Annotated in this window: 50 protein-coding genes (1 of these 50 running past the window's edge); 36 read left to right on the top strand and 14 right to left on the bottom strand. The window is 59.6% G+C overall.

Annotated features, from left to right (window positions below; all coding sequences use genetic code 11):
- On the top strand, positions 1-1,289 hold the 3' portion of the coding sequence (locus KHO31_RS32365) for an MFS transporter (protein WP_201075423.1). 67 nt of this gene lie to the left of the window's left edge; 1,289 of the gene's 1,356 nt are visible here — the last part of the coding sequence; its start codon lies beyond the left edge, outside the window; the stop codon is at positions 1,287-1,289.
- 750 nt (positions 1,290-2,039) lie between these two features.
- Here the strand turns inward: KHO31_RS32365 and KHO31_RS32360 are convergent.
- A complete protein-coding gene (locus KHO31_RS32360; protein WP_201075422.1) occupies positions 2,040-3,296 on the bottom strand; it encodes an MFS transporter in 1,257 nt (418 codons plus the stop codon).
- On the bottom strand, positions 3,293-4,249 hold the full coding sequence (locus KHO31_RS32355; protein ID WP_211620915.1) for a PRC-barrel domain-containing protein: 957 nt from the start codon (positions 4,247-4,249) through the stop codon (positions 3,293-3,295). Before KHO31_RS32355 ends, KHO31_RS32360 begins: the two co-directional genes overlap by 4 nt.
- Positions 4,250-4,766: 517 nt before the next feature.
- Here KHO31_RS32355 and KHO31_RS32350 point away from each other — a divergent pair.
- Positions 4,767-6,149: an NCS2 family permease gene (locus KHO31_RS32350; protein WP_201075413.1), complete on the top strand. Its 1,383-nt coding sequence runs from the start codon at positions 4,767-4,769 to the stop codon at positions 6,147-6,149.
- An 11-nt stretch (positions 6,150-6,160) separates the two neighbouring features.
- On the opposite strand, the gene KHO31_RS32345 is transcribed toward KHO31_RS32350, so the two are convergent.
- On the bottom strand, positions 6,161-6,343 hold the full coding sequence (locus KHO31_RS32345) for a hypothetical protein (protein ID WP_201075411.1): 183 nt from the start codon (positions 6,341-6,343) through the stop codon (positions 6,161-6,163).
- 45 nt (positions 6,344-6,388) lie between these two features.
- Here KHO31_RS32345 and KHO31_RS32340 point away from each other — a divergent pair, with 45 nt between their 5' ends.
- From KHO31_RS32340 to KHO31_RS32330, 3 genes are read left to right on the top strand one after another with little or no spacing between them, the layout of a single operon-like run.
- Positions 6,389-6,814 carry an ArsR/SmtB family transcription factor gene (locus KHO31_RS32340; RefSeq protein ID WP_201075409.1) on the top strand — a complete coding sequence of 142 codons (426 nt, stop codon included), beginning with the start codon at positions 6,389-6,391 and terminating at the stop codon, positions 6,812-6,814.
- Complete coding sequence (locus tag KHO31_RS32335) at positions 6,721-7,149, top strand: SRPBCC family protein (protein WP_201075407.1); 429 nt, start codon at positions 6,721-6,723, stop codon at positions 7,147-7,149. Before KHO31_RS32340 ends, KHO31_RS32335 begins: the two co-directional genes overlap by 94 nt.
- A 53-nt stretch (positions 7,150-7,202) precedes the next feature.
- Complete coding sequence (locus KHO31_RS32330) at positions 7,203-7,937, top strand: DUF899 domain-containing protein (protein ID WP_201075405.1); 735 nt, start codon at positions 7,203-7,205, stop codon at positions 7,935-7,937.
- Positions 7,938-7,965: 28 nt separating this feature from the next.
- On the opposite strand, the gene KHO31_RS32325 is transcribed toward KHO31_RS32330, so the two are convergent.
- The gene (locus KHO31_RS32325; RefSeq protein ID WP_201075403.1) at positions 7,966-8,811 is read right to left on the bottom strand and encodes a helix-turn-helix transcriptional regulator; all 846 of its coding nucleotides are present in this window, start codon (positions 8,809-8,811) and stop codon (positions 7,966-7,968) included.
- Positions 8,812-9,107: 296 nt separating this feature from the next.
- Here KHO31_RS32325 and KHO31_RS32320 point away from each other — a divergent pair, with 296 nt between their 5' ends.
- From KHO31_RS32320 to KHO31_RS32230, 19 genes are all read left to right on the top strand, one after another.
- Positions 9,108-9,944, top strand: a complete 837-nt coding sequence (locus KHO31_RS32320; protein WP_201075401.1) for a carbon-nitrogen hydrolase family protein — start codon at positions 9,108-9,110, stop codon at positions 9,942-9,944.
- 187 nt (positions 9,945-10,131) lie between these two features.
- Positions 10,132-11,505: an APC family permease gene (locus KHO31_RS32315; protein WP_201075398.1), complete on the top strand. Its 1,374-nt coding sequence runs from the start codon at positions 10,132-10,134 to the stop codon at positions 11,503-11,505.
- 562 nt (positions 11,506-12,067) lie between these two features.
- Positions 12,068-12,517: a phage tail protein gene (locus KHO31_RS32310; RefSeq protein ID WP_211625195.1), complete on the top strand. Its 450-nt coding sequence runs from the start codon at positions 12,068-12,070 to the stop codon at positions 12,515-12,517.
- 40 nt (positions 12,518-12,557) lie between these two features.
- Positions 12,558-13,661 (top strand): phage tail sheath family protein, encoded by a 1,104-nt coding sequence (locus tag KHO31_RS32305; protein ID WP_211625193.1) that lies wholly within the window; start codon positions 12,558-12,560, stop codon positions 13,659-13,661.
- 59 nt (positions 13,662-13,720) lie between these two features.
- The gene (locus KHO31_RS32300; protein WP_201085847.1) at positions 13,721-15,052 is read left to right on the top strand and encodes a phage tail sheath family protein; all 1,332 of its coding nucleotides are present in this window, start codon (positions 13,721-13,723) and stop codon (positions 15,050-15,052) included.
- Positions 15,053-15,118: 66 nt separating this feature from the next.
- Positions 15,119-16,339 (top strand): phage tail sheath family protein, encoded by a 1,221-nt coding sequence (locus KHO31_RS32295; protein ID WP_201108289.1) that lies wholly within the window; start codon positions 15,119-15,121, stop codon positions 16,337-16,339.
- Positions 16,339-16,809 carry a phage tail protein gene (locus KHO31_RS32290; RefSeq protein ID WP_201075389.1) on the top strand — a complete coding sequence of 157 codons (471 nt, stop codon included), beginning with the start codon at positions 16,339-16,341 and terminating at the stop codon, positions 16,807-16,809. The genes KHO31_RS32295 and KHO31_RS32290 overlap by 1 nt, the downstream gene beginning before the upstream one ends.
- The gene (locus tag KHO31_RS32285) at positions 16,806-16,988 is read left to right on the top strand and encodes a DUF5908 family protein (protein WP_201075387.1); all 183 of its coding nucleotides are present in this window, start codon (positions 16,806-16,808) and stop codon (positions 16,986-16,988) included. The genes KHO31_RS32290 and KHO31_RS32285 overlap by 4 nt, the downstream gene beginning before the upstream one ends.
- Entirely contained in the window at positions 16,985-17,683 is a 699-nt protein-coding gene (locus KHO31_RS32280; RefSeq protein WP_201108288.1) for a CIS tube protein, read from the top strand. The genes KHO31_RS32285 and KHO31_RS32280 overlap by 4 nt, the downstream gene beginning before the upstream one ends.
- Positions 17,683-19,293, top strand: a complete 1,611-nt coding sequence (locus KHO31_RS32275; RefSeq protein WP_201075385.1) for a phage baseplate assembly protein V — start codon at positions 17,683-17,685, stop codon at positions 19,291-19,293. Before KHO31_RS32280 ends, KHO31_RS32275 begins: the two co-directional genes overlap by 1 nt.
- Before the next feature lie 51 nt (positions 19,294-19,344).
- Complete coding sequence (locus tag KHO31_RS32270) at positions 19,345-19,767, top strand: GPW/gp25 family protein (RefSeq protein WP_201075384.1); 423 nt, start codon at positions 19,345-19,347, stop codon at positions 19,765-19,767.
- Positions 19,764-20,183 (top strand): hypothetical protein, encoded by a 420-nt coding sequence (locus tag KHO31_RS32265; protein WP_201075383.1) that lies wholly within the window; start codon positions 19,764-19,766, stop codon positions 20,181-20,183. Before KHO31_RS32270 ends, KHO31_RS32265 begins: the two co-directional genes overlap by 4 nt.
- Positions 20,184-20,306: 123 nt before the next feature.
- Positions 20,307-23,036, top strand: a complete 2,730-nt coding sequence (locus KHO31_RS32260) for a baseplate J/gp47 family protein (protein ID WP_211625191.1) — start codon at positions 20,307-20,309, stop codon at positions 23,034-23,036.
- On the top strand, positions 23,029-25,860 hold the full coding sequence (locus tag KHO31_RS32255) for a hypothetical protein (RefSeq protein WP_201075381.1): 2,832 nt from the start codon (positions 23,029-23,031) through the stop codon (positions 25,858-25,860). Before KHO31_RS32260 ends, KHO31_RS32255 begins: the two co-directional genes overlap by 8 nt.
- A gap of 138 nt (positions 25,861-25,998) precedes the next feature.
- A complete protein-coding gene (locus KHO31_RS32250) occupies positions 25,999-27,003 on the top strand; it encodes a phage tail protein (RefSeq protein ID WP_201075379.1) in 1,005 nt (334 codons plus the stop codon).
- Positions 27,004-27,053: 50 nt separating this feature from the next.
- On the top strand, positions 27,054-28,565 hold the full coding sequence (locus KHO31_RS32245; protein ID WP_201075378.1) for a contractile injection system tape measure protein: 1,512 nt from the start codon (positions 27,054-27,056) through the stop codon (positions 28,563-28,565).
- A 68-nt stretch (positions 28,566-28,633) separates the two neighbouring features.
- Positions 28,634-30,739: an ATP-binding protein gene (locus KHO31_RS32240; protein WP_201075377.1), complete on the top strand. Its 2,106-nt coding sequence runs from the start codon at positions 28,634-28,636 to the stop codon at positions 30,737-30,739.
- Positions 30,740-30,761: 22 nt separating this feature from the next.
- Positions 30,762-31,361 (top strand): Pvc16 family protein, encoded by a 600-nt coding sequence (locus KHO31_RS32235; RefSeq protein ID WP_201075376.1) that lies wholly within the window; start codon positions 30,762-30,764, stop codon positions 31,359-31,361.
- A gap of 18 nt (positions 31,362-31,379) precedes the next feature.
- Entirely contained in the window at positions 31,380-32,507 is a 1,128-nt protein-coding gene (locus tag KHO31_RS32230) for a hypothetical protein (RefSeq protein ID WP_201075375.1), read from the top strand.
- Between the two features lie 64 nt (positions 32,508-32,571).
- Here KHO31_RS32230 and KHO31_RS32225 read toward each other — a convergent pair whose 3' ends face one another.
- Positions 32,572-32,754: a hypothetical protein gene (locus KHO31_RS32225; protein WP_201075374.1), complete on the bottom strand. Its 183-nt coding sequence runs from the start codon at positions 32,752-32,754 to the stop codon at positions 32,572-32,574.
- A gap of 183 nt (positions 32,755-32,937) precedes the next feature.
- The gene (locus KHO31_RS32220) at positions 32,938-33,852 is read right to left on the bottom strand and encodes an NAD-dependent epimerase/dehydratase family protein (RefSeq protein WP_201075373.1); all 915 of its coding nucleotides are present in this window, start codon (positions 33,850-33,852) and stop codon (positions 32,938-32,940) included.
- Positions 33,853-33,968: 116 nt separating this feature from the next.
- Between KHO31_RS32220 and KHO31_RS32215 the strand changes: the two genes are divergently transcribed.
- The 8 genes from KHO31_RS32215 to hutG all read left to right on the top strand — a co-directional run bounded on the left by KHO31_RS32215 (position 33,969) and on the right by hutG (position 43,587).
- Positions 33,969-34,865, top strand: a complete 897-nt coding sequence (locus tag KHO31_RS32215) for a LysR family transcriptional regulator (RefSeq protein ID WP_201075372.1) — start codon at positions 33,969-33,971, stop codon at positions 34,863-34,865.
- Positions 34,866-35,300: 435 nt separating this feature from the next.
- On the top strand, positions 35,301-36,824 hold the full coding sequence (gene hutH / locus KHO31_RS32210) for a histidine ammonia-lyase (RefSeq protein WP_201075370.1): 1,524 nt from the start codon (positions 35,301-35,303) through the stop codon (positions 36,822-36,824).
- Positions 36,825-36,861: 37 nt separating this feature from the next.
- Positions 36,862-37,557 carry a histidine utilization repressor gene (gene hutC / locus KHO31_RS32205; RefSeq protein WP_201075368.1) on the top strand — a complete coding sequence of 232 codons (696 nt, stop codon included), beginning with the start codon at positions 36,862-36,864 and terminating at the stop codon, positions 37,555-37,557.
- A gap of 92 nt (positions 37,558-37,649) precedes the next feature.
- Positions 37,650-39,338, top strand: coding sequence for a urocanate hydratase (hutU, locus tag KHO31_RS32200; protein ID WP_211625189.1), 1,689 nt, complete (start codon positions 37,650-37,652; stop codon positions 39,336-39,338).
- 2 nt (positions 39,339-39,340) lie between these two features.
- Positions 39,341-39,979 carry a HutD/Ves family protein gene (locus KHO31_RS32195; protein WP_201075364.1) on the top strand — a complete coding sequence of 213 codons (639 nt, stop codon included), beginning with the start codon at positions 39,341-39,343 and terminating at the stop codon, positions 39,977-39,979.
- 93 nt (positions 39,980-40,072) lie between these two features.
- Entirely contained in the window at positions 40,073-41,296 is a 1,224-nt protein-coding gene (gene hutI / locus KHO31_RS32190) for an imidazolonepropionase (protein ID WP_201075362.1), read from the top strand.
- 10 nt (positions 41,297-41,306) lie between these two features.
- Positions 41,307-42,692 (top strand): formimidoylglutamate deiminase, encoded by a 1,386-nt coding sequence (locus KHO31_RS32185; protein ID WP_201085846.1) that lies wholly within the window; start codon positions 41,307-41,309, stop codon positions 42,690-42,692.
- A gap of 73 nt (positions 42,693-42,765) precedes the next feature.
- Positions 42,766-43,587: an N-formylglutamate deformylase gene (hutG, locus tag KHO31_RS32180; RefSeq protein WP_201075358.1), complete on the top strand. Its 822-nt coding sequence runs from the start codon at positions 42,766-42,768 to the stop codon at positions 43,585-43,587.
- A gap of 272 nt (positions 43,588-43,859) precedes the next feature.
- On the opposite strand, the gene KHO31_RS32175 is transcribed toward hutG, so the two are convergent.
- A complete protein-coding gene (locus tag KHO31_RS32175; RefSeq protein WP_201075350.1) occupies positions 43,860-43,997 on the bottom strand; it encodes a hypothetical protein in 138 nt (45 codons plus the stop codon).
- Between the two features lie 315 nt (positions 43,998-44,312).
- Here KHO31_RS32175 and KHO31_RS32170 point away from each other — a divergent pair, with 315 nt between their 5' ends.
- Entirely contained in the window at positions 44,313-44,978 is a 666-nt protein-coding gene (locus tag KHO31_RS32170; RefSeq protein WP_201075348.1) for a hypothetical protein, read from the top strand.
- A gap of 42 nt (positions 44,979-45,020) precedes the next feature.
- On the opposite strand, the gene KHO31_RS32165 is transcribed toward KHO31_RS32170, so the two are convergent.
- Entirely contained in the window at positions 45,021-45,584 is a 564-nt protein-coding gene (locus tag KHO31_RS32165; protein ID WP_201085845.1) for a hypothetical protein, read from the bottom strand.
- Between the two features lie 109 nt (positions 45,585-45,693).
- Between KHO31_RS32165 and KHO31_RS32160 the strand changes: the two genes are divergently transcribed.
- Both KHO31_RS32160 and KHO31_RS32155 read left to right on the top strand, forming a co-directional pair.
- The gene (locus KHO31_RS32160) at positions 45,694-46,593 is read left to right on the top strand and encodes a helix-turn-helix transcriptional regulator (protein WP_201085844.1); all 900 of its coding nucleotides are present in this window, start codon (positions 45,694-45,696) and stop codon (positions 46,591-46,593) included.
- Positions 46,590-48,494 (top strand): DUF3857 domain-containing transglutaminase family protein, encoded by a 1,905-nt coding sequence (locus tag KHO31_RS32155; RefSeq protein ID WP_201085843.1) that lies wholly within the window; start codon positions 46,590-46,592, stop codon positions 48,492-48,494. Before KHO31_RS32160 ends, KHO31_RS32155 begins: the two co-directional genes overlap by 4 nt.
- Positions 48,495-48,595: 101 nt before the next feature.
- Here the strand turns inward: KHO31_RS32155 and KHO31_RS32150 are convergent, their stop codons facing one another.
- From KHO31_RS32150 to glgC, 5 genes are all read right to left on the bottom strand, one after another.
- Positions 48,596-49,747, bottom strand: a complete 1,152-nt coding sequence (locus KHO31_RS32150) for a branched-chain amino acid ABC transporter substrate-binding protein (RefSeq protein ID WP_201075340.1) — start codon at positions 49,745-49,747, stop codon at positions 48,596-48,598.
- Between the two features lie 369 nt (positions 49,748-50,116).
- Positions 50,117-50,578, bottom strand: a complete 462-nt coding sequence (locus KHO31_RS32145) for a hypothetical protein (RefSeq protein WP_201075338.1) — start codon at positions 50,576-50,578, stop codon at positions 50,117-50,119.
- A 155-nt stretch (positions 50,579-50,733) separates the two neighbouring features.
- Positions 50,734-51,600: a pyridoxal kinase PdxY gene (gene pdxY, locus KHO31_RS32140; protein WP_201075337.1), complete on the bottom strand. Its 867-nt coding sequence runs from the start codon at positions 51,598-51,600 to the stop codon at positions 50,734-50,736.
- A 221-nt stretch (positions 51,601-51,821) separates the two neighbouring features.
- Entirely contained in the window at positions 51,822-53,282 is a 1,461-nt protein-coding gene (gene glgA, locus KHO31_RS32135; RefSeq protein ID WP_201075335.1) for a glycogen synthase GlgA, read from the bottom strand.
- Positions 53,283-53,391: 109 nt separating this feature from the next.
- The gene (glgC, locus tag KHO31_RS32130; RefSeq protein WP_201075333.1) at positions 53,392-54,657 is read right to left on the bottom strand and encodes a glucose-1-phosphate adenylyltransferase; all 1,266 of its coding nucleotides are present in this window, start codon (positions 54,655-54,657) and stop codon (positions 53,392-53,394) included.
- Positions 54,658-55,076: 419 nt separating this feature from the next.
- On the opposite strand from glgC, the gene KHO31_RS32125 reads away from it, so the two are divergent.
- Positions 55,077-56,258 carry an alpha/beta fold hydrolase gene (locus tag KHO31_RS32125; RefSeq protein WP_201085842.1) on the top strand — a complete coding sequence of 394 codons (1,182 nt, stop codon included), beginning with the start codon at positions 55,077-55,079 and terminating at the stop codon, positions 56,256-56,258.
- Positions 56,259-56,419: 161 nt separating this feature from the next.
- On the opposite strand, the gene KHO31_RS32120 is transcribed toward KHO31_RS32125, so the two are convergent.
- Positions 56,420-57,415 carry an LLM class flavin-dependent oxidoreductase gene (locus tag KHO31_RS32120; RefSeq protein ID WP_201075331.1) on the bottom strand — a complete coding sequence of 332 codons (996 nt, stop codon included), beginning with the start codon at positions 57,413-57,415 and terminating at the stop codon, positions 56,420-56,422.
- Positions 57,416-57,671: the final 256 nt, after the last annotated feature.

Genomic DNA, 57,671 nt, shown 5'->3' with positions numbered 1-57,671 from the left:
CGCAGCCAGCCAAACGCACGAGCCATGCCAAAGCGATCGCTGCGATCACGCTCGGGAACGGCCTCGAATTTTTCGATTTCACGATCTATAGCTTTTTCGCGACGATCATCGGCAAGCTGTATTTCCCGGTGGAAGGGCAGCTTGCGCAACTGATGCTGGCGGTCGGCACGTTCGGCGTGGGCTTCATCATGCGGCCGGTGGGCGGCATTGTTCTCGGCGCGTATGCCGATCGCGCCGGACGCAAGGCCGCGATGAGCCTCACGTTGTGGTTGATGACGCTCGGCTCGGCGATCATTGCTTTCGCGCCGACGTACGCGGCGATCGGTATGGCCGCGCCATTACTGGTGATCCTGGCGCGCTTGATTCAGGGTTTTGCGCTGGGCGGCGAGATTGGCGCATCGACATCGTTGCTGCTTGAATATGGCAGCGACAAGACGCGGGGATTCTATGGAAGCTGGCAGTTTGTGAGCCAGGGATTGAATACCGTATGTGGATCGCTGCTGGGCGTTGCGCTGGCGGCGGCGCTGTCGACTGCCGCACTGGAGAGTTGGGGCTGGCGCGTGCCGTTTGTGATCGGCATGGCGATGGGCCCGATTGGTATTTACATCCGGCGGCACCTGGATGAGACCTTGCCGGGTGTTGAAGACGGCACGGTTCCGGCTGAGCACATGCCTGCCGCGCAGCCTGTTCGCAAGCTGTTTCGCGAGCATTCGCGCGTGATTACGACGGGTGTGTTGACGACTATTGGCGGCACGGCGGCGAACTACATTGTGCTGTTTTATCTGTCGACCTACGCGATTCGGATTTTGCATTTGCCGATGTCGTCGGCGTTGTGGGCCGCGTGGACCGCGGCGATTGTGACGGTGATCTGCTCGCCGTTTGCGGGGGCGTTGTCGGATCGCGTAGGGCGTAAGCGGGTTTTGTGGATTTCGCGAGTGTTGTTGATTGTTGCCGTGTATCCGGCGTTCATGATTATTAATGCTTCGCCTACGGTGCCTGTTTTGTTGTCTGTCGTCGCTGTGCTGGCGGTGTTTGTCGCTTTTACGGCCGTGCCCAATATCGTTATGCTGCCCGAGATGTTTCCGCGCGAGATTCGCGCTACCGGGATGTCGATTGTTTATTGTTTAGGGGTTTCTATTTTTGGTGGGTTTGCGCAGTTTTTTGCTACCTGGCTGATTCAACTTTCTGGGAGTAATCTGGCTCCTGCCTGGTATTTGATCGGGTGTGGGGTTGTGTCGTTGTTGCCGTTGCCGTTTATGCGGGAGACCGCTGGGAAGGCTATTGATTAAGGGGTTTTTTTTGCCTGCGCGGCGCTTGTTGTCTGTGGTTTTATGGCTTTGGCCTTTCCTTGATTTGTTAGTGGTTTATTAGCGTTGCCCCTGTGCGGGGCGGGCACCTACTTTTCTTTGCTTGCCGCAAAGAAAAGTAGGCAAAAGAAAGCGGCTCAAACCGCCAGCTCATAAGCGGGTCCCTCGCGCAGTTGCGGCAGTGGTGCATCTGGAATCTGTGTCCTCGCACATTCAGCGCGAGTGACAAGGCATTCATGCTTCCGGCGGCGCTGCGCGCGCCGACAGGCACTTCATGAAACCGACCACTACGGTTTCGCACTCGTGCTTCATTCGGCACCTCACCGGGGCGAAGCCGATGGCTCCCACCACGCAAAAACGGAGCCGCGGGTTTCCCATGCCGAGCCATCCGCGACGCACGCAGTGCGGAGTGGGAGCTGATGAGCGCTTTGTCACCAACGCGGAATGTGCGAGGGCACGGATTCCAGATGCACCACTACCGCAACTGCGCGGGGGACCCGCTTAAGAATTAGCGGTTTGAGCTGCTTTCTTTTGCCTACTTTTCTTTGCAGCAGGCAAAGAAAAGTAGGTGCCTGCCCCGCACAGGGGCGACGCTAATAGACCAATAACAAATCAAGGAAAGGCCAACGCCGTAGGCAAACAACCAAAAAGCGCCGCGCGGGTAAAAAAGCCAAACAAAGGCCAACGCCGTAGGCACACAGAACCAAGCGCCGCCAAGGCAAACCCCCAGCCTCATCTAGCAGCCGACTCCCCCCCATCAGCCACAGGCGCAGCCCCCTCCGCCGCATCGGAATCCCGCGTCTCGGGCATCGCCGCCCACACCAACAGCACAGCAAGCGCGCCCGCAGCGGCGAGTCCAAAAAAGCTCACAGCATTGCCGAAATGATCCGCCACAAACCCAGCAGCAGTCGTGCTCAAAGTAGCCCCAATCCCGGCAGCCAACCCGAACAATCCAATACAAAGGTTATACCGCCCCTTCCCGCCGGCGACATCGGCGGCAATCAACGGCAGCATCACGCCGAACACGGCCGCGCTCAGGCCGTCGAGCATCTGCACCGGCACCAGCAAATAAGGGCTGCTGATCCCGGCAAACAACAACGCCCGTATCGGCAACGCAGAAAACCCCAGCAATAAGATCGGCCTGCGTCCCCACCGCTCGGCAGAGCGCCCGACCCATGGCGACATCATCGCCACGATCGCCTGCGGCACGATGATGCAGGCGGCAATCACCAACTGCACGTTGTCCCCCATGCCGGCGGTCACTTCGCCCGCAGCAAGGTTCAGCATCGCCGCATTCGACAAATGGAACAGCACGATACAAGCCGCAAACAGCAGCATTCGCTTGTCACGCAACAACTCGCGCAGACTCTCGCGTCGTTCGATCTGTTCAGGTGTCGGCCCGGCTTTCGGCAGCTCGATCGTATCGGTGCGCTGAATCATCGTCAGCGCAAACAATGCTGGAACAGCCAGCGCCGCGGTCAGCCAGAACACGGCGCGCGGGGAATAGTATTCGCCGAATACGCCCATCAGCCCGGCAGCCACGGCACTGCCGATCGACGCCCAGCGCGCATTGCGTCCCAACCGGTCACCCAGATTCGCGCGCCCCACCAGCGCAAACGAGATCGCGGCCAGCGCCGGCGTCAGCATGCAACTGGCAAAGCCGTGGAATACCTCGGCGGCGATCACCGGCAGCACAGTCGGGCTCGCGGCCAGCAGCACCGCACTGAAGATGATCGCGAAAATCGCCCATGCGGCAGCGCCTTTCTTGTTGCGCAATGCGTCGACGGCAGCGCCGCCCGGCACCTGGCTCACCATCGCGCTAATGGTGCCGACCGACAGCGCCATGCCGATCTCGCCCTGGGTCCACTTGTGCGAAGCGAGATACGACGCAATGAATGGGCCGAAGCCCGTCTGCACGTTTGCGACGAAAAAATTCAGCCAATCGAGCGCGCGCAGGCTGCGCGCGGTAACCAGAGTGCGGCCTGTCATCGGGCCGCCCGTGCGTTGGAGCCCGCGGTAACCGTAGCCGGCGCGGCGGAAGCCGCAGCGGCAGGAGCGGGAGCCGGAGGAGGCGCCGGCGACACCGCGCGGATCGGCATGCCACTGGCGTATGGCGGTGTCGCGTTGATCTGCGCATCGCTCAGATCGATCAGCGGATGCAGTTCCTTGTCTTTCGTGACGAAACGCAGGGCCGACCAGTTGGCGGCAATCGTGCGCCGCTCGGTGCTGACCATGCCGTTGACGTCGAGCACGACCGCCTGCGGTTGCGCGTTGGCGTCGATCAGCACGTCGATCACGCGGCCGACCTTGGCGCCGTTCGAGCGCTCGACATCGGCGTCGATCAGCGGCAATTGCACCGCGGCGGATTTCGCCGCGGGCGTCGGCGCGGCCGTCGCGTTGAGTGTGATCGGCGCGCTCTTCGCGGTCGGCGTGAAGCGGAACGCGCTCCACGGGAAATTGACCTTGCGGTCACCTACGCCGAGGAAGCCCTGCAGATTCACCACCATTTCGCGCGGCTTGCCGTTCGCATCGGCGATCATGTCGACCGCGCGGCCAACCACCTTGCCGTCGGGCTTCTGCACTTCGCTATCGAGCAGCGCGCGCGCATCGTTGCGCTCGATCGTGCGCAGCACGATCAGCGGCGGCGGGGCGGGCGGCGGCGGCGCGGGCGTGGCGACCGGCGGCGGAGGTTCGACCTTGCGCGGCTTGACGACCGGCTTCTTCGGTTTCTTCGGCTGCTCGGGCTCGGCCGCTTCAGTCTCGACCGGCTCCGGTGCGGAGGCCGCCACGGGCGCGCTCGCAGGTTCGACGGGCATCACCGTGGCATCGACAATCGGCGCCTGCTGTGGGCCCCACAGCAGGCTGCAACCGGACAGCGCGAACAGCGCGAACACAGCAAGAATCGGAAGACGCCAGGCAGGACGCGAAAAACCGCCGCTCATCAAGAAGGACTCCATGGGCCAGTGCGGGCGGGCGTTGTGGACCGCCGCAGTTAAGTCACGCTTTAACTCAGGTAAGGGCCAGAGTGTAACCCGCGGCGCCGGGGCGGCCCGGTTTTGCAGGCTTTCTGACAGGTGGCCGCCGCGCACGGCTCATGCCGCATTGCGCGCTTTCAACCCTGGTTCGGCGCCGGTTTTCGCGATTCGAACCCCTCAAAACCCTTTCACAACTTCATGACAAACAGTAGGTGTAAACACGCGGAGCGGCCTCGTGGTTTGCCGTCCCCTAAACGATATAAGCATCGCGACATGTCGGGCATGCCATTCATGCGATGGGAGACATAATCGTGTTGGCCTACATTTCGGGACAGCAAAAGAAGAACGGAGCATGCGGGTTGTGGACGCATCGCAAGCCGATGTTCAAACCTTGCCACACCACATTAGATCAACGCAACGAGACGAACCTGATGGCGGCCGGAATACGGGCCGTTTCAGCACGCTGATAAAGGAGGCACTCATCATGATGGAACCCCACGCCCAACCGATTTCTGAAGTCGGCGCCGAATCATTCGACGGAAAGGGCTTTCTCGACCGCTACTTCGAAATCTCTTCACGCGGCAGTTCGCAGCGTACGGAAATTGTCGCGGGCATCACGACCTTCCTCGCGATGGTCTATTCCGTGTTCGTCGTGCCGGGCATGTTCGGCAAAGCGGGCTTTGACACGAGTGCGGTGTTCGTTGCCGTATGTCTGACCACCGCCTTCGGCTCGCTGCTGATGGGTGTGTGGGCGCGTCTGCCGATCGCGATCGGCTGCGCGATTTCGCTGACTGCGTTCACCGCGTTCGGCCTCGTGCTCGGTAAAGGTCTGCAGCCGAACGTCGCACTCGGCGCGGTGTTCCTGATGGGTGTGGTCTTCACCGGCATCTCGGTGACGGGCGTGCGTTCATGGATTCTGCGCAATCTGCCGACGGGCATCGCGCACGGCACGGGGATCGGCATCGGCCTGTTCCTGCTGCTGATCGCCGCGAATGACGTGGGTCTGGTCGTCAAGAATCCGGGCGCGGGTCTCCCGGTGGCGCTCGGCAATATCACGGCATTGCCGGCGATCATGTCGGTGGCGGGTCTGGCGGCGATCTTCGGTCTGGTGCGCCGTCGCGTGCCGGGTTCGATCCTGATCGTGATCGTCGTGATCTCGTTGATTGCGCTTGCAATCGATCCGGCGGTGGCTTTTCACGGCGTGTTCGCACTGCCGTCGCTGAGCGCACCGGGCCACGCTTCGCTGATTGGCGCAATGGACATCAAGGGCGCGCTGTCGATGGCAGTTTTGCCTAGCGTGCTGGCACTGGTGATGACCGCGGTGTTCGACGCAACCGGCACGATTCGCGCCGTTGCGGGACAAGCGGGTCAACTCGACGAAAACGGCCGCATCATCAACGGCGGCCGCGCGTTGACGGCGGATTCGCTGAGCTCGATTTTCTCGGGCCTGCTCGGTGGTGCACCGGCGGCTGCCTACATCGAATCGACGGTTGGCGTTGCAGCCGGCGCGAAGACGGGGATGGCAGCGGCGGTGGTCGGTCTGCTGTTCCTGGTGGTGATGTTCTTCTCGCCGCTCGCAAGCCTGGTACCGTCCTATGCAACGGCTCCGGCGCTGATGTACGTCGGCCTGCTGATGCTCTCGAACGTGAGCAAGCTGCACATGGACGACATGGTCGACGCGATGTCGGGCCTGATGTGCGCCGTGTTCATCGTGCTGACCGCCAACATCGTGACGGGCATCATGCTCGGCTTCGCGACCCTGGTGATCGGCCGCGTAGTGAGCGGCGAGTATCGCAAGCTGAACGTGGGCACGGTTGCCATCGCTATCGTGCTGGTCGGTTTCTATCTCGGCGGCTGGGCGATCTGATTCTGCTGCATTCAGTTTTGCAGGATTTGCTGTAACGCGAGAGTGGGGCGGGCTTTATCGGCCGCTTTGCTCGAACGTGTAGTCGGTTGTTCTCCACCTTGACGCGGCGTGTTGCAGGGCTTTTTCTGCAATGCGCCGCGTATCTTTTTTTGTAACGTCCCCTTCGCATCTTCCTGCGCGCTTTGAGAAAGCACGTACCTGTCCTTGACATCCTTACGCGCGTTCCTATACTTAACCTCATGGTTAAGTTTAATGAAACAGTACTCGATCGCACCTTCGCCGCGCTGTCCGATCCGACGCGGCGTGCGTTGCTCGCGCGTCTTTCCGAACTGAACGATCTGTCGGTCAGCGAACTCGCCGAGCCGTTTGCGATGTCGTTGCCCGCGGTGATGAAACACCTCGACGTGCTGTCCGAGGCGGGTCTCATCACGCGCAGCAAAACCGGCCGAACGGTGGCGTGCCGCCTGTCCGCCGGGCCGATGGAGGAAGCCATGGAATGGCTTGGCCGTTATCAGCGCTTCTGGTCCGAATCACTCGATCGTCTTGCCGCTTTCGTCGAAGAGGAAACCCCATGTCCACCCAACCCAGCCTCACCCTCCAGCGCCGAATCAACGCCGCGCCCGCCAGAGTCTTCCGTGCCTGGACGGAAGCGGCGCAACTCATGAAGTGGATGCATCCGGGCGATGCCGAGGTGACCCGTGCGGATCTGGACGCACGCGTAGACGGGCGCTACTTGATCAGGTATCTCAAGACGGACGGCCGGGAACTCGAGGTCAGTGGTCAGTATCTGGAGGTGGTGCCGGACGCCAAACTGGTGTTCACATGGGCATGGCGTTCGAGTCCGGAGCAGGAGTCGCTCGTCACAGTGCTGTTGCGCCCGGACGGCAACGGTACCTTGCTGACGCTCACGCATGAACAGTTCGTCGACGAAGAAACGCGCGACCACCACCAACTCGGCTGGGGCGATGGCCTCGATTCGCTGGAACGCTACTTCGCTTGAATTCGCCGGATTTTTCTGTATCGAACCTGCACGACGCAGACAAGGAGATGCATATGGACCCGCAACACCGGATCGGCACCAGGGAAGAATGGCTAGCCGCCAGCAAGGCGCTATTGGTCGAAGAGAAAGCGTACACGCGCGCCGGCGATGAACTCGCCCGCAAACGTCGGGCGCTGCCGTGGGTGAAGGTCGACAAGACCTACATATTCGATACGCTGCAGGGCCGCAAGACACTCGCCGATCTGTTCGGCGGCCGTAGTCAATTGATCGTCTATCACTTCATGTTCGGACCCGACTGGGAAGAGGGCTGTTTCGGCTGCTCGTTCGTGTCGGATCACATGGATGGCATCCTGACGCATCTTGAACATCACGACGTATCGTACGTGGCGGTCTCGCGTGGGCCGCTCGCGAAGATCGAGGCTTTCAAAAAACGGATGGGCTGGAAGTTCCCGTGGGTGTCGTCGAATGAGAGCGACTTTAATTTCGACTATCACGTGTCGTTCACTCCCGAGGAGGTCGCGAGCAAGAAGGCGTTCTACAACTTCACCGAGCAGGATGTCGGCATCGACGAGCTACCCGGTCACAGTGTGTTCTACAAGGACGAAGCGGGCGACGTCTATCACACGTATTCCACCTACGGACGCGGGGGAGAGCAGTTCCTGAGCGCGTACGCGCACCTCGACGTCACGCCGAAAGGCCGCGAGGAGAAGAAGAATATGGGCGAGTGGCTCAAGCATCATGATCGCTACGAAGAAACGGCGAGTGGTTGCGCCGCGTGCGGCTCGTGACGCGCGCCGGTAGTCAATACGCGGGACGTCATGCCCCTTTGCGTCCCGCTTCATAAAACAGCGCGAACAACTCCGACTGCGAGTTGACGTTGAGCTTCGTATAGATGTGCTTCTTGTGTGCGCGCACCGTCTCAAATGAGATCGTCAGTTTCTCCGCGATGGCGCGCGTGGAAAATCCACTCAAGGTCAGCATCGCCACCTCCACCTCGCGCGCGGTGAGTGGCGAGCGTCCGCTCGCCGACGACACCTGCTCGAAGCGCGCGGCGTAGGCGGGCGTGTCCGTCGGCGCGTCTGTGTCCACTGTTGTTTCCGTCACCGTCTCGCTCGCGGCCTGCTGCGATGCGTCGAATGTCTCATACGGCAAGCGCTGACGCATTAGCGCGATGACCCAGGGCGCGCAGAGCGCGAGCACCGTCCGATCGCGCTCGCCATAGCGCTGCGTGGCGCCGAGCGAAAACGCCAGCGTGTGCCGCGCATCGATCATGTAGTTGAAATGCACTTCATCGCCGACGATGTTTTTCCTGAAGTACCGCTGGTAGTAGTCGGTCATCGTAAAGTTGTCGGGCGCGACATCCGCAAGGGTGACGAAGCCGGATGCAGGCCTTTCAGTCGCGGCGATATAAAACGGGTCGAGCTGATAAAGCGCGGCGAGATAGTCCTGGAACATCGCATCCACGGTGCCGTCCGGCGTCGGCGATTCGGCGCAGACGAGGGGCGCCACGCCTGCCGTGAAGCGCAGTGCGACCCAGTTGTCGAACACGACATAGCGCTCGAGCGCACGTGTGAGGCGAGTCCAGAATTGCGCGCTGTCGAGTGCTTCGATAACCGCGCCGATCTCGCGATGAAAGGCCAGGTCGCGCCATTCGAGTTCCATGCGTGCTCCGTTGAGGGTAACCCAGCCGGGTGATTACGAACAAAAATATGTCTGGTAATAATAGGCCCAACCTGAAACGCGGGCGGTCTGACAACAGCCGCTATTTAACGCGAAGCAGACCGGCAAGGATCGCAAATATTTTGCATGGGACCAGAGTAGGTGCTTTGCATGGGGCTAGAGTAAGCGCTAAAGCGCCAACTCTAGCCGACAGCTAAAGCGCCAACTCTGGTCGAAATGCTCTGCATGGGACCAGAGTAAGTGCTAAAGCACTAACTCTGGTCGACACAGGAGACAGAATGCTTCAACTCGAACTGGCACAGATCCCGATCATGGATGGCGCGGCGGGCGTCGGCGGGGCAAACGTGCAACGCGTGCTGCAAACCATCGCCCAACGAGCGGCCGGGACCGATCTGATCGTGTTTCCAGAGACCACGCTGTCGGGCTTTCCGACGCGCGACACCATCGGCGACGTGGCCGAACCGATCGACGGGCCGTCGCTTACCGCAGTCCGCCATGCAGCGCGCGAAGCGCGCGTAGCTGTCGCGGTGGGTCTCGCCGAGCGTGACGGTAACCGCTTTTTCAACACCACGGTGCTGGTCGACGAGAACGGCGAGATTGCGCTGCGCTATCGCAAGACGCATCTGTGGGCGTCGGACGTCGGCGTGTTCGAACCGGGCGACCGTTACGAAGTGTGCAACTTCAAGGGCCTGACCGTTGGCATCCTGATCTGCTACGACATCGAATTTCCCGAAACGGCGCGTGCGGTTGCGTCATTGGGCGCCGATCTGCTGATCGTGACGAACGGCAATATGGACCCATTCGGGCCCGTGCATCGCCGGGCGATCGTGGCGCGCGCGATGGAGAATCAGATGTTCGCGGCGCTCGTGAATCGCATCGGTTCAGGTGACGACAACCTCACGTTCCCCGGTGAATCGGCGTTGATCGATCCGTTCGGCGACGTGGTGTGCGACGCCGGGCAGCAAGAAAATGTCCTGCGCGCCACGCTTGATCCGGCGCGTCTCGAAGGGGCGCGCGAACACTATCGTTACCTGCATGATGCACGCATTGCGCTCGACCTCGCGACGCTGGACGGCGAGCACGGGCAACGTGCGCGTGTGATCCGCGCGCGTTAAGGTGCGCGCGCTGGTGCGCAGGTGTATGGGCACATAAGTACCCAGACATCCATTCGCGCACCACGTCAGGCAAAGAATCATCGGCGCGACCCATGCGCATTCAGCAAGTCTGATCGACACAGCTCGACCGGGGCGCGTTCAACGCCGCCCTCGACGACGCTCGCCCATTATCAAGAGGAGACACCGCATGACCCCAACATCCCCCACGGAGCGCACGGGCGCATCTGCCGCGTCCCAAAGCGCGCATCTGAAGCGCACGCTCGGCCTGCCTTCAGTCCTGCTGTTCGGCCTTGCCTATATGGCGCCGCTGATCGTCTACGGCACCTACGGTGTGCTGGCGAGCGCCAGCAACGATACCGCCGCGCTCGCGTATCTGATTGCCCTCGTCGCGATCGCGTTCACCGCGCTCAGCTACGGCAAGCTTGCGCGGCTATTCCCAGTGGCGGGGTCTGCCTATACGTACACGCGCAGAACCTTCAATCCGCATCTGGGCTTCATGATCGGATGGGCCACCTTGCTCGATTACTTTTTCCTGCCGATGGTGATCTGGCTGATCGGCGCCGCGTATCTAAGCGCCGCGTTTCCGCACATTCCGAGCTGGATCTGGATCGTAGCGTTCATCGTGTTGACGAGTGCGTTGAATATTCTCGGCATTGAGCTCGCCAACCGTTTCAACATCGTGCTGATGGTCGTGCAACTCGCGATCGTCGCGTTGTTCGTCGTGCTGTGCTGTCACTATGTGACCGCAGCGGTCGGCCCCGGCGGTCTGATTTCGGCCGAACCGTTCTTCAAGCCGCATGTGCCGTTCTCGGCGACGATGGCCGGCGCCGCGATTGCCGCCTATTCGTACCTCGGCTTCGACGCGGTGTCGACGTTGACCGAAGAAACGATTGCCCCTGAGAAGACCATGCCGCGCGCGATCGTGCTGATTGCGCTGATCGGCGGCGCGATCTTCGTGATCGCCGCGTACACGGTGCAACTCGCGCACCCCGGCGCGGTGTTCAAGGACCCTGATTCGGCCGCTTTCGAAGTCGCGCGCAAAGTGGGTGGCGATATCTTCGTGACGGTGTTTCTGGCCGGCCTGATTCTCGCGCAGTTCGCGTCCGGCATCTCGGCGCAGGCAAGCGTGGGGCGTTTGCTGTATGCGATGGGACGCGACGAAGTACTGCCCAAACGCATCTTCGGTTTTGTGCATCCGAAGTTCAAGACGCCGGCGCTGAACATCGCGATCGCGGGCGCAATCGGTCTCGTCGCGTTGAAGCTCGATGTGGCGACGTCGACGTCCTTCATCAATTTCGGCGCGTTTCTCGCGTTCACCGCGGTCAATCTGTGTGTGATCCGGCAGTTCTTTCTGGCGAAGGGGAGTGCACAGGCGATAAGCGTACTCGGCGGACTGCTGTTCCCGCTCCTGGGTGCGCTGGCGGATCTGTGGCTGCTGGTCAGTCTGGAGACGACCGCGTTGGTGATGGGCGCAATCTGGTTCGTGCTGGGACTGTGCTATCTCGGCTGGCTCACGCGTGGTTTCCGTCAGGCGCCGCCCGAAGTGGCCGCTGGAGTGTGAAGTAGATTCGGTTCGCCAAACCCGGAACGTCGACGATGCTGCCGCGATGAGGGCGCGTCGTCGACGTTCTGGGTGCCCGTGTCGAAATTAGGTCTGTTCAATCCGGCGGTGCGAGGCCCCCTCATCGCCAATTGCCGCGACTCACGTCCGCCCGCGGCTCTCGCTCCAACTCCATTCCCACGCCCGAAATGGGCACATCCACGCGGCGCTCACTCAAGCGGGCGACTGCGGGTTCTTTGGTTTCAATCTCCGTTCCCCCAACGTTGTGCGTTACAGGCGCCCGGATTGCATGCAGGGCGCATGAGCGCTCGCGTCGTATTCCGCGGTAAGCGGGCTGGACGCTAATCCGCATACTTTCTGGACAAAATGCCACAACGCAAGGTTATTGAAGACGTATTAAGCTTCGATCACTCGTTCGATTGATTGAAGGCAAAGAAAGGCAAATTTTTAATGCGTTGAAAAATGGCTTTCGCCGTGAGCGCAATTTTTGTCTCGTGAACGTGTAATCCGTACTCGAAGTTTAATTTTCACGTGAGTGATGTTCGCTAAGAGGGCAAAAAAAATGGCAACTACTGCCGATCAGATTGCTGCGTCATATCCGATTCCGACCTACCGGTTCATGGTTTCCCTGGGTAGCGAGAGCGTCCAGTTCAATAGCGTGTCAGGACTAGATGTCAAGTATGAAACCATCGAATACCGAGACGGCACCGGTAACTGGTTCAAAATGCCCGGTCAGCGTCAACCGAGTTCGATCACGTTGCGAAAAGGGGTTTTTCGAAAAGACTCTGAACTTTTCGACTGGATTAACTCGATTTCGCTTAATAAGGTTGAGAAGAAAGATATCACCATCAGTCTGACCGACGACGCGGGAACGACGCTTCTGTTTACGTGGAACGTATCGAATGCGTTCCCGACCTCGTTGACTTCGCCATCGCTGGACGCTACCAGTAATGAAGCGGCGGTGCAGGAAATGACATTGATGGCCGACCGGGTAACGATGCGGGCTAATTGAATTTCTTTGAAACTTGATCTTGCTTTAAGGAGTTCGTTGTATGCCTGTGACAGTGAGTTATCCGGGTGTCTACGTTGAAGAGGACGCTTCACCCTCGTTATCTATTAATAATTCGGCTACAGCGGTGCCTGCCATTATTGTTGGCAATGACGATCGCCTGGTGAAGGGCAGTGATAATCAACAATGCATGAGAATAACTTCATGGTTGGACTATGTCAAAAACGTAAAAACCATCCTCGGTGAAGACTACGCGTTTGATTTCGGCAGCAGCGATGACGGGCACAGGGATACGGCCATTCGCGCGTACTTCGAAAACCGCGGAGGCTATTGCTATCTTGTACTAGGGAACTGCGCGACAGCCAGGATTCCCTGCTACGACGATATTTCCCTGATCGTTGGGCAGGGTGTCTTAGACGTAGATTCTGCAGATATTGGCACGCTATGCCAGCCGGGCACCGGACGATTCGCAATCATGGACGGTTCCCAGTCCGAAATGACATCTACTTATAAGCCCGCCTGGCAATCCAACCCTTGCGTGGCTGTCTACTATCCGTATCTCAGGGCAAATTGGACCTCCAATAATATTCCTCCGAGTGTCGTCGTGGCAGGGATTTACTGTTCCGTAGATCGCACGCGCGGGGTGTGGAAAGCACCGGCGAATGTCTATCTTCCAGCAAATTACCAACCTTTATATAAAGTCACCGATGACCTGCAAGGGCAATTTAACAGCGGGTTGGCGATCAACATGATCCGTAACGCGGTGGGCGGCGGCACGGTTGTGTGGGGTGCCAGAACGTTGGAGGACAGCGACAACTGGCGTTACATCCCGGTGCGCCGACTGTTCGATAGCGCTGAGCGGGATATTAAATCCGCCTTGCGATCTATGGTATTCGAACCGAACGGCCAGCCCGTTTGGGAGAAGGTACGCAGCGCTATCACCAATTATCTTTACGGTCTCTGGCAAGCGGGAGCGCTGGTGGGTGAAAGCGAAAAGGAAGCGTATTTCGTGCAGATTGGCGAGGGTCTCACCATGACATCTGACGATATTGCGCAGGGGAAAATGATTGTAAATGTTGGCATGGCCGCAGTTCGGCCGGCTGAGTTTATTGTTTTGCAATTTACACAGAACGTTGGACAGGGCTGATTTAATCCGTTGTTCGGTAGCGTAAGTTAGTCGATGGTGCGAATGTTAAGAGGAATTCCATGTCGGTCACTACTAGTTATCCTGGTGTATATGTCGACGAGCAGGCTTCGATGTCGATGTCTGTAAATAATGCGCCGACTGCTGTGCCCGTGTTTATTGGTCTATTCAATCCAATTGATGGTTCGACCGCTCCACCCAGTCAATGCGTTCGCATTGCAAATTGGCTGGATTTTAGTTCGAGGTTTTCGTTGGATGCAGATCTCACCGTCAATATTACTTCTAGTGTTGTCAGTGCGGATGACGTGGAAGATCCGGAAAATCAGGATTCTTCCTATAGCTATTCAGATTCAATAAATTGTGTGGCGAATCAAGGATTTTACGTTAGGCAATATTTTGAGAATGGCGGCGGACCCTGCTATCTTCTGTCTTATGACGATAATGATGCGGAGATCAATGCATTTCCCGCTGCGATTAGCCAGGAAACTGATATAACGCTGATCGTTGCGATTGGCGGAGGCGACAAGGAATATAGTAGCCTTAGCACCTTGTTGGTGGATGGAAATGGCTATTTCCTGATTGGAACAAGTGGTAACGGCCTCAGCGGACCACCAACCCAGAAGGACCTGACCGCGGCATATTATCCGAATGTACATACGCCTTATTTCCAGCATCGTCCCCAGGATTCCGCCATTGTTGTAAATGGCTATGTTGATGCCGCGGCCAGCGCCGTAAAAAATCTGGCTGATTTGAAGAGCATCAATTCGACGCTTTATGACAAGGTAAGTGCTGATATCGACGATAAGCTGGCGGAGCCGCTCACTCTGAATCCGACTGGCGCAATTGCGGGCGTTTATTGTTCAGTTGACTCCCGTCGTGGTGTATGGGCGGCACCGGCCAATGTAGCCCTCGCCGGCGTTACGGGTGTTACAGAAGCAGTGTCTGACGATGCCCAAGGGAGCATGAATGATGCCGGCATTAATGTATTGCGCAATTTTGCCGGCCGGGGAGTCGTGGTTTGGGGGGCGCGAACCATGGCAGGGGCAACAAGTAATAGCGATACCAGCTGGCGTTATATCTCTGTGCGACGGTTTTTCAACAGTGCGGAGCGGGATATAAAGAAAGCCATGCAACCTATGGTTTTCGAACCAAACAGCGAACCCACCTGGGAGAAAGTCCGAAGTGCCATTGAAAATTATTTACATAGTTTGTGGCGACAAGGCGCATTGCTTGGCGCTACGGCTAAAGAGGCCTATTTCGTCAAGATTGGTAACGGAATCACCATGACAGACGACGATATAGCGCAAGGGAAAATGATTGTCGATGTCGGGATGGCGGCCGTTCGGCCCGCGGAATTCATCATTCTTCAATTTACCCAAAATCTTTCCTCGTAAAATTTCTGTGTTTTATCTATCAGGAATCCTGCGTGAAATCAGGGCGTTAATGTAAGGGGCATTTCCATGATGGGGATAAGTCAGCCGGATGTCACCTTCAGTGAGCAGGTCATTCCGGGGCAAGCCGATGGAATGGCAAGTGCTGTGCCGTTGTTCATCGGCTATACCCAACAGGGCGAGGCGTACTCAATCGTCCCGATCAACAGCTTTTCGGACTATGAGAGCATGTTCGGTGGCGTTTCCATCAGCAACGGCATCCTCTGCTATGCGGTGAAACACTACTTCGACAACGGCGGTCGGGGTGGCTTCGTGCTTTCTGTCGGCACGTATGGGGACCTGGAAGAAGTCAATCCGGATCAACTGATTGCCGCGTTTAGCGATGCCAGGATACTGCGGGCGCTGGCCGCCAACAACAGCATTACACTCGCGGCGATACCGGATATGGTTTTGTTGGACGGTGCTGACAGCAGCAGTTGGGCACAAATGTGGTTGGCGCTACTGAATATTTGCCGCGCGAAGCAGGGCGTATTGGGTCTATTCGATACGCCAGACACAGCGGCTGATACCGCAGCCTGCCTGGAAAGTTTTCTTCATAGTGCCCCTGCCGACCCCGAATGCGGTGCTGCTTACTGGCCGCATCTCGTGACCAACTACGGTGAGGACGAACTGAATCCCGTTGTCGTGCCACCGTCAGCCGCAGTCGCGGCGGTGATTGAGTACGCCGACCGGCAGTCAGGCGTGTGGAAAGCGCCGGCCAACGTGGCGCTGGCACAGGTTGTGAAGCCCTCCCAATCCTGGCTGCAGTCGAATGGCCTGTTCCAGCCCGGTGGTGCTTCAGTTAACTTGATCCGAAGTTTTCCCGGCCGCGGCACACGCGTGTGGGGCTGCCGCACGCTGACGCCGGATCCCGCTTCGCCTTGGCTCTATGTGCAAATTCGTCGGCTTATTTCCTATATCGAGGCGGAGCTTAGCCGGATTGGCCGACACTTCGTGTTCGAGACCAATAACGCCCTCACCTGGATCAAATATCAGGGCCTGGCTCATCTCTGGTTGCGGCAACTCTGGCTGGACGGCGGCTTGCACGGCACGGAAGAGCAAGAGGCGTTTTACATACAGATTGGACTCAACGAAACCATGACCGAGGAGGACATTGCAAACGGGAAAATGATCATGAAGGTCGGTGTGGCGGTTGCCTGCCCGGCTGAGTTCATCGTCATTAGCCTGGCGTTCGATACGCGCTTGAGTTTGATGCAACCGCCGGTCAGCGCTGCGGTTGGGAGTGACTAATGGGAAATCCCGCATTCTTCCAGCCCTCGGTATCCCATCGTTTTGCCGCGACGTTCTGGTTCAATCGGATGCCTGTTCCCAGTGTTCTGGATGCGAGCTTCCAGAATATCGCCGGGCTAAGCCGCGAATTGAATGTCTCCGCCCATAGTGAGGGCGGAGAGAATCTGCGCAACCACTATTTCGCCGGGAAAATCCAGCACGGCTCGCTGAGATTGGAGCGTGGCGTGATGGCGCTTACACCGTTGAGCATCATGTTCAACGCTCAGCTACTGACCGGCAAGGTGATGTATCTGGATGCGGTCATTACGGTGTTCGATGTCGATGCTTTGCCTCTAACTAATTGGCTGATAACCAAGGCGTTGCCAGTCCGCTGGCACACCAGCGATCTCGATGCCACAAGCAGCAGGGTACTGATCAATACGCTCGAGTTGCGTTATCAGGAAATGATTCCAATGGGAGTAAAGCTATGACGCTTGAAATCAGGGAACTGGTCATTCAGGCCAAAGTCGTCTCGCCCGAGGACAGCGCACCGACTGTGGCGCCGCAACTCAGTCTCGCGCTGGAGCAATTTCAGGAGGAGCGCCTGATTCGGGCGGTCACGCGACGGGTTATCGAGCAGCTACGCGATGAAGGCTGGGGGGCAAGATGAATGTGTTGCAGCGTAGGCCGGCAAAACTCACCCTGAATGCTTACAGCGATCGAGAAATGACGCAGTTGTCCGGGACGTTGTCAGCGATGTACAACCCGGATTCCGTGTCGCTAGATTATCAAACGGACTACCGCCCGGATCTGTTCATCAACACCACCCGGCAAAGCAATCGCTACGTGCAAACGCGCCCGGGTGGATTGACGCTGGAGTTGTTGTTCGATGCCAGGATGCCGGGCAACCACACACCGATCGATCGCCAACTCACCCATCTTCGCTCGCTCTGTTACAACGTCAATCCAGCCGACAGTGAGCCGCGCTACTTACAGGTCAGGTGGGGGCAAATGCGCTGGGACGGCAGAGGCTATTTTTCAGGCCGCATGAGTTCGCTGTCGATTCGCTACACCCTCTTCGAACGCGACGCGACGCCGTTACGAGCGACGGCAACGCTGGTTCTGGCAGCAGATGGCAGTTTGACACTGCAAGGTGCCGAAGAGCAGTTGAAGTCACCTGCAACAACCGTAGTGAATGTGCCGGACGCGACCTCTCTCGCGCAAATTACCCATGGCGTAAGTACGGCACTGGCCGGAGGAACGGATTATCTGGAGGTCGCAGCAGAGAACGGTCTGGACAGTCTGGATGCGATCTTCCCGGGGCAAACGCTGCAAGTTTCAGCTCGCAGGAAGGGGAAGAGCTGATGCGTCCTACACCGGCAATCGTTTTTCTAACTGGCGAGCCGCCTGTGCCGCTAGGCGTTTTAAGACCGATCTGGGTCGAAACCCATCACAAAGTGAACGGCATACCGACGGCGAAAATCACGTTGTCTGTGCCGGGAGATGCGTTGGAGACACTGTCCTCGTGCGACGAGGATATTGACCTTTGCGAACCGGGCAGAGCTGCGGCAATTTTTCTCCTTGAAAAGGGCGGGGAGACCTGTGTCTTTCGTGGGGCGATCGTGCAGCAAAGCCTCAAGATGCGACGCGATCGTGTCGAGTTGACACTGACATTACGTCACCGGTTGCAGGCCTTGGTGAACACACACCGCTCGCAGGTATTTGAGCAACAAAACGATGCTGCGATAGTCGGTCGATTATTGCTCGAGCAGGAGATTCCATTACTTGCTGTGACGGGAATGAGTACCTTATTTGACCAGCTAGTGCAATTTCGCTGCTCGGACTGGACTTTTCTGCGTTCCCGGCTCGATGCGAACGGCGTCTGGCTACTTCCCACGCCCGAAGGTGTGACGATCATGCGGCCGACGCTCTCAGCGATTCCCGAGCACACCTTTCGCCAACATGCGCATTCAGTCGATGAGGACCCGTTGATCGAGGAAGGTGTTTGGTCATTCAGCGAACAGTATCAGCCTTCAGAACTGACCGTGGCGACCTGGGACGATAAGGCACAAGTCAATCAGACCGCGCTTGCCAGCCTGACCGCACTTGGAACCCAAGCCTTTAACGCTACGCCAGGCGCGCCTCTGAATGCTACACCATGGGAATTCAATTACAGCACTCCACTGGGTCTCGATGTGGCGACGAAGCTAGCCACCAGTCTGCTGATGAATTTGCAGGCTGCCGGTGCCGAGGGCGAGTTTTTGGTGGAAGGAGGCGCCAATTACAGGCTCGGACAGACATTGGCAATAGAGGATTACGGCAGGAGCTTTGACGGTAACGGCATCATCACAGGAATACGTCATCGCGTCAGTAAGGAAGAGGGCTGGAGGACAATTGTCTCATTGGGAAAAGACGATGTCGTTCGCGACATGACGAACGTTACTCGCGCAAGCGGGTTGCATATCGGGGTGATTGCGCCGTTTGCGGAAGATATCAGCGGCATGAATCGTCTTCGGATTCGCGTTCCGGTGCTTGGCGACAGGAACAATGTACTTTGGGCGCGATTTGCCAGCCCTTATGCCAGCCAGATGAGCGGATTCTGCTTTTACCCTGAAACCGGGGATGAAGTGGTGGTCGGATTCATCGACGAAGATCCAAGTTGTCCTGTGATTCTTGGCGCAATGCACAACCCCGTCAACCGGGCGCCGGTGCCGCCCTCTCTGGAGAACACCAATAAAACGCTGATCATCAATAAAGGAGGTCAGCAGTTTCAGTTGTCCTTCGACATGCTCCTGGGGTCCGTGGAATTGAGCTCAGCTGACAACAAATTGGTGTTGCAAGAAGGCGTGACGTTGGAAAGTAAGCAGGTGCTGGCGGCAAAGGCGAATAGTATTTCTATCGAGGGCGAAAGAACCACGCTTTCGGGCAAAGGCGCCGTCACTATTTCGGGTGCGAGGATCGATCTTTCCCAATAGCCCTGAGGAAGCGCGATTCTCAATGAATTTCTCAATGAATGCGAGTGGGACATGGCGAACGATATCCTGAGGCAAATATTTGGCCGCGGTTGGGGGTTTCCTGTCGCCTTTACGTTGGCGGACGGTGTAGTCATGGCGGAAGGGGCGGAGGACGTCAATCAGAGTCTGCGCATCCTGTTCAGTACCGAACCGGGCGAACGCGTAATGAGGGAAAACTATGGCTGCGCGTTATATGACGTGATGTTCCAGAACATCGACAGCGAACTTATCGCGGAAATCGAAACGCGGATTGTGGACGGCATGTTGCGGTATGAACCACGGGCCTGTCTGACCGAAGTGCGGGTTTATCAACCAGCTTCCGCTGTGAACCAACTGCAGATTGAGGTTACGTACCGTTTGCGCGGTAGTGATATTGAACAAAGGATAGCCGGAATGCTTGACGTTGGCGACGCTCAAGGCGGGCGCATAGCATGAGTTCGCCAGTGGTGGTAGATGGCACGGTTGTGGTCTTCGAGCCGATGTTTGGCCAACGGCAGGTCGTGCTTTCAGAACCTGCGGGCATGTCGGGTAGTGGTGAGGCGACAATCGATCAACGCCGTGTCTGTGTGGTCGGCGATGAAAAGCGTGTTCAGTGTCAAGCGCAGTATTTTATCCCGGGATACGCTCCAGGCACCGGCATCGTCAGTGTTGAAACATTGGACGGTAGCCAGATGGCCCCGTGTGTGACCAGTGGTGCGCCGCTTATCCTGATGGGGCAGAAATTGGTCGCACGCTTCACGCCGACCGTTCCAGCAATAATGAGCAGTCCGCCTAACAGCCCCGATTCGATGGCACCGAGCATGGGGCACGGCTGCTTTCTGCCTCAACAAACTCTGGTAAGCGTCGGGTAACGTATCTCATGTTTTTCAATAGCCGTGACAATTAGTCATCCATATCGTATCAATGATGGCGTAAAAATGAATGGACAATACGCCTGGTGATACGTTGGACTCGATAAATCGTTGGAGATTTGAATGCCTGACCTGATTGAGCTGAGCGCCACGCTGAAAGAGCTTGCGCCCGATGTCGGATTCGTTCTCGACGGTCGATCTGACGAGTCGATCTTGAGTTCGATCTACGACTACGCGAAGCTGATTCCATTTGATGCGAACAGCAGTTGGGCGGATCTCTTCTTTATGGCAGGAAATTCGCCTGAGAAGCTGGCTGAGATCCATGCAAACAGCGATCTGACGGATGGCACGCTTTTACCGCAGCAAGCTTTTCTCCTCGCATTCCTGGATCTCCTTAAGACGCCTCGGGTGTTGCTCAATCATTTTCCAGCCGCTCATCGGGCGTTGTACTACCGCGGTCTATTGGGGGTTAGTGAGCAAGGCCCAAGACCCGACAGCGTTGCGCTCTCTTTCCTGCTTGATTCCGCGACCCAGGAGCGCTTTCTGCCGGCGGGGACGTTGTTTGATGCCGGGCAAGATCGTAACGGCGCAGCGGTGCGCTATGCGTTGGATCAGTCGCTGCTGGTAAACCGGGGCGCGTGGACCGATTTGCGCTGGGTACGACCTGCCGCGAACAACACCCAATTTTCGCTCACGCCTTACAGCCGGCAGGACCAACTTGAGTTTCCGCAGCAAGGCCTCAGATTATTCGATGCTTGTGACGGGCAGAGCACCGTGACGACTGGCCGCATGGTGGCAAGTGCACTGCTGGCGATGCCTGCCGGACTGCGTACTATTACAGTGACCTTTGCGTCTGACCTGGATGTTGCCAGCTTGGCTGTGGCACAGGTGAGTGGTGGCGACACCTGGTTTGAGTTGACCGCGACCCAGGTTTCGTCGTCAGAAAGAGAGCTTATTTTTACTCTTCCTGCCGAAGCGGGTGCCATTGCCTCACCGCAAAATCTTGATGGCATGACGGCGGAAACCCCGTTGTTGAAGCTCGGGCGTCATGACGGCGCTCAAGTTCCTGAAATCACGGCACTTGTAGTGGCCGCGTCAGGAAGCAGCGAGGTCCACTACAGCACCGATTACAGCGTGGACCGACTCGATAGTACGAGCTACCCGTTCGGTACTTCGCCGTTAGTTGGCACCGGTTTTAATTTGATGGCGCCGAGCTGGTGCGACCGGTCCGAATCGCTCGTCCTGACGTTGACGCCTCAATGGATTGGCTTGCCCGATGATGGCTTTGATAAGTGGTACGACGGTTACGACGACAAGCCCGCGGACAACACGGAATTTACGGTGCAGCCGCTTCTGGTTTCTACGACCGGCAGCCAGCCATTGTCAAATATCCCGGACGGTACCGTGACTACGCCTCAAGCGCTATTCGAGGCAGGCACAGATGCGCCGGTCGCGGCGTCGCTAGTGATTGCGCTTCCGCCGATGCTACGTGGTTCGCCGAGTGACGGCAGCGATCCGGCCGACTGGCCACAATGGCTACGTCTGGAATTGAGTGGGCGGGATTTTGGACATCAGGACTACCTCAAGCTGGCGGGAACCAAAGAACTGAACCCGCCTTATACGCCGCAAATGAAGTCACTGTCTGTGAGCTACACCGTGACGGCGAAGAACAGCGACTTCGCGCAATATCTGCTAACGCCTTTCGGTTATGCCGACGAGCTTGATTCGGACGAGGCTGGCCAGTCGCAGCTCTATCTGGGGCTGACGGGTGGAGGGGCAGGAGACACTTTGTCGTTGTTTTGGCAAATGCAGAGCCCGCAGGCGTTGACGCTCAGATGGCAGTATCTCAGTCAGCATAATCAATGGGAATCCATGAATGACACCGTTGTAGACGGCACTCAGGCCCTACTGGAGAGTGGCCTATGGTCAGCGGTCCTGCCTGATGATGCCGCCTCCGACGTCCCGCAGATGCCTCGCGGGCGTTACTGGATAAGGGCGCTGATCACCCCGCCGGATGCCACGGCCGATGTGAGCGGGTACCCGTGGCTGTTCGGGATCTCCAGCAACAGCATGACGGCCACGCTCGATGCGCCACAGACGCTCGATACCGGGCACTTTCTTCAACCGCTGCCTGCGCATACCGTTACCCGGCCGGTAGCACCAGTCCCAGGTCTTGACGGCGTTGAACAACCGTGGCCATCGACGGGGGGGCAACCGGCGGAAACGCCGGTGCAGTTTTTCGAGCGCGTGGCGCAGCGCCTTTCCCACCGGGAGCGAGCGTTGACGTGGCAGGACATGGCATCACTATTGAAGACGCGATATGCCAATGTGTTTGGCGTCGCCATTCCGTCGGCCGATGTCATTACGCGGTTGCCGGCGCCGACTGGGCAGACGCTTCTAGTGATTCCAGTCAACGCCAGAAAAGACAATCAGGACTCGGTACGCCCAATGTTTAGCCAGGCCCACCTGCTTGACATGGCCGCCTATCTTCAAACGCTGGCCTCCCCTTGGACGTCCGTCGTGTTGGCTAATCCGACCTACCGCGACGTGCCGATTACGTATGACGTGACGTTTAACGTGAACCCCGATTACGGCTACCGCAAGTTGCAGGACCTATTGGCGTTGCACTATATGCCGTGGACATGGGACCGCCAGAGCGGCGTCGCCTTGGGTAACAGGCTCGACTATTACGGCATCGTCGCCTGGATCCAGGAGCAATCGTTCGTAGTGCGGGTAAATGACTTGACGCTTGACGGCAGCAGAACCTCACTCGAGGGACAGGAGCAGGAGGTCTTGGTACTGACGTGGCCAGCTTCAACACTTTCGAATTCAGGTGCGAAAAAACATGAGTAATCCGAGGAAGTTACTCCCCGTTGTCAAGGAATATATTCTCTTCGATGGGCTGTACGCGCGGGCGAAACAGGCGATTGCCACTTACGGTGGGAAAGTCTGGACGGATACGGGTGAGCACGATCCCGGCGTTACCTTGATGGAAGGATTCTGTTACAGCATCTCTGATCTGGCATACCGCAATACGCTGCCATTGACCGATTTGCTCACCGTTCCCACTGCGGACAAGACTGACGGGGATGGTATTTTTCCCGCGAATTTCGGTCCGCAAATGGCGCTGACCAGTGGACCCATTACGGCAAAAGATTACCGGCGGGCGCTACTGGATCTGACCGACAGTACGGGCCGCTATTATCTCTTTCGTAATGTTCAACTGGTTCAGCAATTGCCGGGTGACTATCAATATTACTATGACACTTACAGCCGCGAGTGGAGTTTTGTGCTGCCGCAGCCGGCAGATGGTTCAACGCCGGTTGCGTACTACCTGCGTGGCAACTATGCGCTCTATCTGGAGCCATCACGTGACTCATCGAAAGACGATCCTGAGGCGCAGGCGGCGTTGAAGGACTTCCTGGCGAATAACCGCAACCTGGGTGAGGCAATTAGTCAAACCATCTGGGTCGAGCCATGCGCAATCTACCTTAGTTTGACTGTCGAACTGGAGGAGGGGGCGCTGGATGTTGCGGGGATCATGGCTGAAATTTATACAGCCACCGATGACTACATTTCTCCCAAAGCCCGACGCTACGTAGCTGGCGATCTTGCTGCACAGGGTGTGACCAGCGAGGGCATTTATCACGGACCTAATCTGCAGCATGGCTGGATCACGGAGTTACCACCGGAGGTTAAGTACAGTCAGGGCGATGATGTCGCTGTCGACCTGAGCCATCTGCCAAATGTACTTTTGGCCATAGACGGTATAAAGAATGTCCAATCTTTCTCGTATTGGTCGTCTAGTCCTTCGAAGGGGTGCGCGCATTACCCGCTGCTTTGGTGGAGTAACCCTATTTACTACATGCTCGATGAGGGACACGACCACGTCGTCCTGATCACAGCCGGTGGTGAGCACGTGAGCGCTACTCAGGCAGAAATTGAGGCACGAATAGCACCCACGCCGGTCCTGAGTAACCTGCCGGTAGTCATGCCGTATGGTCGTAGCCGCGATGTGGCGCAATATCATCCTGTGAGCGACAAAATCCCGCCGTGCTATGGCTTGCAACAATTTCCAGCCACGCAGAGTCAGCAGCAGCTTTACCAATTTCTGCTGCCGTTTGAACAAGTAATGGCCAATGCCTGCCAGCAATTGGCGAAGCTGCCGCAATTGCTGGCTTTCGAACGCAGTGGCAGTTCGGTATGGGGTGAACAATGGCCCTATGCGCAAGGAAGTACCGGTGATCAGATCCATGCGGAGTATGCCGCGGCCTTGAAAGCCCAGATACAAACTCATGCGGATGACTACGATCAGGAACTGGCAATTCTCAATCACCTGTTGGGCTATTTCGGTACTCAAGGTGCTGCGCGCATGCTGGATACGACCGCAGACGAATTTTTGGCGGTGGAGCAGAACTATTTGGGGAAAATTACCGATCTGGCCTATCACAGGGACAACATCCGTCCAGACGAGGTCTCGGCGTTGCAAAAGCGCATTGCTGCCAGGCTGGGGTTTGGCGCCAATCTGTTTGGGGGCTATGTGGATATGAGCCAGTTGCCGTTTTATCTGATTGAGCATCGCGCATTGTTGCCGGTACAGCCGAGCAACCTATATGACGCTCCCATCTATCCCGTCAAGGTAACGACATCGGCTGACCAGAGCATGCTTACGGTGGTTCAGGCCCCCTCTGTTTCTTTGAGTGAGCTTCTGGCCGGCCAACTCGTTGACCTGACGCTGGTAGGCGGCCTGGGAGAGCGCGATGACGAAAGCGACTATACCCTCAATGCACTGATTGTCGATCAGGTTGATATCGAGGCAAATTCGTTCTCGTTGTCTGTTGAAGCTAATCCGGAGTTAAATGGCAATCTGGCGCGAATCGTCGATGCACAAACCGCTAATAAATTGTATTGGAAGAACTGCCAGATCTGGCTGCAGGATATTGATTATCCGTTGGTGTATGCGGGCGATCAGGGCAGTGCGCCAACAGATGCAAGAGTATTGGGCATTTATGGAAGCTTTCCCTATCCTGCCATGCTGCGGCAGGGCGACACGCTGGTTATAAACGCAATCCATGATCCAGATGCTGTCGATGTCGTTGATTCCTCATGGCAACTCGCGGTGACCGTAAAGAGCCTCGACGGTGTCGCTGGCAGCATCACCGTTGTTAAGGCGGACGGAGAAGGCAATGACTTCCCGGATGCTTCAGATGCCACGAATTACTACTGGTACATCAAGAACGACTTCGATCGTTTTTCGTTTGTTGTCAGCATGGTTCTGAATAAAGCGATTCTTCCTTTGCAGGGAGATGTCTACACCACGGAGAAATGGATCCGACAATGCGTGCAGGCGGAGATTCCCGCTCATGTCAGCGTTGTTATTCATTGGCTAAGCGACGTTAGTGATGATGCTTCCAACCCATTTTCCTTTCAGAGTTTCGCGCAAAGCTACGCGATGTGGCAGAAAGCGGACACAGCCCCAAGCACAGCAACTTATCAGTTGCTTTGGCAACTCGCGCTTGGTTTGTTGCCGACCAGGTTGATTGGAATCGGTGCCATGGTTGTCGCCAACAGCGATCAGAGGACCGATGTAATTGGCGCTGATGGCAGTGAATGGAACGTTGACGTGATTGTTAGCGACAGTCTATTTTTTGTTCCAAAAACCTATGTGCCTTCCTAGTTAAATCTGCAGGATAACGGTGAGATGGGTTGTTAATTGAGTTCTGGCTAATTCGAAATTGAGACTGAGGGTTTAAAAATGAATAGGAAAACATCGTCCCGATCGAAGACTGAGGGTGAGGCAGGAAAATCAGCGCAAGTGGAAAAGCGTGCTTTGTCGACAACTGAGAAAGACGGTCCCGCTGAGCGAATTGCTAGTCCAGTGATAGCTACTGTGACTGACGTCACCTCGGCTGAGCTTAAAGGCAGATTTTCTGCGGGTAGCATACCTCTGCAACAGGATTTTAGTAACCTGATCGACATCGCAGAGTGCGGGCGCCGGGCAGTGGGGCAAAGTGCTGACCAGACGAATAACACAATCGGGGCGGGCCTTTCGCTGGCAGGCGATGCCGATACCACTACTATGGGGAAATTGTCGGTTAAGGCTGGCAATGGAATTGTTTCAGATGGCAACGGCGTGAGTGTAAAGGCCGGTCACGGAATTGCATGTGATAGCAACGGGGTGGGTGTAAGGGCTGGTAATGGTATTACGTCAGATACGAGTGGAGTGAGTGTAAAGGCTGGAAATGGCCTTGCCGTTGATGGTAATGGCGTCAGGATTGATCCTGCAAAAGTACTTCCAAAAGGGGTGATCATGATGTTTTGTTCTGCCGGCGGTACGGCGGTTCCTGCCGGCTGGGCATTGTGTGACGGGACGAATGGTACGCCGGATTTGCGTAACCGGTTTATTCTGGCCGGAGATTTGAACAGTTTTGGGAAGCAGGGCGGCCAAAAAGTATCCGGAGATCTTGGTTCATTGACGTTTCCAGTGACAACCGATAATGGGACCTTGAATCTGAGTATTGAGACGGAAAAAACAGTATTGAGTGTCGATCAGATGCCTTCTCATAGTCATGGTTTTTTGCAAAATAACTCTGCGGCTACTCTCTATTATAATAAAAAGTATGCCCAAGAAAATACCGATGCTAAGTTAACTCCGGCTAGCTGTAGCCAATATGATAATGAATTTCCAGAGATTGTCATTTCCAAGGCGGGGGGTGGGAACGGGCATAATCACGGCGTCACGGTCAACGGGCAGACGCATACACACAGTATGAGAGTATGCACCCCATATTACATATTGGCGTTTATCATGAAGACCTGATTCATATGTGCGTGCCTCTTCTATAAATAGCAATCCATAGTGGTTAGCCCATGACTGATGCTATCTGCAATGAAGGAAACGCCTTGGCGTACCTGTCTGTGTCACTGACCTGTCGATCTGACGACGCGCAGTCGCTCCTGAGGCGTTGTAGCAGGCTGTTCAATAGTGAGCTTAGATATATCATCGATCGAGTAATCCGGGAGAGTCAGCCGCAATATACCTTACCCGGAAAAATATCCCGTATCGTGATCGATCTGGGAGAAATGCCGCTGGCGGAGTTCGAGTCCCGGTTCTGCCAACGCCTTGCAAATCAACTTGAGTCGGCGTTCACTAACTATCCGGCTGACTGCAGGGGACTGTCACGTCCCGATTGCAAGCCGCTTGAGGCCATACCTATCTCCACGCCGCAGGGCGGGGCGAGCTGCAATCTTGATGACAGTGCCACCCTGTTTCAGCGTTATCTACAATCCGGGTACTGGCCGCGGCCCGAGGACTGGCTGAACGAAGGGAGCGTTGACGCATGGCTGACGGCCCAGCGTCAGGCCGCACCGCGTCTATGGCAGGATTTGATCGCCCTCGCCTGCCTTTCGCCTGGCCCGCGGCGTCGCCTGTGGCAACTGCTGACGCCAACCACTTTGGGCAACTGCCTTGAAATAGCCGAGCCCGCAACGCAACATGCCCTGCTACTCGGTGCGCTACAGTATTTTCAGCAGAATCCACGGCAAGATGCGTCTCTGCCTCCGGTAGAGGTGGAGGTGCTGTTGCCGCTTGTGTTGGCTAATGGGCCGTTTCTGGAACGTTTATTTTCGACCCCTTCACCGGTGTCGCTAACGCCCTGGTTGCGATCACTGTGGCGTCATCCTCCATTGCGAATCTGGCTGGATGGACGTTTATCAGGTGCCCGGGTGGCACAGCTGCAACGGACATTGGCGGAGCCAGTGCGTACCGGGAACGAGGTGGAACAAGTCGCGTCGCTGCAAGCTATGCCGGCAGAGCCGGAGGGTGCCGGGGACGAGCTAGAGCGAATCGCGTCGCGGAAAGCTACGCCGCGACCGCTCGATCTCACGAGGATGCAGGTTAGCAATGCGGGGCTGTCGCTGTTGTGGCCTTTGTTTCCCGATCTCTTTACGCGATTGGGTTTATGGGGCAAAGACCACTTTGCCTGCACCCAGTCCCAGATAAACGCCGCGTGCTGGCTGGACGCCTTGATCTGGGCAGACGACTGCGCGCATGAATGGCGTATGCCGCTTACCAAATGGCTATGCGGCTTGCCGCTGGATTGCGAAATAGAGTGGCAAGCACCGGATGAAGAAACGGCCGGAAAGTTGTACGGCTGGTTGCCGATGCTGTCTAAACAACTACCAGGGTGGCGAACCTTGAGCACTCACGACATCCGGACACTCTTTCTACAGCGCCCCGGTGAACTCGTGAAAACCGAAGCCTCGCTGAAACTTACGGTACAACGAGAGCCTTTCGACATCCTGCTAAATGACTGGCCGTGGCCGCTGGATCAACTGATGCTTCCATGGCTGGAGAAGCCGCTTTCGATTGATTGGCTATGAGCGCCGAGAAGGGGCGCGTGCCACTCATCGCCTCTAGCTTCGTAACAAAAAATAAGGAATTCTAAGGTATGAATGATCCGCACATTGTTGATGGCGACACCCAGTCAGATCAGGATCGGACGGATCATCACCATAATCTGATGTGTCACATCGAGCGAATTGATCTTCTGCTGCAGCAACATTACTATCGGCAAGCCGAAGGCTATCATCGGAGCGACTTTCTACTATCGGAAGAAGAGATCGCAGTACGCTTGAACCAGCCACTAGGCGCTCCCGCCTGGGCAACGCCGAGGCCGAGACAATCTCGTTCTATAGACGAGAGTGGGTTGCCGGAACGGGAGGACGCTCTCACTCAACTCATCGAACGCTTCGATCTGACCGATTTCGAAAGCAACGTCTTGCTGCTCGGCTTGCTGCCACATTTTGACCGGCGTTACCGTGGTCTGTTTTCCAGCTTGCAGGGTGACGCGCAGCAAAGTCTCCCAACTTTCGAACTGGCATTGGCGCTGTTTAATGACCCCGCGTCAGCAACAAAATTGCAGCAAGTCCGTTTGCTGCCTCACGCGCCTTTGCTCGGCTATCGCCTGTTGGAGACGCAAGATAGCGATGCCGCTGACATGGAGAGCTGGGGTCAGAAATCATTCATAACGGCGACTGAGGTATTTCACCATCTATTGGGCGGTCGCTATTTCTCACCTGAATTGCAAAACTGCGTGGAATCGCTGCCGGCGCGTGGCGAGCGCGAAGAGGGTTTTGAGGCATTTTTATCCACGTTGCAAGATCAGTTGATTTCCCCGCAGAAGGACATACGCCCTCTCGTGATGTTGCGGGGCAGGGAAGGCAGCGGGAGAGCGAGGGCTGTGGCGCAGGTGGCGCAAGCTGCAGGGCGCGAAGCACTAAGCATGGACATGTCGCGCTTGCCGGAAGACGACGTTGAAGCGGAACAAGTGTTCGTGCAGTTTTTCCGATATGCGCGAATGTCTGCCGCGTGCGTGGTTCTTCGCTCCCTCAGCATCCTGGCGGAATCGCGTAAGACATTACTGGGCAGTCTGTCCCGGCAACTCGAACAGCCGGGGCTTGCGGTGGTCTGTCTGGTTGATCCCCTTGATCCGCTGGTATGGTTGCGCAATATGCCTCAGTTTTTCCTCGATATGCCGACGCGCAGTACTGCAGCAAAAAGTCTCCTGTTGGATGATTTGCTCGCGCCGCTCGACACATCGGATATCGATTCCACTGCGCTTAGCCGTTGTTTTCACTTCACGCCTGAAACGCTGCCGTCCATCATCCGCGAGGCGACGTTTTATAGCCGGCAGCGTGATCGCAATGACGGACTAGACCGGCAGGATCTGCGAAAAGCCATGCGCCTGCGCTCGCAGCAGAATTTCGGGAAACTGGCGCAACGCGTCGAACCGGCTCGCAACCTCGACGATCTGATCGTGTCGGACGAATTGCGTCAGCAGTTGAGGGAAATCACCGCGGCCATCAAACATCGAGAAGCGGTTCTCCATGCCGGCTTTCATGACAAGGTGGGGTATGGCACCGGAATCAGCGCGCTGTTTTGCGGCCCGTCGGGTACCGGGAAAACCATGGCGGCCGAGGTGCTGGCCGCCAGTCAGGGTGTCGACCTGATCAAGGTCGACCTCTCGACGGTCGTCAATAAATACATTGGCGAAACGGAGAAGAATCTTTCGCGCATCTTCGATCTTGCCGAAGCCGACGCGGGCGTACTGTTCTTCGATGAGGCGGACGCGTTGTTTGGCAAACGCAGTGAAACAAAAGACGCCAAAGATCGTCACGCCAATATTGAGGTTTCCTATCTGTTGCAAAGACTGGAGAGCTATCCCGGGCTGGTGGTGCTGGCCACGAACAGTCGCGGCCATCTGGACGATGCCTTCAGCCGCCGTTTTACCTTCATTACCCGGTTCTCATTCCCTGACGCGGCGCTTCGCGAGCGGATGTGGCGCGCGATCTGGCCGAAGGGCGTCCGGCTATCGGAGGATGTCGACCTGGCTTCTCTCGCGACGCGTGCCGATGTCACCGGCGCCAACATTCGAAATATCGCCTTATTGTCGACCTGGTTGGCCGCGGATGAAACGGGCGGGGTGGTCCACGCTGTGCATATTGAATGTGCGCTGAAGCGGGAGCTGGCCAAAGTCGGCCGCTTAATGCTGTAGTTTTTATACGGAGAGTTATTCGATGACCGCAGCGATTCAATCCAGTACTGCCATTATCGACGTCAACAATGCATTGAGTACAGCATTGACAAGCTATGTAGACGATGGTGTGAAAGTAACGTTCGATCTACCTGACCTGGATAACTTGCCGTCGGATCCCACGGTGAGCGTGTTTCTCTACGAGATACACGAAGATCTACAGCTCCGGACGTCCCAGGTGCGTACTAATTCTCGCGATTCGGGCACGAACGTAGTGACGATCTCTCCCGGATGGGTCAACGTTAGCTGCAATTATCTGATCACGTATTGGGACCCTGAGCGGACCACCAGCGGTGTGGGTAGTCCGGGAAGCGCGCCGAACAATCAGGCGATCATGGTCATGAACCAGGTCGTCAACGCCTTGATCAACAACCGCCAGCTTGGCGACATACCCGGCGCGTATACACGCATGATCCCGCCCAAAGACGAATTGAACAGTCTGGGTAATTTCTGGCAGTCGCTTGGCAATAGGCCTCGTTTGTCTTTACACGCCTCGGTGACGGTGCCGGTTTCTCTGACTGACAAGAAAGACACGGCAATGGGTGTGCTGACCACTGAGGCGGACATGGAGCAGATTCCATGATTGCCGAGGACCAATATCGTGCTTGATTACGCCATACGCGACCTGGCAGCCAGGAAGCGAAATGTCATGCAGAAAAGCCGTGTTCGCAAACTGCCTCCGGTATATGCGCCGCTGAATGGGCCCGCCGAGCGCGCGGATAAGCGCAGTAACCCGCTTCCGGGCAGGTTATTTCTACCGCCTTTGATCATCAAGCGGTTCGAGGAAGCGCACGAACCTGACTCGAACATGATCAGGCAGGAAGTCGAGCGCGATTTCGTTGCGCGGGAGCATGCGGACGCTATTCTGGCGGCATCGAAAGCAGGAAACTTTGCCGTCAGTTTCCGTGTTGCGGGACCCGCAACGATCAGTGCCTTGCAGCGCGGGGCTGCTGCAAAAGGGCACGACATCCTTGAAAAGACCATTAAGGCGTCATCCATCGCAAACGCGTATGCCGCCGACGCAGACAAAAAAATGGCGATGGTTCGGCGTGCCGGGATCGAGGGTTACGTGGGGCACTGGGAACGCGGCGAATTAAAGGGCATCTATTTGGCGTCTTCAGATCGACGGCCGCTCGCTCATGGGCAAAAGCATGAAATCTACCCGATCGATATGAGCTGTGCCGAGGCGCTCGATGAAAGCCTCGTGGATTTGAAATCGCGAGAAAGATGGCAAAGACTTCCGTTTTCCGGCGACTACGACATGCATGACTTGCTCAGCTTCAGCGGCGCGGGCAGACCAGCAATTGTTCCGTCGCAATCTTTAAGAGAGCAGGAAATAGTCGACGCGATTAACCAGGCCGTCGCGGCTGTAGATCCTGCGAGACCGTTCAACGAGGTGGAGGGCCGTGTCATCCGGCATGGTCCGCAAGTGAATTTTCCGGCGTACTCTCTTACGAGTCCAGATAAGGATGAGAGGAGTAAAGCGAGCTTGTTTGGGCTTATCGAAGCTGTCGCTCGTCCGGGCGAATTTCCGGTAGCGTTTGCGAATCGGGGGAAGTGGCAGATTGTGCGCAGTGCCGCCGCGCTGGAAGACTGGTACAGGAAACAGGGGGCGCAGATCAAATCGACGTGGAGCCGGACGCCCGGCGATTCGGGTTTCGTGAGCGATGGCGATGGATTCGTCCGATTGAGCAAGGGGCGCGGGAAGATGGCCGCGTCGCGGCGCTAGCCATCGCTTTCGCGCATACTACGATTCCGCCGAAACAGGCTGCGTGGGTGGAATCATGCCGCCACTACAGCGCCATATCGAATGCGGGCCTGAGGAACACCTCGATTGCCATCACGATAAGACTCATCACGGCCGCTGACAGCGTCAGCGTGCCGTACTCGTCGTAGCGCGCATCGTACAGGCACGCCACGACGAAAATAATCGCCAGCAGGTTGGTTAGCCAGTCGAAATTCAGCGCCAAGGTCATCGATCAAATCCGGGCTCACGCGCGACTCGTGTCGTCGAATTGCGCAATTATGTGAGCCGGATTCTAGCGAGTCGAGCTTACGGATTTGCAACGTCTGGGCTTACATGGATTACGGCCCGAAGGAAGTCCCATTGGTGGCGCCTCGAAGGAGGTCCGCTTGGCTCACGCCCCAGGGGACGTCCCTTAGCGGGGCATCATGTCGTGCTCAATCCAGTCGATCACTGAGTCGCGTTTGGGCTCCCAGCCGAGCAGTTTGCGTGCGCGTTCACCGCGCACGCGGCTGTTCGAACCGAGCCCGTATGAAGCCATTTCGTAGCCCCATTCCTTTTGCGCTTCTTCGAGCGGCCAGTCTTGCGCTTCGCCGAGTTTCATCACGCGGGCGATCGCGGCGCTCATGTCACGAAACGACGCCTCGCCACTTTCGACGAAGTAGAAGGCGCCCGCCGGCGTATTCTCCAGCGCGAGGCGATAGAGTTCGGCGACATCGTCGATATGCACGTTCGACCAGATGTTGCCCCCGCTGCCCACGTGCCGCACGACACCGCTCTTCTGTGCCTGACGCACGAGCCGAGGCAACTGCACGCTTGCGCTGCCCGGCACGGCGCCGTGGCCATAGATGAGCGTGTTGCAAAGCACCGCCGAGCGGATGTTCCGCTGCGCCGCATCGAGCACGAGTTGATCGATGGCGACGCGTGCTGCCTTATCGGCGGTCGGCTCGGGGAGGGCGTCTTCGTGATAGACGCGTGCCTCGCCCGATTCAGAGCCCGCTTCGCCGCCCGACGCATCGCCGACGATGCTCGAGCCGCTCGTATGCAGAAACGGCTTGCCGGAACCGGCGAGGCCGTCGATCAGCGCCTTCACCGCGCCTTCATGGTCGCTGCTCGCGGCATTGATGACCGCGTCGGCGGCTTTTGCTTCGGCGATCAGCAGTTCGCGGTCGTCGAGCGTGCCGATCACGGGTTCGATGCCGAGACGTTGCAATTCAGCGCTGTGCTCGGGTTTGCGGATTAAACCGCGCACCTGGTGGCCGGCGCGTACGAGGTGCGCCGCGATCGAACTGCCGATAAAGCCGCTTGCGCCTGTGATGAAAATCTTCAAGACGTTCTCCTAGGGTGGAAACACCGGAAACACGATGACATGCCACGCAGTATCGGCCGTTCTGATTCTCGCAAAAAGCGTGTTAGTCTCAAATCAATCTTGATTCGAAATCAACAATGAAGACTTCGACCGATGAGCTACTGGTGTTCGTCACGGTGATCGATAGCGGTTCGATCACTGCGGCGGCGGAGAAATTGGGGCAGACCGTCTCGGGCGTCAGCCGGGCGCTCACGCGCCTTGAAAAGAAACTCGATACAGAACTGGTACGGCGCACGACGCGCCGTATGCAACTCACCGAAGAGGGCGAGGCGTTTTTGCAGCGGGCCCGGGCCATTCTTGATGCGATGGAAGAGGCCGAGGAGTCCGTCACGCGCGGCCGCGAGCGGCCCTCGGGGCGCTTGCGTGTGGATGCGGCGTCGCCGTTCATGCTTCATTGCGTGGCACCTCATATGAAGGCGTTCTCCGCGCTGTATCCGGAGATTCGTCTGGAGTTGACCAGCAACGAGCGGATCGTCGATCTGCTCGAACAGAAGGTGGATATCGCAATCCGCATCGGCACCTTGCAGGATTCGACCCTGCATGCGCGCGCCTTGGGCAGCAGCAAACTGAGGGTGCTCGCCGGTCCGGCGTATCTGGCCGAGTATGGCGAGCCCAAGTCCGTCGAGGCGTTGCGCGCGCATCGCCTGATTGGTTTCACTGCGCCGGAGCATCTGAATCGCTGGCCGTTGCGGGCGGGTGGAAAGGGCAAGTCCGAGACGCTGAAGATCGAGCCGGCGATTACCGCATCGAGCGGCGAGACATTGCGCCAGTTGGCGCTGTCGGGATGGGGCATCGCCTGTCTCGCCGACTTTATGACCGCAGCGGACGTGCGCGAAGAGCGGCTGGTGCCGATTCTCGGCAACGTGCTGCTGGATGAGCGGCAGCCGGTGAGCGCGGTGTATTACCAGAGCGCGTCACTGGCGGGGCGGGTGCAGTGCTTCCTGGATTTCATCGCGGCGCGGGTGAGGCTTTAGAGAACCCTTCGCCAGTCGTACATTTGAACAAAGCCCGCGGCTCGTGTGAGTACGCGGGCTTTTTTGCGTCGTCCGTGCGCTCTCCTATAACTCTGTAAGAGGCGCATCGAGGCTGAGAGGCTGGGGCCCAGGGTGGAAAGGGCGCAGTGGCCGCCCCAACTGACCCAGCCGCCCCTACCGGCGCGTTGAATCTTTTTGTTCGCTTGCAGCCATACTTTTTTAACGTGTATATACAAGTTATCCATCGCGACGAACACATGTGGGGTGCGGTGCGCGCTACCACTCCAAGCCCCGGTTCACGTGACATGTATGCCACGCAAGCATCCAGCGCTAATGGAAACCCCTAATCCGGAAGCTGCAAAAACAAGTTGTATATACAAGCGGACGCCGCTAGACTTCCTCTTGAATTGTATAGACAAGACAGGACACAACACCATGATGATTCTGAAGCCCGGCTACCTGACCCTCCCGCAACTGCGCCAGATCGCACGCGAGCATGTCGCGCTGCAACTCGATCCCGCCAGCCACGCCGCCATTGACGCCTGTTCCAAAGCCGTCGCCGATATCGCCGCCAAGGGCGAGCCGGCTTACGGCATCAACACGGGTTTCGGGCGCCTCGCCAGCACGCACATCCCGCACGATCAGCTCGAACTGCTGCAGCGCAATCTGGTGCTGTCGCATGCGGTCGGCGTAGGTGAGCCGATGTCGCGCCCGGTCGTGCGCCTCCTGATCGCGCTGAAGCTGTCGAGCCTCGGCCGCGGCCACTCGGGCATCCGCCGCGAAGTGATGGAAGCGCTGATCACGCTGTACAACGCCGACGTGCTGCCGGTGATTCCGGTCAAGGGTTCGGTCGGCGCATCGGGCGACCTCGCGCCGCTCGCACATATGTCGGCCACCTTGCTCGGCGTCGGCGACGTGTTCGCGAAGGGCGAGCGCATGCCGGCTACCGAGGGTCTCAAACTGGTCGGCCTCAAGCCGCTCACGCTGCAAGCGAAGGAAGGTCTGGCGCTGCTGAACGGCACGCAAGCCTCGACCGCGCTCGCGCTCTACAACATGTTCGCCATCGAAGACCTGTACCGCACCGCACTGGTGGCGGGCGCGTTGTCGGTGGATGCAGCCATGGGTTCGGTCAAACCGTTCGACGCGCGCATTCACGAACTGCGCGGCCATCAAGGTCAGATCGAAGCGGCGGCGGCTTACCGTTCGCTGCTGGAAGGTTCGGCAATCAATGTGTCGCATGCCGATTGCGACAAGGTGCAGGACCCGTACAGCCTGCGCTGCCAGCCGCAAGTCATGGGCGCGTGTCTGGACCAGATGCGTCATGCAGCCGACGTGCTGCTGATGGAAGCGAATGCCGTCTCCGACAATCCGCTGATTTTCCCGGATACGGGCGAAGTGCTGTCGGGCGGTAACTTCCACGCTGAGCCGGTTGCATTCGCTGCCGACAACCTCGCGATCGCCGTCTCTGAAATCGGCGCATTGGCCGAACGCCGCATCGCGCTCCTGATCGACGCGACGCTGTCGGGCCTGCCGCCGTTCCTCGTGCGCGACGGTGGGGTGAATTCGGGCTTCATGATTGCTCACGTGACGGCTGCCGCGCTCGCGTCGGAGAACAAGACGCTTGCGCATCCGGCATCGGTGGATTCGCTGCCGACGTCCGCGAATCAGGAAGATCACGTGTCGATGGCGACGTTCGCTGCGCGCAAGCTCGGCGACATCGCTGAAAACGTCGCGAACATCCTGTCGATCGAGTTGCTCGCCGCTGCGCAGGGCGTCGATCTGCGCGGGCCGTTCAAGACCAGCCCGAGCCTGCAGAAGGTGATGGACGCGGTGCGCAAGGACGTCGCGCACTACGAACTCGATCACTATTTCGCACCGGATATCGAGGCCGTCACGCGTCTCGTGCAAGACGGCACGATCGCGAAGCTGAGCCCGTTCTCGTTCACGTCCGAACAGTAAGCTCGAACAACACGTTTCAAGCACGGCAATCAAGCTAATGAACGCACCGGCCTATCAGGGCATCAAGGACTTCATCCTCGGCCGCATCCATGCGGGCGAATGGGCTGAAGGCGACCAGGTGCCCTCCGAAAACGAGCTCGCACGCGAATTCAACGTCGCGCGCATGACGGTCAACCGCGCGTTGCGCGAGTTGACCTCGGAGCAGGTCCTCACGCGTGTGCAGGGCTCGGGCACGTTCGTCGCCCGGCCCAAGTACGAATCGACGCTGGTAGCGATCCGCAGCATCTCCGACGAAATCGTCGCGCGCGGTCATCGCTATCAGGCGAACGTGCTGCACATTGGCGCGAGCATCGCCGACGAAGCGCTCGCCGAGGAAATGCAGGTGAGCGCGGGCAGTCCGGTGTTTCATTCACGCGTGCTGCATTTCGAAAACGACGAGCCGGTGCAACTGGAAGAGCGCTGGGTCAACCCGGCGGTGGCGCCTGAGTACGCGTTGCAGGACTTCACGAACACCACGCCGAATCAGTATCTGGTGCGGGTGGCGCCATTGCAGCGCGTCGAGTACCGCATCGAAGCATTGGCTGCGGATGCCGATACGCGAGCGTTGCTGACGATGGATGAACTTGAACCGTGTCTCGTGCTGCATCGACGCACGTGGTCGCAAAGCCAGGTCGCATCGGTTGCCAATCTCTGGCATCCCGGCAGCCGCTATCGCTTCACCGGACATTTCTGATTTCGCCGCTTTTTAAGACCTGTTTTCGACTCGTTTTCCTGACTCATTTTTCCGAATTCTCCCGAACATTTTCAAGCACTCTGAGGGCCACCATGAACAACCCGAAACACATCGACCCGCGTCTGGACCCGACCCGCACGATCCGCGCACCGCGCGGCGCGGAAAAGACCTGCAAGACCTGGATCGCGGAAGCCGCATACCGGATGATCCAGAACAACCTGGACCCGGAAGTCGCGGAGCATCCGCACGCGCTGGTCGTGTACGGCGGCATTGGCCGTGCCGCGCGTAACTGGGATTGTTTCGATCAGATTCTCACGTCGCTGAAGGACCTGAACGAAGACGAAACGCTGCTGATTCAATCGGGCAAGCCGGTCGGCGTGTTCAAGACGCATGCGGACGCACCGCGCGTGTTGCTGGCGAACTCGAATCTGGTGCCGCATTGGGCGACGTGGGAACACTTCCACGAACTCGATCGCAAGGGCCTGATGATGTACGGTCAGATGACCGCGGGCAGCTGGATCTACATCGGCAGCCAAGGGATTGTTCAGGGTACCTACGAGACGTTCTTCTCGGTGGCGAACCAGCATTTCAACGGCGATCCTTCGGGCCGCTGGATTCTGACGGGTGGCCTCGGCGGCATGGGCGGCGCGCAACCGCTGGCCGCGACGATGGCCGGCTTCTCGATGATCGCGGTGGAATGCGATGAGACACGGATCGACTTCCGTCTGAAGACGCGTTACGTCGACAAGAAAGCGGCAACGCTCGACCAAGCGCTCGCCATGCTCGAAGAAGCGAAGAAAGCGGGCAAGCCGGTGTCGATCGGCCTGCTCGGCAACGCAGCGGACGTGTTCGCTGAATGCGTGACGCGTGGCATCACACCGGATTGCGTGACCGACCAGACCAGCGCGCACGATCCGATTCACGGCTACCTGCCGCAAGGCTGGAATGTCGAAGACTGGCGCGAGCGTATGAAGACGGTGCCGGACAGCATCGTGCTGCCCGCCAAGCACTCGATGGCCAAGCAGGTGCAGGCCATGTTGACACTGCAGGAACGCGGCGCGGCCACGCTCGACTACGGCAACAACATCCGTCAGATGGCGTTGGAAATGGGCGTGGAAAACGCCTTCGATTTCCCGGGCTTCGTGCCGGCGTATATCCGTCCGTTGTTCTGCGAAGGCAAGGGCCCGTTCCGCTGGGTCGCGCTGTCGGGCGATCCGGAAGACATCTACAAGACCGATGCGAAGGTCAAGGAACTGATCCCTGACGATCCGCATCTGCACAACTGGCTCGACATGGCGCGCGAACGCATTGCGTTCCAGGGTCTGCCCGCGCGGATCTGCTGGGTCGGCGTGAAGGATCGTTATCGTCTGGGTCAGGCGTTCAACGAAATGGTCAGGAACGGCGAGTTGAAGGCGCCGATCGTGATTGGCCGCGATCACCTCGATACCGGTTCGGTCGCAAGCCCGAATCGCGAAACCGAATCGATGAAAGACGGCTCGGATGCAGTGAGCGACTGGCCGCTGCTTAACGCACTGCTGAACACGGCAGGCGGCGCGTCGTGGGTCTCGCTGCATCATGGCGGCGGGGTCGGCATGGGCTTCAGCCAGCACTCGGGTGTCGTGATCGTCGCTGACGGCACGGATGCGGCGAAGGAGCGCCTCGGCCGTGTGCTGTTCAACGATCCGGCGACGGGCGTGATGCGTCATGCGGATGCGGGCTATGAACTCGCACAGGAAACGGCGCGCGAGGCAGGCCTCAATCTGCCGATGCTGGGCCGTTGATCGTGGCGCTTCACAGCCCGCTTGTCGATAACAGGGCAACCACGACGCTCATCCGCGGCGCCGACCTCGTGGCGGCGCCGTGGAAGAACGGCGGCGGCGTCACGCGTGAGGTGGGGGCGTTCCCGGCAGGTGCGGGGCTTGACGCATTCACGTGGCGCGTGAGCATCGCGGACGTGGCCCAGGCCGGGCCGTTCTCGCGTTTTGCGGGTATCGACCGCACGTTGGTGCTGTTGTCGGGCGCAGGCATGCTGCTCGACGAAACAGACGACACCGGCGCGCACGCCGTGAAGACGCATGCATTGACTCAGCCGCTCGATATCGCGCAGTTTGCAGGCGAAGCGCGAATCGATGCGCGCCTCGTCGACGGCGCCACGCGCGACTTCAACCTGATGGTCCGCCGTGGCGTGGCGGTGGGCGAAACAGAAGTGTGGCGCGGCGATACGCAACGCACTGTGTCCGCCGACGCGGTCTTGCTGTTCTGCGCCAGCGGTTCGGTTTCGGTCACGCTCGGTGGCGAAACCCAACCGCAAGTGCTTGAAGCCGACGACACACTGCGTATCGACACACCGAACGCGCTGTCATGCGCGGTCAAGGGCGCGGGCGCATTGCTCGCGATCAGCATCCGCTACACGCAACGATGACGACGATTCGCGCGCGCTTAAAGCCGGGCAGCAAGCATGGCAAAGCGCGCTGCGAACCACCACAGACACGCAACGAGCTGCAAAGAGCACGCGATGAAGCAAACCGTCTGGCATCACCTGAAACTCTGCCCCAAGGGCGATCCCGAACACACGCTGCCCGATGCCGCGATTGCCGTTGAAAACGGCACGATCGCATGGCTCGGCGCAGCTTCCGAATTACCCGCTCAATACGCTGCATGGCCGCGCGAAGATTTGCACGGCGCGTGGGTGACGCCGGGTCTGGTCGATTGCCATACGCATCTGGTGTATGGCGGCCAGCGCGCGGATGAATTCGCGCAGCGGCTCGCGGGCGTCAGTTATGAAGAAATTGCACGGCAGGGCGGCGGCATCGTCTCGACGGTGCGCGCGACACGTGCGGCCGATGAAGACGCGCTGTTTCGCCAATCGGCCGCGCGCCTCGAACCGCTGCTTGCCGAAGGCGTCACGGCGGTCGAAATCAAATCCGGCTATGGCCTCGATCTCGCCAGCGAACGCAAGATGCTGCGCGTCGCGCGTCAGTTGGGCGAGCGCTATCCGGTAACGGTCTACACGACCTTTCTCGGCGCGCACGCCTTGCCGCCTGAATTCGCGGGACGAGCCGATGCCTATATCGACGAAGTCTGCAACACGATGCTGCCTGCGCTTGCCGACGAAGGCCTGGTCGACGCCGTCGACGTGTTCTGTGAGCGCATTGGTTTTTCGCTGGAACAAAGCGAGCGCGTGTTCCAGGCTGCGGAGCGCTACAACCTGCCGGTAAAAATGCACGCCGAGCAGTTGTCGAACAGCGGCGGCACGACATTGGCCGCACGCCATCATGCGCTGTCCGCGGATCACCTCGAATTCCTCGACGAAGCCGGTGTTGCCGCGATGAAAGAGTCCGGCACGGTCGCCGTGCTGCTGCCCGGCGCGTACTACTTCATCCGCGAGACGCAATTGCCGCCTTTGGACTTGCTGCGGCGCTATCAGGTGCCGATCGCGATTTCCACCGACAGCAATCCCGGCACGTCGCCGACTACGTCGCTGTTGCTGATGATGAACATGGCGACCACGCTGTTCCGCATGACCGTGCCCGAAGTGCTGCAAGGCGTGACCTCGCATGCGGCGCGCGCGCTCGGCAAGGCGGACCAACATGGCTCGCTGGAAGCCGGGCGCGCGGCGGATTTCGCGGTGTGGTCGGTGCAAACGCTTGCCGAACTGGCTTACTGGATTGGGCGTCCGTTGTGCGCACGAGTCGTGCGCGCGGGCGAGACCGTTTATACGCGGCGTGATTTGAGCTAGGGCCTGAGAGATGATGCAAACAAAACAATCGCTATTCGCCGATCACGCCTATCTGCCCGACGGCTGGCGCCGCAATGTGCTGCTGGAATGGGACGCCAACGGCACGCTGACATCGGTTACGCCCGACACCGCGGCTGTTCCCGACGGTGTGAAAAAAGCGGCCGGCCCCGTGTTGCCTGGCATGCCGAATCTTCACTCGCATGCATTTCAACGCGCAATGGCTGGCCTGACCGAGTATCGTGCGAACGCTACGGATAACTTCTGGAGCTGGCGCGATCTGATGTACCGCTTCGCCGCGCGGATCACGCCAGAAGGGCTCAATGCTGTCGCGCAGTGGCTGTACATCGAAATGTTGAAAGCGGGCTACACGTCGGTCTGCGAATTTCATTACGTGCACCACGCGCAGGATGGCAGCCGCTATGCGAACCAGGCGGAACTGGCGCAGCGTGTGGTGGATGCGGCTTCGGCAAGCGGTATCGGCATGACGATGCTGCCTGTGCTGTATCAGTACAGCGGTTTCGGTTCGCGTGCACCGCGCGAGGATCAGCAGCGCTTCATCAACACGCCGGAGAGCCTGCTCGATCTGCTCGGTACGGTGCGCGCGGCGCGTCCTGAGAGCGCTGCGTTGCGTTATGGCGTCGCGCCTCATTCGTTGCGTGCGGTATCGGCCGATTCGTTGCGTGCATTGCTGAGCGGCATCGATAAAAGCGCGCCGGTTCACATTCATATCGCCGAGCAAACCGCCGAAGTCGACGCCTGCCTCGAAACAGAAGGCGCACGCCCGGTGCAGTGGCTGCTCGATCGCTTCGACGTCGACAGCCGCTGGTGCCTCGTGCATGCGACGCACGTCGATGCGAACGAAACGCTTGCGCTCGCGAAAAGCGGCGCGGTCGCCGGTTTGTGTTTGACCACGGAAGCCAATCTCGGCGATGGCATTTTTCCGGCGCACGAGTATCTCGACGCGCAAGGGCGTATCGGTGTGGGTTCGGATAGCCATATCGGCGTCGACTGGCGGGCGGAATTGCGTTTGCTCGAATACGGCCAGCGCCTGACACGCCGTCAGCGTAATGTGCTGGCATCGTCGCAGGCTACGCACGTGGCCGACCGTCTGTTCGACGCCGCGCTCGATGGCGGCGCGCATGCTACCGGGCGTGCGGTCGGTGCATTGCAAGCCGGTCGCCGTGCCGACTGGCTGGTACTCGATCCGGATCATTCGAGCATCGCCGAGCACGCACCGGACGCATGGCTCTCGGGCGTTGTATTCTGCGAGCATGGCGAGTCGCCGATTCGCGACGTCTACGCGGGTGGTGACAAGGTAGTCGACAACCGCCGCCATCGCGACGAGGAGGGCGCGTACGCGCGCTATCGCGGGGCGCTCGCCGACCTGCTCAAGTGACTTGCGAAAGCGAAATGCGAGCGTGAGTTGCCGAACACACTGAGCCTTCGACTTTTATCGATTCCGGACTGACATGACTGCTTCGTCTACTGCAACTACTCCGCCGGTTTTATCGCTGCATCAGGGCAGCCTGCCGTTGCTGATTTCGATCCCGCATCTGGGCACGCAAATCCCCGCCGATATCGCCGCAACGATGACGCCGGCCGCGCAGCGCACCGACGACTGCGACTGGCATCTTGACCGTCTCTACGCGTTCGCGAAGCGCATGGGCGCGTCGATCCTGTCGCCGACGTACGCGCGTTATGTGATCGACCTGAACCGTCCGCCAGATGGCGCCAATCTGTATCCGGGGCAGGACACCACCGGTTTGCTGCCGGTCGATACCTTCGACAAGGAACCCTTGTATCTCGAAGGCCATCTGCCGGCCGATGCTGAAGTCGCGCGCCGGCGCGATGCTTACTGGAAGCCCTATCACGACGCACTGGTGGGCGAACTCGCCGCGCTGAAGGCGAAGCACGGCAAGGTACTGCTGTGGGAAGCGCATTCGATTCGCTCGCACGTGCCGCGTTTTTTTGAAGGACGTCTGCCGGATTTCAACTTCGGCACGTCGAGCGGCGCGAGTGCGGTGGCGGGATTGGGCGAGGAATTGGCCGCTGTGGTCGAACGGCATGGCGGTTATTCTGCTGTGTCCAACGGACGGTTCAAAGGCGGGTACATCACGCGGCAGTACGGACAGCCTTCGCAGGGCGTGCACGCGGTGCAACTCGAGTTGTCGCAGATTACGTATATGGAGGAGCAGATGCCGTATGCGTATGACGAAGGGCTGGCGGTAAAGGTCGAGCCTTTGCTGGAAGAACTGGTGACGACGGCGTTGGAGCGCGTTCGCGCGGCTTGATGGCAGCAGCTTGACGTCGCTGCCGTCACGAGTATTTCTCTCATCTTCTCCGCGCGGCTCACCGCGCTTCGCTTTCCGCGAGGCCGTGGCGGCGCCGGCTCACACCGCAAAGGTGTAACAGCATGTGTCCGTCATTGCATGCTGCGGCTTTCGCGCCGAACGTATAGTGCGTCGAAGGTTAAACGCACGCCTTGTCGAAGCGGAGCGGCCAAAAAAAACCCCGCTTGTGGCGGGGCTTTCCGATGCGCGCCATGTGCGGCGCTGCACAACGCTCAGTGGCAGTGACGTTCCCAGTGATGGTGGACGCGCACCTTGTGGCATACAGGCTGGTGATGCTCATATGCTTGGGCGGGGGCGATCGCGCTCAGGGCGGCGACGGTTGCTGCGATGGCGAGAACAATCTTCTTCATTACAAAATCCTTAAATCATGGTGGTGGTGCTGACGTTACAGCACGAGGCGTGCCGCAACGGTTCGGAAGGATGCCACACATCGCGCGCGTAACGCAGGAACGCTGAACGAATGCATGGGTCAACTCAAAACACCGGGCTTTGTGGCGTTTTATCCCCGGGCAGCGGCGCGCAGTAGCGTGTCATTTCAGCACGTCGGCAGTCGCAGGATGCGCGCGGGCATTGCGTACCGTGCGCTGAAACGGCTACCCTTTCAGAACGATGACGTGTGCGAGCGCGTCATCCCTACATCGGGCAAAAAGATGGAAGACCCAGCGATGGAAGATTCCGACGAATTGCTGCTCCCGGTCTGGCGAGCGAACCTGGTGCTGCTGACCCGCGAGGTGGGTGCAGCGACGCGTCTGGCGCGCATGATGACCTTTTCCGCCAGCTACCTGAAACTGATGCTGTCCGGCCAGCGCGAATTCAGCGAAGAATTCGTGCGCGGTATCGAGGCAGTGACGGGTTTGCCGAATGGCTGGATGAACGCGCCGCATACGGAGCAGGACATACCTGCCAACGCGCGCGAAGCGATCGACAACGAACAGCCGCTCGCGCGGTTTCGCGGCACCGCGCACCCGGTGCGCAAGAAGACGGTCCTCCGACCGCCCGAGCCGATTTTCGGCCAGGCGGGTCCGGCCAAACGCGTGGAAGAGGAGACGCTCGACGCCGAAGCGCATCGGCGTCAGGCCCATTTCCGCAAAGTTCGTGATCTGGCCATGCAGGACGTGCGGCGTTTCGAGCGGCATTTGAGTCATGCGCCGGTGGACCTTACATCGATGCGATCGAAAGTGGAGGACGTGATCGCCGCTGCCGATCTCGACGACCCGATTCAGGCCGACCTGGCCGGCCGGCTGGAGCAGATCGAGAAACATCGGCACTTGCTGCTGAGGCATGTGGAGAAGCTGCAGGCTCTGCTCGGGCAAATTGGGGGCGCAGACTGACGCCTGCAGCGGCGGTTTTTGTTGTACGCCGGGTTGAAACCCTTATCTCCAGCCCGCAGCCTGGCTTCTGCGCCGCGCGTGAAACTCGGCCTCGAGCGCCCACGTCACGCCGTCCTGCGCCAGTGCGACCCCGGTCCACCGGAACGAATCTCTCGTGATATCGGTGAAATTCCACCGAATCGGCGTGCCGTCAGCGTGCGTGCCGATCTGCACGAGATCGTCGCCGACGCGCCGGCCCACCAGTTCATCGCGCTGACCGGTCAGCGGATTAATGTAAGTCACGCGCCACGCCCGCAGCGCCGGGTCCCACACTCGCAGCGTGGTGCCGTACATGGTGTCGGCGGGCGCGTCGCCCGCATGACGCTCGCTGCGTGGCGGCATGATCCACACGTCCTGTACGGCGCGGCCCTCCAGTACCCAGCCGAAATGAATCTCGCCGCGGCGGCGCGCGTTGCCGAGATCGACGCGGTAATGCAGCACATCCATGTCCCAACTGCCGATCAGCCAGCCGTAGACGTCGTCGGCGGCATCGATGTCGGCGGCGCGTGCCGGGGCCGTCAATGCGGCGTGAAAGCCGTGTTCGAGGGTGTCGTCCAGCCTGTTCATCGTGTGTGCTCCTTTGGGCGTTCAGTGAAAGCGCCATCGCCGGAACGCGCAAAACCGCGCCGGCCGCCGATGTGCTAAAACCACGATACGGACTCAGCCGAGGTGCATCTTGGGGAAAATTGCCGTCACTTTGCAGCAGGCGCTCGCGCAACGCGCACGGGAAGGCACGCGTGGCAGCACAAGCGCGCGCCCGCTGGCTCAGGGCGCGGGCTGGGACGTCGCGGACGTCCTCTGCACTTTCGGCCCACGCGACCAGCCGTTCGAAGAGCGGCACGCCGGCGTGTGCATCGCAATGGTGGTCGCCGGGTCGTTCGGCTACCGGGCAGGGACGGGTCGCGAGTTGCTCACCTCCGGCGCGCTGCTGCTCGGCAATCCGGATGACTGTTTCGAATGTGGCCACCGGCATGCGGCCGGCGATCGCTGCATCGCCTTTCGCTATGCGCCGGCGTACTTCGAGCGGCTTGCTGCGGACGCGGGCATCGCGAGCGGCAATCTGAATTTCAGGCGCGCGCGCATCCCGTCGCTACCTGCGGTGTCTCCGCTGATCGCGCGGGCCTGTGTCGGCGCGTCGGATGCAGGCGACCCGGTGTGGGACGAACTCGCGGTCGAACTGGCCGTCTCGACGCTCAGCGCGGCGGGTGCGTTGACGCGCGCGGAATCGCCCGCAAGCCCCGCAGCCTGGTCGCGCGTGGCGCAGACGGTGCGCCTCATCGACGACACGCCTGGCGCACCGCATACGCTCACGAGCCTCGCGGCCGCAGCTGGCCTGAGTGAGTTCTACTTCCTGCGCACGTTCCAGCGTGTGACCGGCGTGACGCCGCATCAATATGTGCTGCGGGCACGTTTGCGAGCGGCGGCGCTGCGTCTTCACGACGACGGCGCGAAGGTTGTCGATATCGCGCTCGATTGCGGCTTCAACGATCTGTCGAACTTCAATCACGCGTTTCGCGCGGAGTTTGCGTCGAGTCCGCGTGCGTGGCGCGCGCGGGGCAGGGCGCGTGGTGCATGACGCGGTGTGCTGCGTTCATGAAGCTGGCCGCCGCATTGGCGCTGGTTGGGTGCGCAACCGTCTCGCAGGCTGAGGGCGGCGCCGCAAGCAACCCCGGCACCCCCAGCGACGACCGCTCCCCCTCGACGATGGAGCGCGACGTCCATCTCTTCGTGATCCAGAAAGACGGTTCGATCGAAGAACACGACGACACGGTCCTGCGGGCCAACACGACGAGCGGCGTCGACGATATCGCGCAACGCTACGTCTGGTTCAACAAGGACATCGAGCAGGTGCAATTGCTGGCCGCGGAAACGATCGACCCGAACGGTGTCACGCATCCGGTCGGCCCCGAGGCGATCCGCGACGTGCAGGAAGCACGCTCGGCCGGCGCGCCGAGTTTCAACGATGGGGTGTTGCGCACGGTGATCTTTCCGGGTGTCGAACCCGGCTCGCGCGTGCATCTGGCGTTTCGCAAGACGCGCACGAAGCCCCTGCAAGCCGGCACGTTCGCGTACCTGGTCGAACCGACGCACGACCCCGTCGAGATGCAGCAATTGATCTTCGACCTGCCGGCCGACGTGCCGCTTTATGCCGATGCGCGCGGCTACGTCGCGCTGCCGCCTGTCACGGAAAACGGCCGCACCCGCTACGAATTCGACTACCGGCACGGCCCGTATGCGCCGCTCGAAGCGGGCGCGGTGGGCTATGCGAACTGGGGCGACCGGCTGATGGTCTCGACGGTACCCGACTTCGCGAGTTTTGCAGCACGTTATCGCGGTCCTGCTGCCGACCCGACGATGAGCGATCCGGCGATCGTGCAACTCGCGCAGAGTCTGACCGCAGAGGCCAGCGACCCGCGTACCAAGGCGCAAATACTGTACGACTGGATGCGCCTGAATATTCGCTACGTCGCGCTGTTTCTCGGCGAGACGGCGGCGATCCCGCATAGGGCGATCGACATCCTGCACAACCGCTATGGCGACTGCAAGGATCACGTCGCGTTGTACAGCGCGCTGCTTGCCGCGGTCGGCATCCGCAGCGAGGCCGTGCTGCTCAATCTCGGACCGTACTACAGTTTGCCGTCCGTGCCGGGGTATGGGGCAAGCGCGATCAATCACGCGATCGTCTGGATTCCTGATCTATCGTTGTTTGCCGACACCACGGCAGGCGGCATGAGTTTTGGATATTTGCCGCCGGGCGTGATGGACCGGCCCGTCTTGCTGGTCGACGACGGCGTATTGGCTCGCACGCCGGCCACCCAGTTGCGCGAGCGTACGGCGCGCCTGCAAATCGACGTCGATGAGCGTGGGGCGGCGAACTACGCTTACCGCGTGGAAGAGGCCGGCTATACCGCGGAGCTCGAACGCAATATGTTTCGACGGGCAACGCGTCAGCTTACGCAACAGATCGCCGCGAACCGGCTGTTGCAGACTGGCTTGCATGGCACGGCGCACCTGCTTACGGGCGACGTGGCCGCCACCGATGGACCTTTTTCCACCTCGATGCAGGGACGGGTGGAGCATTTTGTCTGGACCGATGGGACGACCGCTGTGCCGACCCTGACGAGCTTATCCGGCGGCATGGCCGGGCAGGTGCAGGCGTGGCTGGCGGAGCCTTCAAGGACGCAGCCTTGGGCGTGCATCGGAGGCGAATTCGATGAAACGCTGGAAATGACGCTGCCGAAGTTCGTCCGCGTGACAGATGTGCCGCCGGATGCCGCGGTGAAGGATCGTTTCTTCGAGTTTTCTTCTCGCTACGTGTTCGATCCCGCCGGGCGGGTCTTGCAGGTCAGGCGGCACCTTCAGGCCGCGTTTGGGCATCAGATGTGCTCTGCCGATGAATTTGCCGGCGTGAAGGATGATCTGGTTCGGATCGAGCGGGATCTCGATTCCGAGGTGGTGGTGCAGGTTGTCAGGTAGGCGCGTGTGGCATCGGCAGGGGCATCAGCATCGGCAGTGGCGGTGAAAAGTACCGCCACTGCCGCACGAACTACAACGCCGTCATGGGCAAAAAGAGACGCTTAACTTCCGCTCTTGGTCACGATAGGAACCCAGCTCCCGTTCTTGACCTGATACAGCGTAGAAGCGCCGCTCTTCAACGCCCCGGTGCCGTCGAAAGAAATTTTTCCAGTCACGCCTTCGTAATCGATCGTCTTGAGAACCGGTCGATAAACCGCCGGCGAGGTGGATTTCGCCTGCTGCATCGCCTTGATCGCGGCCCAAGCTCCGTCATACCCAAACGGCGCGTACGACAGGATATCCACCCCGAACCGCTTCTTGAATTTCGCGGAAAAGTCCTTGCCGCCCGGCAACTGGGCCAACGGTCTGCCATATTCCCAGGCCATCGCGCCTTCGGCCGGGTCGCCCGCCAGCTTGATGAAGTCCTGATCCATCACGCCGCCGCCGCCCACCAGTTGCGCGTTCATCCCCAATTGCTTCATCCGCTTCGCGAAGCCTGCCGCCTGTGTATCCAGACCGCCGAAGAAAATCAGATCCGCGTTGACCGCCTTGATTTTGGTGATCTGCGTGCTGAAGTCCACCGCGTGATTGTCGGTGTATTCGCGTGTCACGATGTTGCCGCCATGCGCCTTGACCGCCTTCTCGAACTCGTCGGCCTCGCCCTGGCCGAACGCGGTGCGGTCGTCGATGATCGCAATGCGTTTGGCCTTCGTCACCTCGACGGCGTAGACGCCCGCGTTGCCGGCGTTTTGTGCATCGGTGGAAATCACCATGAAGGTGTTCGCAAAACCTCGCCCGGTGATGATCGGATTGGTGGCGGCCGGGTCGATCACCGGAATGCCGGCCTGCTCGTACACCTGCGAGGCAGGAATCGTCGTGCCCGAATTGAAGTGGCCCACGACCACCGATACGCCCGCGTCGACCAGCTTCTGCGCGGCTTGCACACCGATGCGCGGGTCGGCCTGGTCGTCCTCTGACACGATCTCGAATTGCGCGACCTTGTCGCCGATCTTGATCTTCTGCGCGTTGGCTTCTTCGATCGCAAGCCGGACACCGTTCTCCAGATCCTTGCCGTAGCCGGCGTTGGCGCCCGTGAGCGGCGCGGCGAAGCCGATCTTCACCGGCAGGTCGTCGGCGAAACTGGCCAGCGGCGCGATCGCGAAGGTTGCGCCAACGAACAGTGCGAGCGGTTTTAGCGTGTTGCGAAGACTCATGTGGTCTCTCCTTCCATCGTCAGTTTCAGGTGTGAAAGCGGCAAGGCAGTAACACTGGATCGACGCCCCGAAGGAAATCCCCGGGGGGATTGGGCTGCGCGCGGTGGCGTTCCCATGCCGGTCAATCTGGCACGAATATAGAAAGCCAATTTGCGACCGTCTTGGCAGTTCGCGGCGCTTTGAATGAGCATTTCGGCATAGTCCGCGCAGCGCTTCGGCTGGGGCCCTGTCAGCGGCGCCACGCGAGTGCGGATTACGGCATATGCTTAAGAACGGGGATGGCCCATGTCCGCTGAAGAAGCGAAGGAGAGGCGGCCCGGAGAAGCCGCTCGGGAAACCGGCGCGAGCGCGCCGGATAAAACAACAAACTCAATGCTCGCCTTGCTGGCGCAGCAATTCTTCGCGCAGGCGCAACAGCGGCGCCTTGGTCGCTTCGTCGGCCCAGGTGTCGAGATCGTCGATGGCGCGCTGACAGCCGTCGAGCACGAGGTCGAGGTCCACCGGCACATTGTTGTTGAGCGCGAACTCGATGGTCTCGGCGAAATGCTGGCACTCGTCCTCGCCGTACGAAATGTCGAGGTTGTCGGCGATGACTTCGGCGATGTTGCTGCGCGCCTTGTCGTCGGCCGTCACCATGTCGACGATGCCGCGCGCCACCGCCGGCGAATAGTAAAGCGCGATGTCGAGCCACTGTGCGGGATCGAAGTCGGCCTGGTCGAACTGGTTCTCGAAGTACTCGATCGCTTCCTGCTCGTGCGCTTCGTCCGCGTCGACGCTCATGCACAACTGCTCAAAAAATTCTTCCCGCTCGCTGCGGATATAACCGTCCATCAATGCCTCGTCTGCTGAATGCCGGATGCCGGATGCCGGATGCCCGGACGCCCGGACTCCTGAAAAATGCGGTGCGGGCGGGTGATTGCCTCGCCTACGCGGCACGCATTATAGGACGGCGGCCTGACAAACGCGGGTCGCACGCCTCACGGCGGCTATGCCGTATCCGCGACCCAGGCGTCGAACCATTCACGCGGTTGCGCGATTTCGTCCTGCGCGGCCACCAGTTCCAGTTCATAGCGCCCAGCCTGCCACGTCGTTTTCACTACCGCGTTCACGGCGGCCAGCGTGTGCTCGAAGGCCGCGCGGATCGAATCGCCCAGCAGCGTGCGCGCGACGAAGACCGCGCTCGTCAGATCGCCGACGCCCACCGGCTGCCGCGCGAACGGGTAGAGCGGACGCTGCCCCATCCAGGCCTCGCGTTCCGTGACGACCAGCATGTTGAAACGGTCGGCGGGACTGTTGCGATCGAGCAGGTGTTTGACCAGCATGAGTTTCGGTCCGCGGGCGATGACCTCGCGGCACGCGGTCACGGCTTCTTCGAGCGTCTCGATCTCGCGGCCCACGAGGCGTTGCAACTCGGTATGGTTCGGCGCCATCGCGTCGGCCACTTGCGGCATGGTGCGCACCAGAAATTCCTGGATGCCCGGTTCGACCTTGCAGCCGCTCGCGGCGCCCATCACCGGGTCGCAGAAGTACCACGCGCGCGGATTGGCGGCCTTCACTGCTTTGACGATCTCCAGCACCGATTGCGCCTGCTCGGGCGTGCCCAGATAGCCGGACAGCACGGCGTCGCAGCGTGGCAGCATGCCGATCGCGCCAATCCCTTCGATGAGCTCTTCCATCTGCGAAGCCTCGATCGCACCGCCGGTCCAATGACCGTACTGCGTGTGGTTCGAGAACTGCACGGTATTGAGCGGCCAGACGTTGACGCCGAGCCGGCGCATCGGAAACTCGGCCGCGCTGTTACCGGCGTGCCCGAAGACGACATGTGACTGAATGCTCAGAACGTTTTTCGTCATGGTGTGGCCCGCGCAAGCGGTCATGCGCGATCAATGAAAACGGAAAGATGGCCGCGGTAACGAACCGGCTTCGGCCGGGCGCCTGAAGCGGCGTGGCTGTTTCAGATGGTGCAAGAAAAACGCGCGCTCTGCATCGTCAGGAAACAATACATGAGTTTGTCACACGCGAGTTGATCCGTCCCCGTGTTGTTGCGTCGAACCATCAAACGAATGAGGCGAGATCAGGCGAGTTCGCGGTACAGCGCCAGATAGCGCTCGGCGGAGGCACCCCAGCCGAAGTCCTGATGCATGGCGCGACGTTGCGCGGCTTTCCACTCGGTGCGGCGGTCGTAGAGCGCAAACGCGCGGCGGATCGCCGCGGCGAGACCCTTCGGCTCGAAACGTTCGAACACGAAGCCGGTGGCGAGATCGTCGGCGAGATTCTCGAGCGACGCGTCGACCACCGTGTCCGCGAGGCCGCCGACGCAATGCACAAGCGGCAGCGACCCATAAGCTAACGCGTACAGTTGCGTCAGCCCGCATGGCTCGAAGCGCGATGGCACCGCGATCACATCACTGCCGGCGATGATCGTATGCGCGAGTGTTTCGTCGAACCCCAGTTCGACCGCCACCGATTCCGGATGCGTGTGTGCAACGCGCTTCAACCCGTTTTCGAGCGCCGGGTCGCCGGTGCCGAACACCACCAGCTGGCCGCCGCGTTTGACAATTTCGGGGACCGTCTCGAGCAGCAGGTCGAGGCCTTTCTGTTCGGTCAGCCGGCTCACCACGCCGAACAGCAGCGCATCGCTTTTTTGCGCAAGGCCGAAGCGCTTCTGCAGTGCCTCCTTGCAGGCCAGTTTGCCGGTCAGACGGGTGTCCGTGTAGTGATCTTCGAGGAGCGCGTCGGTGGCGGGATTCCACACCGAATAGTCGACGCCGTTCAGGATGCCGCTCAGATCGTGCGAGCGATGGCGCAGCAGCGCATCGAGCCCGCCGCCCTGGGCGAGTGTCTGAATCTCGCGTGCGTAGGTCGGGCTGACGGTCGTGATGCGGTCGCTGTAGTAAAGGCCGGCCTTGAGGAACGACAACTGCCCATAGAATTCGACGCCGTGCATGCTGAAGAAGTCGTCCGGCAACGCCAGCTGGCCGAACTGGTGCGCGGGAAAAACACCCTGATAGGCGAGGTTATGCACCGTGAAGACGCTGCGCGCGAACCAGCGGCCGTGCTGCCGTTCAGCCGCCTTCAGATAGGCGGGCGCGAGCCCGGCATGCCAGTCATGCGCGTGGACGATCTGCGGGGCCCACGCCGGGTCGAGGTGTTGCGCGAGTTGGGCGGCGACCCAGCCGAGCAGGGCGAAGCGTTGCGCGTTGTCGCCGTACGGCACGTGTTCGTCGTTCAGATAGGGGTTGCCGGGCCGGTCATACAGCGCACCGGCGCGGATCACATAGACGATCAGGCCGTTCGACGGCAGCGTACCCTGTTCGAGCGTGACGCCCGGCGAGTCGAAACGGCGGCCCAGTTGCGCCACCGGCCGCAAGTCGGTCAAGCCGGCGACCACCGCCGGAAAGCCGGGCAGCAGCACCCGCACATCGGCGCCGCGCTCGATCAGCGCGGGCGGCAACGCGCCCGCGACGTCGGCGAGACCGCCTGTTTTGAGGAGGGGATACAGCTCGCTTGCGACGTGCAGGGCGCGAATCGTCATAGGCTCGGTCTCGTTCCTGTTAGTGCGGGGTGTGCTGCGTACGCATTGTCTGAGCGGCAAGACGGGCGGCGGCTTGTGCTACCCGTTCGTCTTGCCGTCCCGGCGAGGATCACGTTCCCTTCTGCCGCAGCGCTTCGGGCGTGACCAGCACCACGCCGTCGTCGGTGCGATAAAAGCGTTCGGCATCGCTTGCCGGATCTTCGCCGATCACCGTGCCGTCCGGAATGGTGCAGCCGCGGTCTATCACCACTTTCTGCAGCCGGCAGCTCGCGCCGACGGTGACCTGCGGCAATAAGACTGCCTCATTGATATTACAGAACGAACTTACTTTCACGTTCGACGACAACACTGAGCGTGAAATTTGCGAACCGGAAATCACGCAGCCGCCGCACACGATCAGATTGTTGCCGGTGCCTTGCAGGCCTTTCAGGTCGCGTACGAACTTGGCGGGCGGCAATTGCTCCTGATACGTCCAGATCGGCCAGTTGCGGTCATATAGATCGAGCGTCGGAATGGTGGACGCGAGGTCGAGGTTGGCTGCCCAATAGGCGTCGATCGTGCCGACGTCGCGCCAGTACGGCTCCACGTTCGGGTCCGACGATACGCAGGACATGCTGAACGGATGCGCGATCGCCGTACCTTGCGTGACGACGCGCGGCAGGATGTCCTTGCCGAAGTCGTGATCGGTATCGACGCTCGAGATGTTCTCTTCGAGCAGCGAATACAGGTAATCGGCGCTGAACACGTAGATGCCCATGCTGGCGAGCGCCGAATCCGGGCGGCCCGGCATGGCGGGCGGATCGGCGGGTTTTTCGACGAAGCCGGTGACGCGGCGGTTTTCATCCACGTGCATCACGCCGAAGGCCACCGCTTCCATGCGCGGCACCTCGATGCAGCCGACCGTGCAATCCGCGCCGCTTTCCGCGTGATCCGCGATCATGCGCGTGTAGTCCATCTTGTAGATGTGGTCGCCCGCCAGCACCACCACGTATTTCGGCCGGATCGAGCGGATGATGTCGAGGTTCTGGAACACGGCGTCCGCGGTCCCGCGGTACCAGTGGGCGCCTTCCACACGCTGCTGCGCCGGCCAGAGATCGATGAATTCGCCGAATTCGCCGCGCAGGAAGCCCCAGCCGCGCTGCAGGTGGCGCAATAGCGAGTGCGCCTTATATTGCGTGACGACCGCGATGCGGCGGATGCCGGAGTTCAGACAATTGGAAAGTGCGAAGTCGATGATCCGGTATTTGCCGCCGAAGTGCACCGCCGGTTTGACGCGCTTGTTGGTGAGCGGCCCGAGCCGCGTGCCCCGTCCGCCCGCGAGGACGATGGCGAGGGTGGTGCGTTGCAGATCGTTCAGCCGTGCCGGAGTTTCCATGTCTGTCTCCTGATTAGTATGCCCCGGATGTCCTGTTCGCCTGGTTCTGTTTCGCTGCGCTCGGCCATTGATTCGTGCTGCCAGGCGGCGCCGTCTTTGCGGGCCCGTCTGCTAGTTCTAGCACCGATTTGCTAAGGGCGAATAGTGTGAATTGTGCGGATGCCGCTCGTGCGACCGCCTTGCGAACGATCAACTCTTGCACGAGACGCATCCGTACGCCACGACACATAGAACGTGAGGTGAGCCGCCGCAATATGCGTGCCACACTGGCCGGTGCCGCCATGAGCCTGCGCGCGCGGCAGCAGAGTCCGGCGGCGCGTCGTAGAATTCTCTGCTCTGAACCGGGTTCGGGCGCTGGCTTGCCAGTGCGCGCGGCCAGCATGCTTCCCGTTGATTTCTCGTTGCAAGAAAAACAATCGATGAATTTCCGCCGCCAGTCTTTGTTCGCCATATTGAGCGCCTGCGTGCTAGCCGCCGCGCCAGGCGTTTTTGCCGCCACGCCGGCCAGCGCCGCCGTTGCGAAGCGCTCTGTCAGTCCTGTCAGTCCTGCTAACCCCGCTAGCCAGGCCGGTCCCGCGGCTATCAGCGCGGCTTCGGCTGCGGCCGTCGACAACAGCGGCCCAGCGTACGGCCCCGAGTTGCAGGGCTTCAACTATCCGGCGCCGGTCGAGCAGTACGACTTCACTTCGCAAGGCGTGGCGCTGCACATGGCGTACATGGATATCAAACCAGAGCACGCGAACGGACGCACGGCCGTGTTGCTGCATGGCAAGAACTTCTGCGCGGCGACGTGGGACGCGACCATTCATCGTCTGAGCGACGCCGGCTATCGGGTGATCGCGCCGGACCAGATCGGCTTTTGCAAGTCGAGCAAGCCCGCGCACTATCAGTACAGCTTTCAGCAACTGGCGCGCAATACGCATGCGCTGCTCGAATCGCTCGGCGTGACCGATGCGACTGTGATCGGCCATTCGACCGGCGGCATGCTTGCGATCCGCTATGCGCTGATGTATCCGCATGAGACTCAGCAACTGGTGCTGGTCAATCCGATCGGTCTTGAGGACTGGAAGGCGAAGGGCGTCCCGTCGTTATCCGTCGACCAATGGTACGAGCGCGAGCTGAAGACGACTGCGGACAGCATTCGCCACTACGAGCAGGCGACCTACTACGCCGGCCAGTGGCGTGCCGACTATGAACCGTGGGTGCAGATGCTGGCGGGGATGTACCGCGGCCCGGGCAAACAGGTCGTAGCGTGGAATTCCGCGTTGCTGGACGACATGATTTATACGCAGCCGGTGGTATACGAACTGGGCCACCTGAGCGTGCCGACCCTTTTGCTGATCGGCCAGAAGGACACGACCGCGATCGGCAAGGATGTGGCGCCGCCTGAGGTGCGCGCGAAGATCGGCCATTACCCGGAACTGGGCAAGGCTGCTGCGAAGGCGATTCCGCACGCGACGCTCGTCGAATTCCCCGATTTGGGGCACGCGCCGCAGATGCAGGATCCGCAGGCGTTTCATAAGGCATTGCTCGATGGCTTGGCCGCGGTGCCGGCTAATCGGAGAGTCTCTGAGCGCCGTTTGAGTTTTCGTGGAACTTAGAGCCAGGGTGTGGGCTTGAACTCGCATGGCCCGACCGGGCGTGGTGAGGATTGCGTCGGATCGACCCGATGCTCGTGTACTTTGGGCAGCCATCCGATTGTCGAAAAAGAGAAGGGCGGCCTTTACTGATGCAGGCCGCCCTTTTTTACTTGCCGGCGTTGTTACTTACCGGCGCCCAACTCTTCGCGAACTTGCGCGCCGATTTCGAACGAGCGCAGCCGCGCCTTGTGATCGTAGATCTGCGCGGTCAACATCAATTCGTCCGCGCCGGTCTGATTGATGACAGACAGCAGTCCTTCGCGTACCGCATCGCGATCGCCGATCACCGAGCAGGCGAGCGAGTGCGCGACGCCGTTCAATTCCATCTCCGACGCTTCGAGCCGCTCGACCGGCGGCTGCAGCTGGCCGGGCGTACCGCGCCGCAGGTTGATGAACTGCTGCTGCAGCGACGTGAACAGCCGCCGCGCTTCTTCGTTGGTATCCGCGGCGAACAGGTTGACGCCGACCATCGCGTAAGGCTTATCGAGCGTTGCCGACGGACGGAATTGCTCGCGATAGATCTTTAGCGCGGTGAACATGTGATCGGGTGCGAAGTGCGACGCGAACGCGAACGGCAGACCGAGCGCCGCGGCCAGTTGAGCGCTATAGAGCGACGAGCCGAGCAGCCACAGCGGCACATGCAGGCCTGCGCCGGGGACTGCGCGAATGCGCTGGCCCGGCACGGGGTCGGCGAAATAGCGTTGCAACTCGACGACGTCGTCGGGGAAGGACTCTGCGCTATTTTGCAGATCGCGGCGCAGTGCGCGGGCGGTGGTTTGATCGGTGCCGGGTGCGCGGCCGAGGCCCAGGTCGATGCGGTTGGGATAGAGCGAGGCGAGGGTACCGAACTGTTCTGCGATGACAAGCGGTGCGTGGTTCGGCAGCATGACGCCGCCGGAGCCGACGCGGATTGTCTTCGTCCCACCGGCGACGTGGCCGATCACCACCGCGGTGGCCGCGCTGGCGATGCCGGTCATGTTGTGGTGCTCTGCGAGCCAGAAGCGGCGGTAGTTCCAGTTTTCCGCGTGTTGCGCGAGGTCGAGGGTGTTTCTGAACGCGTCTGCGGGGGTGGCGCCTGCGGCGACCGGTGCCAGGTCGAGGACCGAGAAGGGGATCATTTTCTGTTCATTTGATGTTTCGGGCGCTTTCGCGCGATGGGGCATTGTGGCAAAGGTTTTGGTTTTCTGCAGACGGTGGTGCGATGTCCACTTTCGTGGAAGGGGGTTTGGTTTTTGTGGTGCCTGTCCAGGCTGGGGGTTGCGTGGCGCTTGTTCGTCTGTGCTTTTGTGGTGTTGGCCTTTCCTTGCATTCTTTTTGGTCTATTAGCGTTGCCCCTGTGCGGGGCGGCACCTACTTCTCTTTGCTGCTGCAAAG

The sequence above is a fragment of the Paraburkholderia domus genome (assembly GCF_905220705.1).
Classification (GTDB): domain Bacteria; phylum Pseudomonadota; class Gammaproteobacteria; order Burkholderiales; family Burkholderiaceae; genus Paraburkholderia; species Paraburkholderia domus.
Note: the sequence above shows the minus strand (reverse complement) of the source record. Positions and strands in the feature narration are given on the sequence as shown.

What these genes read in the sequence shown, in the direction of transcription:
- glgA (WP_201075335.1), bottom strand. Translation starts at nt 53,282, where the DNA reads ATGACGATTCGCGCCCTGCACGTCGCAAGCGAGCTGTATCCCCTCCTC.
- KHO31_RS32270 (WP_201075384.1), top strand. Translation starts at nt 19,345, where the DNA reads ATGGCGAACGATATCCTGAGGCAAATATTTGGCCGCGGTTGGGGGTTT.
- KHO31_RS32170 (WP_201075348.1), top strand. Translation starts at nt 44,313, where the DNA reads ATGGAAGATTCCGACGAATTGCTGCTCCCGGTCTGGCGAGCGAACCTG.
- KHO31_RS32355 (WP_211620915.1), bottom strand. Translation starts at nt 4,249, where the DNA reads ATGAGCGGCGGTTTTTCGCGTCCTGCCTGGCGTCTTCCGATTCTTGCT.
- hutC (WP_201075368.1), top strand. Translation starts at nt 36,862, where the DNA reads ATGAACGCACCGGCCTATCAGGGCATCAAGGACTTCATCCTCGGCCGC.
- KHO31_RS32245 (WP_201075378.1), top strand. Translation starts at nt 27,054, where the DNA reads ATGACTGATGCTATCTGCAATGAAGGAAACGCCTTGGCGTACCTGTCT.
- KHO31_RS32145 (WP_201075338.1), bottom strand. Translation starts at nt 50,578, where the DNA reads ATGGACGGTTATATCCGCAGCGAGCGGGAAGAATTTTTTGAGCAGTTG.
- KHO31_RS32280 (WP_201108288.1), top strand. Translation starts at nt 16,985, where the DNA reads ATGAATGTGTTGCAGCGTAGGCCGGCAAAACTCACCCTGAATGCTTAC.
- KHO31_RS32215 (WP_201075372.1), top strand. Translation starts at nt 33,969, where the DNA reads ATGAAGACTTCGACCGATGAGCTACTGGTGTTCGTCACGGTGATCGAT.
- KHO31_RS32320 (WP_201075401.1), top strand. Translation starts at nt 9,108, where the DNA reads ATGCTTCAACTCGAACTGGCACAGATCCCGATCATGGATGGCGCGGCG.
- KHO31_RS32165 (WP_201085845.1), bottom strand. Translation starts at nt 45,584, where the DNA reads ATGAACAGGCTGGACGACACCCTCGAACACGGCTTTCACGCCGCATTG.
- KHO31_RS32330 (WP_201075405.1), top strand. Translation starts at nt 7,203, where the DNA reads ATGGACCCGCAACACCGGATCGGCACCAGGGAAGAATGGCTAGCCGCC.
- KHO31_RS32260 (WP_211625191.1), top strand. Translation starts at nt 20,307, where the DNA reads ATGCCTGACCTGATTGAGCTGAGCGCCACGCTGAAAGAGCTTGCGCCC.
- KHO31_RS32300 (WP_201085847.1), top strand. Translation starts at nt 13,721, where the DNA reads ATGTCGGTCACTACTAGTTATCCTGGTGTATATGTCGACGAGCAGGCT.
- KHO31_RS32295 (WP_201108289.1), top strand. Translation starts at nt 15,119, where the DNA reads ATGATGGGGATAAGTCAGCCGGATGTCACCTTCAGTGAGCAGGTCATT.
- hutG (WP_201075358.1), top strand. Translation starts at nt 42,766, where the DNA reads ATGACTGCTTCGTCTACTGCAACTACTCCGCCGGTTTTATCGCTGCAT.
- hutI (WP_201075362.1), top strand. Translation starts at nt 40,073, where the DNA reads ATGAAGCAAACCGTCTGGCATCACCTGAAACTCTGCCCCAAGGGCGAT.
- hutU (WP_211625189.1), top strand. Translation starts at nt 37,650, where the DNA reads ATGAACAACCCGAAACACATCGACCCGCGTCTGGACCCGACCCGCACG.
- KHO31_RS32315 (WP_201075398.1), top strand. Translation starts at nt 10,132, where the DNA reads ATGACCCCAACATCCCCCACGGAGCGCACGGGCGCATCTGCCGCGTCC.
- pdxY (WP_201075337.1), bottom strand. Translation starts at nt 51,600, where the DNA reads ATGACGAAAAACGTTCTGAGCATTCAGTCACATGTCGTCTTCGGGCAC.
- KHO31_RS32120 (WP_201075331.1), bottom strand. Translation starts at nt 57,415, where the DNA reads ATGATCCCCTTCTCGGTCCTCGACCTGGCACCGGTCGCCGCAGGCGCC.
- KHO31_RS32285 (WP_201075387.1), top strand. Translation starts at nt 16,806, where the DNA reads ATGACGCTTGAAATCAGGGAACTGGTCATTCAGGCCAAAGTCGTCTCG.
- KHO31_RS32305 (WP_211625193.1), top strand. Translation starts at nt 12,558, where the DNA reads ATGCCTGTGACAGTGAGTTATCCGGGTGTCTACGTTGAAGAGGACGCT.
- KHO31_RS32335 (WP_201075407.1), top strand. Translation starts at nt 6,721, where the DNA reads ATGTCCACCCAACCCAGCCTCACCCTCCAGCGCCGAATCAACGCCGCG.
- KHO31_RS32240 (WP_201075377.1), top strand. Translation starts at nt 28,634, where the DNA reads ATGAATGATCCGCACATTGTTGATGGCGACACCCAGTCAGATCAGGAT.
- KHO31_RS32150 (WP_201075340.1), bottom strand. Translation starts at nt 49,747, where the DNA reads ATGAGTCTTCGCAACACGCTAAAACCGCTCGCACTGTTCGTTGGCGCA.
- KHO31_RS32255 (WP_201075381.1), top strand. Translation starts at nt 23,029, where the DNA reads ATGAGTAATCCGAGGAAGTTACTCCCCGTTGTCAAGGAATATATTCTC.
- KHO31_RS32175 (WP_201075350.1), bottom strand. Translation starts at nt 43,997, where the DNA reads ATGAAGAAGATTGTTCTCGCCATCGCAGCAACCGTCGCCGCCCTGAGC.
- KHO31_RS32340 (WP_201075409.1), top strand. Translation starts at nt 6,389, where the DNA reads ATGGTTAAGTTTAATGAAACAGTACTCGATCGCACCTTCGCCGCGCTG.
- KHO31_RS32225 (WP_201075374.1), bottom strand. Translation starts at nt 32,754, where the DNA reads ATGACCTTGGCGCTGAATTTCGACTGGCTAACCAACCTGCTGGCGATT.
- glgC (WP_201075333.1), bottom strand. Translation starts at nt 54,657, where the DNA reads ATGGAAACTCCGGCACGGCTGAACGATCTGCAACGCACCACCCTCGCC.
- KHO31_RS32235 (WP_201075376.1), top strand. Translation starts at nt 30,762, where the DNA reads ATGACCGCAGCGATTCAATCCAGTACTGCCATTATCGACGTCAACAAT.
- KHO31_RS32290 (WP_201075389.1), top strand. Translation starts at nt 16,339, where the DNA reads ATGGGAAATCCCGCATTCTTCCAGCCCTCGGTATCCCATCGTTTTGCC.
- KHO31_RS32325 (WP_201075403.1), bottom strand. Translation starts at nt 8,811, where the DNA reads ATGGAACTCGAATGGCGCGACCTGGCCTTTCATCGCGAGATCGGCGCG.
- KHO31_RS32360 (WP_201075422.1), bottom strand. Translation starts at nt 3,296, where the DNA reads ATGACAGGCCGCACTCTGGTTACCGCGCGCAGCCTGCGCGCGCTCGAT.
- KHO31_RS32185 (WP_201085846.1), top strand. Translation starts at nt 41,307, where the DNA reads ATGATGCAAACAAAACAATCGCTATTCGCCGATCACGCCTATCTGCCC.
- KHO31_RS32350 (WP_201075413.1), top strand. Translation starts at nt 4,767, where the DNA reads ATGATGGAACCCCACGCCCAACCGATTTCTGAAGTCGGCGCCGAATCA.
- KHO31_RS32310 (WP_211625195.1), top strand. Translation starts at nt 12,068, where the DNA reads ATGGCAACTACTGCCGATCAGATTGCTGCGTCATATCCGATTCCGACC.
- KHO31_RS32265 (WP_201075383.1), top strand. Translation starts at nt 19,764, where the DNA reads ATGAGTTCGCCAGTGGTGGTAGATGGCACGGTTGTGGTCTTCGAGCCG.
- hutH (WP_201075370.1), top strand. Translation starts at nt 35,301, where the DNA reads ATGATGATTCTGAAGCCCGGCTACCTGACCCTCCCGCAACTGCGCCAG.
- KHO31_RS32125 (WP_201085842.1), top strand. Translation starts at nt 55,077, where the DNA reads ATGAATTTCCGCCGCCAGTCTTTGTTCGCCATATTGAGCGCCTGCGTG.
- KHO31_RS32155 (WP_201085843.1), top strand. Translation starts at nt 46,590, where the DNA reads ATGACGCGGTGTGCTGCGTTCATGAAGCTGGCCGCCGCATTGGCGCTG.
- KHO31_RS32275 (WP_201075385.1), top strand. Translation starts at nt 17,683, where the DNA reads ATGCGTCCTACACCGGCAATCGTTTTTCTAACTGGCGAGCCGCCTGTG.